We start from the raw sequence: 57,671 nt of genomic DNA on the forward strand, positions 1-57,671 counted from the left end.
ACCCAGATCTCGCTAATTGGCCAGGCCAACAACCTCAACCAGCAAAATTTTACGCTGGGCGCCGGACCAGCACAAGGGCCCGTTTTTGTGGGAGGCCCGGAGGGTGGCGTGCCAACTGGTAGTCAGACACCCACCAATGTGATCGAAGTGCGGGCGGGTGGTCTCAATTACCGCGACAAATGGGGCAGGCGGGCTGAAATCGCAGCCAGTTACTTTCTGAATCAGGCCATCACCACGACCGACCAGCAAAGCCGACGCACGAGTATTTTACCCGGACGTTCGCTGACGATTGACCAGCAGAATTATTCGCAGCATCGGCAGTTGACGCATCGGTTCAACGTCCGGCTCGACTGGGTACTAGATTCGCTCACCAGTCTTCGACTAACCCCCAGTCTGTCGTGGCTAACTACGAATTTTACCAGCCAGCTATCCAGCCGCTCTACGTTATCCGGTCTGGACGGACCCGGTCTGGATGGACCCGGTCTGAAAGGGCAAGCCAATCCATTGGTGAACACCGGCGAAACGGCCTACGGATCGACCGGTAATGGATTAATTGGTTACAATAACCTGTTGTTCATGCGCAAATTCCGACGCGAAGGCCGTACCCTCTCGTTCAACCTGAACACCATATTGGGTGATGGGGAAACGCAGGCATTTAACGGGTCAGTCAATACATTCTATGATTCTACCGGCACCAATCCCGTTTCGAACCGGCTGAATCAGCGAAACCAGCAAACCAGCTCCAACCAGCAAAACACGCTGACGGTGTCGTACACCGAACCCATCTCGTTCACGCAAAAACTGGAGCTGCGGTATGCCTATTCCACCAGCATCAATCAGGCCGACCGAGAGGTGGCCGACCGAACGGAAGCGACGGGGCTTTACGATCGGGTTAATGTTCCGCTCTCCAACCAGTTCCATAATCTATTCGCCTTTCACCGGGCGGGCGCTACGTTCCAGACCCAGCGACTCCGGGCCCGATTGGCCCTTGGGCTGGACCTTCAGCAGTCGCTACTACAACTCGATAATCGTTCAGCGGATACCAGTCAGCGACGACAGTACGTCAATCTGTTGCCGAATGCCTTGTTCAGCTATACCTTTTCCGGCAATCGGAACCTGCGTCTGCAATACCGAACCCGCCTGATGACGCCTTCCATAACCCAGCTACAGCCCGTAATCGACAACACCAATCCACTCAACGTCCGGGTTGGGAATCCGCAGCTCGCGCCCGAGTTCTACAATACCCTGATGCTTATCTACAATGCCTCTAAAGACCAGGGCTCCCGCAGCTTTTCAGCCTTTGCCAGCCTGAATCAGAGCAATAACCGAATGGCTACGGCAACGACCATCAGCCCGTCGGGCGTGCAGACAACGCAGCCTATCAACGCAGGTGGCTATTGGTCGGCCAACGGGTCGATGGCCATCGGGCGAACGCTGCAACCATCGAACCTGGGGCTTACCTTCACCACCAACGTAAGTCTGAGTCGGGCCGTTAGTTTCATCAACGATCAGCGGAACCAGGCAAAAAATGCCAGCTTGGGGCAGGGCATTCGACTGCAATCGAATTTCAGCAATAGCCTGGAATATGGCCTCAGCGCTAACCTGATGTACCAGACGGCTGCGTATTCCTTACCGCTTCGGCCATCCGATCCGAACCAGAAAACCGCCTTCTGGTCGCAATACGCTACCGCCGATTTATTCTGGAAGCTGCCCTGTCGGTTTGTACTCACCAGCGATTTAACCTACACCGCCACAACCGGTCGGGCAGCGGGCTATAACCAGCAGTTTGCGCTCTGGAACGTAGCCCTGGCGCGGCAGTTTTTCAAAGGCGATCAGGGGGAGTTGCGCGTACAGGTTTTCGACCTGCTGAACCAGAACCGTAGTCTGGTCCGTAACGCAACCGATACGTATGTCGAGGACGTACAGAGCCGCATACTCCGTCGGTATCTGCTCGTAAGCTTTGTGTATAATCTCCGCAAATTTGGGATATAGATGAAGGGCCGATGCGACGTGACGACGGTTTTGTTTGGCGAACAAGCCTGTAGCCATTTCCAGATAGTATTCCGGCCTTTTCACCGCCGGAGTGGCTGTTTACTTAAATTTGCTGGCATCGAGCCGGAAAAAGCGAACAGCATTGTTGAACAGAATATCCCGCTTTTGGTCGAACGACAAATAGTCGGCGTTTTCAATTACACTCAGCGAAGTTTCAAACAGCTTGGGCCAGATCATGAAATCGGTACCGTACAGAATCCGTTTACCGAATCCGGCCTGGACCAGTCGTTTGAGATAAGCATGGATTTCGGCCTGGGGATAACTCCAGATAAAGCCCGCCAGATCGACATAGACATATGCATTAGCGCCCATCAGGGCAATCATCTCATCGATCATCGGATAACCCGCGTGCATGACCCATATCTTCAGCTTGGGGTGACGGGCTAAGACATCTTCCAGTAAGAAAGGCCGTCCCAGCGAGGCTCTGTACTTCGCCTGACTGATGTTCGCCATGCCATTCCCGCCCGTACCCATATGAATACCTACCGGAATATTCAGCTTTTCGGCGACGGCAAAATACGCATCCAGCGACGGGTCACTCGGCGATAGACCGCTATACTGCGGAGCCACTTCACCCATTACCTGGTAGAAGCCCGAAGACAGTGAATCACTAAAGGCTTTGACGCTCATATCGTTCGGGGAACTAACGCCAATGCCGGCAATGACCCGATCGGGCGCTTCTTTTTTCCATTGGCGCAGGATCTGCGGATCGCCATAGGCGATAATGGTCATGTTCAGCCGACGCATGGTTTCCAGCACGGCGGTCTGCATCTCCTTATCGGACTTGGCGGGTTGTAAGGGATCAACACATTCGGTGTTGAGAAAAGCCCGCATCTGTTGATTGGGATCGCCACCGGGCATATCCCTCAGGAACCAGGGGCACATCTCAATGGCAAAGCCGGGGTTAACCCGCATGGCGTGCACATGCACATCAATGATGGGTAGCGGTCGTCGCAGAGGAACCGTTTGGGCCAGCGAAAAGCCCGATAGAAGCAAACTAACCAGTAATGGGATAAGTGACTTCATAGGTATAAAGAAATTAAAGATATCTGGCAGCTATCCAGCGCTTAAAAGTACATTATGTATTTGTGACGTAATGAACGTTTGAGCAAATTTCTTTACACGCCATACTCATCAGGCTGACCAACTGATTAAACTAACCAGGTATTTGCTTTAAGCGGAAATCAGGTGGCGATTATACCCCGCCCGGACCAGGGCCTCGTAAGCCGCCCAGACCTCATCCGGAATTGGCTGCGGAATTTGAAACCCTTTGTCGGGATAGTCTTTGATCCGTTGCAGATCGCCGACCATGATACTGATGACGTCGTCGGGGCTCAGGCCGGGATGGGAATATTTATTCAGATACTCTTCAAAGGAATCCTGGGGCGACGTAACGATCACTTGCTTTTCGGGCCACACCTGGCGGAACGTAGCGAAACTCCGGCGTTCCATGTAAGGCTTTTGCACTACGATGAACGTCTCCAGTTCCGGCTGGCGTTCGGCCAGAAGCTGGCGGGTAAACAAAACGTTTTCACCGGTATTGCTCGACTGATTCTCAATCAGGATACACTCGGCCGGAACGCCCATTTCCAGGGCTATACGGGCAAACAGCTCGGCTTCGGGTTCGCTCCACATGGACCGGGTAATGACGCCCAAACCACCGGAGAAGATCAACAGGGGAGCCCAACCCTCCAGAAACAGTTCGGCTCCTCGCTGAGCCACCCGCACATCGTGGCTGCAGAGGACCAGGATCGCATCTGCTGGTCGGAGCGTATGATTGAGGTGATGATAATTCCAGAGCGTTAATGCTAAGTCGTAGATAGGCTTGTTCATAGGCACTTAAGTCACATTGTCATTAAAAGCGCAAAACTACGAAGGGGCGCCAGTTAAAACAGAGACTTTAACCGGGTTAACTCTTGAATACGTTCTGCGCTTACGTATCAATCAATACCAGCCGGTCGGGCTGAATCAGGTGGGAAATTTTGCCTCAGCAGCAGCCGGGCACTGGTTAGAAAAAATAAACCAGCACTTTTTATGGAACACGGGAGTTTATACTTAGATGCCATACCACCCACTGTTTGCAATTCAATCTAAACGAATGCTGTTCGTTGGGGTAGGTGTGGTTGCATGTTCACCCGTCTTTACGGACGAACGCAGCATTTTTTACGTTAGCATTAAATAAATTTCTCTTACCCAACATGCAAAAAGACACTTTACGCACGACCAGCAGCGTGCTGACACTTCTGGCCGGCCTTTCAATCGCCCTGGGCGCCTGTGGTCAGAATACGGCGAACAACACCAACGTAGCCGTTCAGGCCAGCAACAGCAGTACCCTGCCTCCGGTTGAAACCAAAGACCCTAACTCTCCCAACTATACCCCCGCTTTTGCGGGCCAGACCCGAATTGGGGGCGTAAAAACCACCACTCTATACGAGGGCAAGGTGCTGACGGAAGCACTTGAAAGTCCATGGGGTATTACCAGCCTACCCGACGGGCGGCTGCTCGTTACCGAGAAACAGGGGACGATGCGTATCGTTACCCCTGCCGGTCAGGTAAGCGAGCCGATCACGGGCCTTCCGAAAGTGAATTCGGCGGGACAGGGCGGCCTGCTGGGCGTACGGGTTGATCCGGAATTTACAACCAACCGAATGATCTATTGGGTATTTTCCGAACCGCGTCCCGATGGTAATCTGACGGCGGTGGCCAAAGGCAAACTGGCGGCCAATGAGAAAACGATTGAGAACGCATCCGTTATTTACCGGGCTACTCCGGCTTACAAGGGTACGCTGCACTATGGGGGGCGGATTCTGATCGCTAACGACGGCAATCTGATTATCAGCACCGGCGAACGTTCCGACCTGGTCACCCGGCCACAGGCTCAGTCGGTTAATTCAGGACTGGGGAAAGTGATCCGGATTACCAAAGAAGGCAAGCCTGCCCCCGGCAACCCACTGGCGGGACAGGCCGGAGCCCGGCCCGAGCTGTATTCCTATGGCCATCGGAACGTACAGGGACTGGCTTTCCACCCTGTTACGGGCGATGTGTGGGAGGGCGAATTTGGCCCCAGAGGTGGTGATGAAATCAACCGAATCCAGCCCGGCAAAAACTATGGCTGGCCCACCATTACGTACGGAATCGAATACAGTGGCGAAAAAGTGGGGGCCGGTATCCAGCAAAAAGAAGGGCTTGAGCAACCGGTCTACTACTGGGACCCGTCTGTGTCGCCCAGCGGCATGACCTTCTACAGCAGTGATGCCATTCCTGAATGGAAAAATAATCTGTTCGTTGGAGCGCTGAGCGGCATGCACATTGCCCGGCTGGTGATTGAGAATAATAAAGTAGTAGGCGAAGAACGGTTACTGGCTGATGAGCTTCAGCGGTTTCGGGACGTAACGCAGGGTAACGACGGGGCTTTGTACGCCATCACGGATCAGGGGCGGCTGTACCGAATCTTTAAAAAGTAATATCGACGCCTTGCATCACCCGGCCGTCGGTAAATCCTGTGCGGTCGGGTGGTTCAATACGCCACCAGGCTACTGATGGGTTGGGCCCGAGGTGAGCCTTGATTCACGGATCAGCTGACTAACTCTTCTGGCGCTTACTTGAATCAGACCTGGGGTAACCAATCCCCGATCTAAGTCCTGCTCTAACACCCTGCCTGTGTTTCGATTCATTCCGAATGTTCTGCTGAAACAACTCTATACCCGCAACAGTCTGCGGAACACTGCCGACGGCTTTTACTTTTCGCTCAAAAATCGCCTGTCCGATGCCCGGTTTACGGGACTGCAGCGCGCCCGGATTGATGGGCACGACTATCCGGCGGCTGCTTTTACGCTTGAAGTAGATGGGGGCGAGGTTGTATCCGTTCGCGACATTTCGGCGCAGAGTCCGCTGGCGTTTCCGTTACGTCGGTCCGTGCGGGTGCGGGCTCAGGCTCAGCCGCTGGCTCCCGGCAGGCATACGATTGAGATTACCCTCTATACCCAGCCCTTTGGAACCATAACGCTGACGGTGGAGGATGAACTGCAACCCGATGAGCCGCCCCAGTCGTCGCCAAACAGCATTCCGCGCGACAGCGTTAACGATTACTCCACCGATGCCGTAGCGAAGCGCCGTCAGTTTTTAGCCGGGTTTTCGCAAACGAATCCGCATCACCTAAGCCAGTATTCGTTCGATCCGGCCACCGTTCGCGGGAATTGCGAAAACTTCGTGGGCGTCGCGCAGGTGCCCATTGGACTAGCGGGTCCGTTACGTGTCAACGGCGAACACGCCCAGGGCGAGTTTCTGATTCCGATGGCCACCACCGAGGGTACGCTCGTTGCGAGCTATAACCGGGGAATGAAACTTATTAACCTGAGCGGAGGGGTGCTCTGCACCGTTCAGGACGACGCCATGCAGCGCGCACCGGTCTTTCAGTTTGCCGATGCCCGACAGGCCCGCAATTTTGTCGGCTGGGTAGAAACGCATCAGCGCGAACTGGCTGCTGAGGCCGAGATAACTTCGCGCTTCGCCCGGCTCCGCTACGTCGATACGTACCTGAACGGCAGGCTGGCGTTCCTGCGCTTTGGCTACGCGACGGGCGATGCCGCCGGTCAGAATATGGTGAGCAAAGCCACGCTGGCGGCCTGCAATTACATCCTGCAGGAATACCCCGGCATTGAACACTTCTTTCTGGAATCGAATCTGGCCACCGACAAGAAGCCTTCGCAGGTGAACGTGCTGCGAACGCGCGGCAAACGCGTGACGGCCGAGGTGCGCATTCCCCGCGAACTGCTCATCCGTGAATTACAGGTCGAGCCCGAGCAACTGGCGCGTCACGCTCGTATCGGCGACGTAGGTGCCCGGCTGGCCGGAACGAATAACAATGGGCTGCACTCGGTCAATGGACTGGCCGCGCTGTTCATTGCGACGGGGCAGGATGTAGCCTGTCTGTCCGAATCGTCGGCGGCTATCACGTATCAGGAAATCACGTCCGAGGGCGATCTGTACGGGTCTGTTACGCTACCCTCGCTTATTGTCGGGACGGTGGGCGGGGGAACGGGACTGCCTACCCAGCGCGAATGTCTGGAACTGATGGGCTGCGCCGGAGCCGGACAGGTCAACAAGCTGGCCGAGATTATGGCCGGCGTTGTGGCGGCTGGTGAGTTATCACTGGCAGCCGCTATCTCTTCGCTCGACTGGGTATCGAGTCACGACGCCACGCGCTCTTAACGCCCCGCATCACTTCGTCATCTGCGTAAACGTAACGGCACCAACCGTGTTGGGTTTACCCGGCACCGGAGCAGAAATCGTCCCCTGAATCGACCCGTTCGCCTGTCGGGTTACGCGAATCGCTCGGAAGCTGTACTGCCCGTTTTCGTAGGCAAACGTTTCGCCATCGTCGTCATAGAGCTGGTAAACTCCCGGTTTATTGCCGTAGTAGCGCACTTCGACAGGCACTGTTTCGCCAGCTTTAGGCGCGTGGAGTCGGGAGGGCATCATGGGGATAATCCCGCCATCTTTTACGTAAACCGGGATACGGTTCAGACCGGGTGAGGCCGTGATCTGCTGGCCGTTTCCAACCAGTTCGCCCGTGTAAAAGTCGTACCAGTTACCTTTGGGCAGGGTAACCGTTCGCCTGGTTTGTCCGGCAAAGAGGGGCGCTACGAGCAGAAACTCACCGGCCATATATTGATCTTTGATCTCTTTCCGGACAGCTTCGGCATAGGGATTTTTCTCCAGACTGGTCGTAACCAGCTCATTTTTTACTTCAGACGTAAAGCCTTCTTCCAGATTCATGGCCCGGAACGGGGGCGTACCGTCGAAGTGGTATCTGGCGAATTCGCTGTACCAGTACGGCATCATCTGCATTCGCAGTAGAGCCATGTCCTGCACCGGTTTGCTCACGTCGGCAAACGACCAGGGTTTGGTGCCGCTATCCCAGGCATTGATCATCGCCATCGGTGAGAAAACCACCGTCTGAATCCGGCGCAACCACTCTTCGCTCGTCTCGGACGAACGGACTTCGGGGGTCCACAGAACCCCGGCAAAACTGCTGTTGATGAGCGCGGTAATGAAATCCTGGTGTTTGTAGTAATCGTTGTAAATGACGTAGGGAAACGACGTGCCGCCTGCATTCGATGCCCGAACCAGTCCGAAAGTGCGGCTATTTCTCGACCGGTACAGATCGGTGCTGTAGCGCTGAACCAGCAGGCCATAGGTCTGCCGCATCTGCTCGGCCGCGTGACCCGATGGAAACGTAGCGACATCGGGCCAGAGCCACGAATCATAGCCGTCAACCTCGTCGATCTTGTAGCCGCTGACGCCCAGGTTTACGCCATCTTTCGCGAGCTGCCCGAAAAGAATTGTTTGAGCCTGGGGTAGCGAGAGGTCCGGCACCTGGCCAGTCCAGACGGTATGTGAAGCTGTATAAGGTTGAATAGACTTGAAAATTGAGGCCGATGGAGCCACGTACGGGTTAATCCAGAGATTCGTCCGGATGCCTTTGCGGAGCAGATTTCCGACAAAACCGGCGGGGTCGGGAAAACGAGTTTTGTCCCACTCAAAGGTGCAGGGATACGATTTGCTCTGCCAGCCGGGTTCCAGCCCCACTACGTCGAGCGGAAAACCCTGCTGCTCAAACTGCGCGGCTTCGGCCTCGACCTGTTCGGCATTGTAGAGCTTCTGCACGCGCTGCACAAACCCCAGCCCCCAGCGCGGGGGCAGACAGCCGCCCCCGTTGAACAGATTATACCGCCGGACGACATCCAGCGGTTTCGGCCCGCCGAACACGTAAATCTCTACGCCCGCTGCCGGAACCAGTATCTCTACCGCATCGGAATAGGGACGGCTCGTCCAGGCCTTATCAGTATTGCGATCTCTGGATTTAGGCGGGTCGGGACTGTCTTTGCGAGCGGCCGTACCGGCATAAACGGTCAGGTAACGAGCCGAATTGATAAAGACACCATAGCCATCCGACGAAACGTAAAACGGCGTCGGCGCGTGCGTACGGCCGTTGTCGGAGCCACCGTAATGATCGACGTGCAGGTTCAGAATCCGCCCGCGCTGGTGAACCGTCTGGAAGTTTAACCCAAAGCCATACAGTTGTTCAGTCCGGTTGAGCGGAAAGCGCAGATATGTCTTACCATCCACCAGTCGGGCTGTAATCGCGGGTTGCGGCAGCGGGAAGGGTGTCGGGCCGAGTTTCGCCAAGGCTGATGTGCTGGGCTTGGCACCGGCCGCTGTCAGCAGATTATACGCTTCCGGCTTGCCCACGACGGCTTTCCAGACGCCGGGTTGCACGGGTGTCCAGACCAGGGCCTGTGCCCTGACCAACTGGAAGGAAAAAAGAAAGAGAATAAGCGTTCTCAAAACCGGAATTGCGAACCGTGAACGAAGAAACCAGGCAGAATCAACCCGTTTTACGTCATGGTGACCATCGCCTTAATGACGCCATTGGCCGGGTTGAGCCAGCTGGCAAACTCGTTTTTGACCTGACCGAAGTCGACGCGGTGCGTAATATAGGTTGTGGGATTGATCAGGCCGTTTTTCAGACTGCGAATCACCTGTTCAAAGTCGGCGCGCGTGGCGTTCCGGCTGCTCATCAGCGTGGCTTCCCGTTTATGAAATTCGGGATGGCTGAAGCTGATATTGTCTTTTTGTAAGCCCACCAGCACGTAGCGGGCCCCGTGCGCCATGTAAGCAAAAGCCGTGTTCATGGCCCGCAGGCTGCCCGTCGCGTCGATCACGACGGTGGGCATATCGCCACTGGTGATGGCCCGCAGCTGTTCGATAACATCCGAATCCGAAGCATTGATGGTGCGCGGAACGCCCAGTTTCTCCCGACAGAAGGCCAGCCGGTCTTCGTTGAGGTCGAGCGCAATGACCGTTCCCCCCGCAATCCGGGCAAATTCCATAATCCCTAAACCAATTGGTCCGGCCCCGACAACGAGCACGAACTCGCCGGGCTGTACCCCAGCGCGCCGAACGCCATGAGCCCCAATCGCCAGCGGCTCCACCAGCGCGAGTTCGTCAACGCTCAGCCCTTCGCCGTGTACCAGCGAATGCGCCGGTACCGAGAGGTATTCGGTCATGCCACCGTCGATGTGAATGCCCGAAACCTGCAGCGATACGCAGCAGTTGGTTTTACCCGCCCGGCAGGCAACGCAGTGGCCGCAGTTGAAATACGGGATGAACGTAATGACTTCTCCCGGCTGGAAATCGGGGGCGCCGTCGGCTTCGACCAGTTCGACCGCCAGTTCGTGACCCAGAATGCGGGGATAAGAGAAGAAGGGCTGTGTTCCTTCAAAGGCGTGCAGATCCGTGCCGCAGACGCCAATCTGCCTGATTTTAACCAGGGCATTTCCTGGGGTTAAAAGAGGCTTTGGCACTTGCTGATAGGCGAAGCTGCCGGGGGTGGTGCATACAAGGGTATTCATCAGGAATTCGCTAAGGCCCGGTCTAAATGAACGTATCCACCATCGACGTAAAGCAACTGCCCGGTTGTGTGACTCGACCGCTCGGATAAGAGAAACGCGGTGGTGCTGGCAATCTCTTCGGCCGTGGTCATGCGTTGTCCCAGCGGAATGTTTGCGGTGATCGACGCGAGTTTTTCTTCGGGGTTCGGCAGCGACTGAATCCAGCGTTCGTAGAGCGGAGTCCAGCATTCGGCTACGATGATGGCGTTCACCCGAATGTTGTACTTGAGCAGTTCCACCGCCCACTCGCGGGTGAGGGCGTTACGTCCGCCGTTGGCCGCTGCATAGGCCGACGTACCGCCCTGACCGGTTTCGGCGGTTTTTGAGCTGATATTAACAATGGCGCCTTTCGATTTTTTCAGCGCGGGCAGCGCATAATGGGCCATCAGGTAATAATGCACGACATTCTTGTGCAGTGAGGCCATGAACCGTTCGTAGTCGCCGGACTCCAGACCCACACCGTCGTTTTCGCCGGCGTTGTTCACCAGTCCGTCAATCCTTCCGAACTGCTGAAGTACGGCATTCACCGCCTTCTCCGACTCTTCCGGCCGGGTCAGTTCGGCCACGACCTGAAACGCCCGCCCACCGGCGGCTTCAACAGCCGCTACGGTCGCTTGATTATGCGCTTCCGTCCGGCCAATGATGACTGGCATGGCGCCCTCAGCAGCCAGCGCCTTTACAATTCCTTCGCCAATGCCTCTGGCGCCACCGGTTACAATAATTACTTTATCCTGAAGCTGTAAATCCATTCGTTCGCGTTTTCGAGCTGGTTCCAGTTCAGGCAGCCGATTAACCGTCGGCTGCCTGATCGTACTTCAATAAATCACGAGTTGCAGCTTATCTACTTAATGCGGAAGCAGCATCCGTAGCCGGGTTAGTGCGCCAGGCCGTTCACCAGCTTATTTAACAGCTTCTGCTGCTGCAGGTCGTGGATGTATTCCCAGAACATAACACCCGCCAGCTTTTTCGACCGGACGTACTCCAGTTTATGCGTAAACGATTCTTCGTCGGCATAGGAAATAAACATCCGGGAGGTGGGATTCCACAGGTATGGGGCCTTGGCATCGGCGTCCCAATAGCGGATAAAGCCGTTCCTGTTGATGTAGTTGGCCGCCAGTTCGTCGTGGCTGATAAACGAATGTTTGCCAGTGGACGGTTGATAGAGTCCGTTGTCCTGCGCGCGGGTGTCCGCCCAGCCGCGCCCGTAGAACGGCAGGCCCAGCACGATCTTGCTGGTCGGTACGCCCGCCCGAATGTGGCCATCGACCGCGTCGACGGTGCTGTTACGTGACTGATCGCCTTTGGCCGACTGGTACAGCGGGCTATGGTGGCCCGTTACCTTATCGTTGCCGTGGTACAGATCATAGGTCATAATGTTGACGTAATCCAGATAGCGTTGCGCTTTGCCCAGCTCCGTGTGGTTAACAAAGGCCGTATCGCCACCCGTGGCGGCCGTTAAGAGATAATGATTGCGGCCAGTCCGGTTATCCTGCCGACCCTGTTCGTCCAGCCGGTCGCGAATGGCTTTCAGGAACAGCGTAAGATTCTGTTTGTCTTCGGGGCGGAAGATATTGCCTGCGCCGACCTGCGCCGGATACTCCCAGTCGATATCGACGCCGTCGAGACGATGCTTTTTCAGCAGGGCCACGGCGCTGTTGGCGAACTTCCGGCGCGACGCATCGGTCAGGGCGGCATCCGAAAAATATTTACAGCCGCCCCAGCCCCCAATCGAGATTAAGATCTTTATATCTTTATTGACGGCTTTCAGCGAGGTCAGCGCAGCCAGGTTCACCGAGTCACGGGCCTTCAGCGGAGCCAGCTCGCCGGTTTCGGCCGGGATGGCAAAAGCGTAATTAATGTGCGTGAGTTTCTGGGCTTCAATCTGATCTTTAGTCCAGCCATGACCGGTGACGTAGCCAATGATAACGTAGGGCCGGGAGGCCGACTGACTAAGAACAACGGAGGAGCCGGTGAGGGTCAAACAAAAAAGAAAAAGCGCAAAAAAGACAAATCGGTTCTGCATAAACATAAATTGAAAAAAATGGGAACCTGTACGAAGCAGGATTGTGAACTAAAACTATCGTATAGCTGGGATGAATAGCGGCCGTACCCGGTTCGGGTTCAGTCCGGTACAGACGTTAACGAACGGTTAAGAACATAGGCTTAGGATTAATTTATTGTAAATTTGTGATAATTCAAAAATTGTTAAGATTGAGATACATAATTCTAAAATTTTTTAAAAAGTAAAAAATATATTTGTCTCAACAAGGTGTTGGCCAAATGAGATAAATATCATGGATGAGGGGAGGCTCGTCCGGGATTGACGACAAAGTAGCTAGTACCTGGAGTACCATTCAAACTAACTAATTTGAATTTTATGAAACCAAAACTACGAGGAACCTTCGCGAAGGTTTTGCTCCTGCTGGGGGCATGGGTTCTCCTGATTCAGGCACCCGTCTGGGCAGCGGACAGGGACGTGACGGGCAAAGTGTCGGACGAAAAAGGGAATGAGCTGGCGGGAGCAACCGTCACTATCAAGGGCACCAACAAAGGTACCAACACCGACGCGAACGGAAACTTCCGAATTTCGGTGCCCGACGGTAGTGCCGTGCTGGTGTTCTCCTACATCGGTTACGCCCGTCAGGAAGTGACGGTTGGTAATCAGTCGGTGTTCAACATCAAACTGCTGCCGGGTGAATCTGCGCTGAACGAAGTCGTCGTAACGGCCCTCGGCATCAAGCGCGACACCCGGACGCTGGGGTATTCGGTGTCGACGATTGAGTCCTCGGCGCTGAACGTAGCCCGGGAAACCAACGTCATCAACTCCCTGCAGGGGCGCGTGGCGGGTCTGAACATTGCTCCGGCCAACGGCGGACCGGGTTCGGCTTCCCGGATCAACCTGCGCGGGGTCAGTAACTTTAACGGAGGTAGCCCCCTGTTTGTCATCAACGGTATACCGATGGACAACACCTCGCGCGGAAACGCGGGCGAGTGGGGTGGCTCGACCAACGGCGACGGGATTTCCAACATCAACCCCGACGACGTCGAAACGATGACCGTCCTGAAGGGCGCAACGGCTTCGGCACTCTACGGTACGCGGGCCGCCAACGGCGTGATTCTGATCACGACCAAGAGCGGCAAAAACGGCGGTCTCTCGGTTGAATACAATGGCAACATCCAGGCCGACCAGATCATTAATTATACTGACTACCAGTATGAGTATGGTCAGGGAACGCAGGGTAAACGGCCAACCGACGTCTCCAGCGCCCGCAACTCGGGTATCTATAGCTGGGGCGAAAAGCTGGACGGAGCACCCTACACGCAGTTCGACGGCAAGCAGTATCCATATTCGGCCGTAAAGGATAACCTGGAGAAGTTTTACCGGACCGCCACGACGCTCACCAACACCATTGCCGTGTCGGGTGGTAACGAGCAGACCAGCTTCCGGATGTCGCTGTCGTCGCTGGATGCCCAGGCCGTGCTGCGAAACAGCGGGCTGAAACGGAAAACGATCAACCTGAACATCAACCAGAAGGTAACCAGCAAATTCGACGTGAGCGTGCTGGCCAACTACGTCGACCAGCAGGACATCAACCGGCCTAACCTGATGGATGCCCCCCAGAACGCCAACTATGGTATCTATCTGCTGGCAACGAGCTTCAATCAGGAAGCGCTGAAACCCGGCTACGATCCGATTACGGGCAACGAGATGACCTTCAGCGACGATACCTACAAAACCAACCCCTGGTTTGTGGTCAACCAGTTTAAAAATCGGTTCGATCGGAAACGGCTCATCTCGGCCGTTACGGGTAAATATCAGTTCGCGGATTGGATTTATCTGCAGGGCCGGATCGGCTACGACCTGATCAACGACGGTAACTTTGGCATTACGCCGTTTGGAACGGCCTATTCGCGGTTGGGATCGGTGAGCCAGAGCAAATCGCAGACCACGGAGTTGAACATCGACGGCCTGCTGGGCATCACCCGGAATCTGACGCAGGACCTGAACCTGAACGTAGCGCTGGGTGCCAACTTACGTAAGAACAAACTGGAGAGCATCGGTATTTCGGGTAACCAGCTGAGCATTCCGTACCTGTACACGATCACCAACACGCTATCGCGGAGTCAGTCCTACGGCTACAACGAACGGCAGGTGCAGTCGGCCTACTACACGGCGGATTTCAACTTCAAGAACTACCTGACCATATCGACAACGGGTCGTTATGATATCTACTCGACCCTGCCGGCAGCTAACCGGGGCATTTTTGCGCCTTCGGTTTCAGCCAGCTTCGTCTTTTCGGAATTGTGGAAACCAACGGTGCTGAACTTCGGTAAACTGCGCGCTTCCTACGCGCAAACCAGTGGCGAAGCCTTCGATGCGTATCTGACCAGTCAGTATTATTCGCTGGGGAACACCTATAATGGCCTGCCCCAGGGCAGCTTCAGCTCAACCCTGCCCAACCTCAATCTGCGGCCCTTCCGGCTGAAAGAGTTTGAGGTAGGTTTCGAAACGAAGTTCCTCAACAACCGTTTCGGCGTTGACCTGGCTTATTTCAACCGGCAGACCCAGGACGAGATCGTAAGCGGTCCGCTGTCGATTGCTACCGGCTATACCTCGCAGGTTCTGAACCTGGGGTCAACCCGTAATACCGGTCTCGAACTGCTGGTAACGGGTACGCCGGCCGTCAGCCGGTCGTTTAAGTGGGACGTTTCCTTTAACATCACCAGTGTTAAAAACACCATCGTTGATATTGACGGACCGGGCGGCACAACCACGCTGGGGCTGGGTACCTACCGGCCGCTGAACGCTAACGTAGCGCACGTGAAGGGCATGGCCGCTGCGCAGATCCTGGCGTATGACTACAGGTATGATGCCAGCGGAAAAATCATCATTGGCAGTAATGGTATTCCGGTCCGGGGAGCGCTGACGCCGATGGGCTCGGCCCTGCCGAACCTCTACGGCGGGTTGAACAATAACCTGAACTACGGCAATTTCTCGCTTTCGTTCCTGTTCGATTACAAGTTTGGCGGCAAGGTGCTGTCGGCAACGAGCCATTACTCGATCGTAGACGGCCTGAACAAAATGACGCTGGCAGGTCGTGAAACCGGCGTAGTCGCCAATGGCGTACTGGCAACGGGCGAAACCAACACCCGGAACGTACCGGCCTATCAGTACTACCCGGCGCTGGTAACGAATATTTCGAAGCTGAACGTATACAGTTCGGATTTCATCAAGCTGCGGCAGGTTGTACTGAGCTATCACCTGCCCGACCAGCTGTTCCGCAAGCTGCCATTCGAAGCTGTTTCGCTCTCGCTGGTTGGCCGGAACCTGGCTACGCTGCTGCGGCATACGGAGAACTTTGATCCGGAGGCCGGGATTTCATCCGATGTGCGGTATGCCGGTATCGAAGGCCAGCAGCTTCCGCCAACCCGTACCTACGGCTTCACGTTAAATGCCCGCTTCAAAAAATAACCGAAGACTATGAACCGTAAACTAATCTATATCGCATCGCTTCTGTTGGCATTGACAGCGGGATGTACCGAGAATTTCGATGCCATTAATACAGACCCCACTAAAGCCAGTGCGGCTAACTGGGACCCGAACTACTTTCTGCCCAACGCCCAGAACGCCTTTATCAATCTGGGCTATAACAGCATGCTGTATCAGGCACCGGCTATGCAGATTCTGGCGTCTACGTTCACCTATTACGGCAACGGAGATAAGTACGTAAATACCCAGAACTCGACGAGTTATCAAGGGGCTCTGTTCAATAGTACCTATTCCGTAGGCGCGGTACTGGCCGAGATGATCAACCTGACGGAGGGGAAAGACCAGTATGCCAACCTGCGCAACGTAGGGCGTATCATGCAGGCCATGAATATGCTGCGCGGCACGGACGTGTACGGTGATATCCCATATTCGGAGGCTTTTAAGGTGAAGTCGGGCATCGCTACGCCGAAGTACGATACGCAGCAGTCGATTTATATGGCGGCCCTGGCGGACCTGGAGGCAGCCACCGCTGCACTTGACCCGGCAAAGGCCAAGCCAACCGGCGATCTGTTCTACGGGGGCGACATTGCCAAATGGAAGAAGTTTGGCTATTCGCTCATGCTGCGTACGGCCATGCGCCTGACCAAAATAGACCCGGCAACCGCCAAAACCTGGGCTGAAAAAGCCGTTGCGGGTGGCGTCTTTACGTCCATTGACGACAATGCACGCGAAACAGCCGATGCCAATAACGCGACCTCGGGTATCTATAACGTGTATCAGGTAGCCGACGATTTCCGGGAGTTGCGCTGGTCAAAGACGTTTATCGACGCGCTGAAGTCAACGAATGATCCTCGTTTGGGCGCGGTTGCTGAGGTGCCGCAGCCGGGCGCTGCTAACAACGCCAACCAGACCCTGGCCGGCAATAACGATCCGGCCATTCAGGTGGGTCTGCCGAATGGATATGATCTGAGCGGGGGCGCTACGGACGTTCGGCGGGCGCCGGGCTATCCGGGCGCTACCGGAACCGGCGCTGACGCTGCCCCGCTGGGGGGCTATTCGCGGCCCCGTATCTCGGTTTATCTGAAGCGGAATGGAACGCTGATGGTGATGACCTATGCCGAAACGGAACTGCTCCTGGCCGAAGCTAAAGTGCGGGGCTGGAACGTGCCCGGCACGGCCGCTGAACATTATCGTAACGGCGTTGCGGCTGCCATGACCTCTCTGGCGCAGCTCGACCCCAGCGCGGCCATTCCGGCAGCAACGGCTCAGGCCTTCGCAGCGGCTCTTCCGCTGGACGTTTCCTCGACCGAAGCGTCGCTGAAGATGATCAATACGCAGTACTGGATCGAGACGGGTTCCATGTTCAATTTCATCGAAACCTGGATCAACTGGCGTCGGTCGGGTTATCCGCAGCTGACTCCGGTCAACTATCCGGGTAACGTAACAAACGCCCAGATTCCACGCCGGATGATTTATCTGTCGACCGAAGTGCTCAATAACCGGGTTAACTACACGGAAGCCGCGGGCCGACTAAGCGGTGGCGATCTGCTGACCAGCCGCGTCTGGTGGGATAAATAGTGCAACGGATTATCTGAACAGCTAAGAGGTCTATTTGGGCGTCTTAGCTGTTCAGTTTATTTTTAACGCTATCTGAAGCGTTTATGCGTTCTGAGTACGTATGCTTTTCTTCTTCACTGTAAGCGAACGGATTAGGTTAGTCTCTACGGTACGGTTATATGCCGTAGCCGCGGGGCTGCTGTGTCTGTTCGTTTCGGTTGCCAACGCGCAATCGGCGCTGTTTCAACTGCTTTCGCCGAAGCAGACAAATATTGAATTCAGCAATGTGATTGATGAGAACGAAAGCCTGAACGTACTGGCCTACGAATATTTTTATAACGGCGGGGGCGTGGCCGTTGGCGATCTGAACAACGACGGCCTGCAGGATATTTTCTTTACCGCTAATCTGAAACCGAACCGGCTGTATCTGAACCTGGGCGGGCTGAAGTTCAAAGACATTACGGCCGAAGCTTCGCCCGAGTTAGGCGGTCGGGAAGGGGGCTGGAAAACCGGTGTCAGTCTGGCCGATGTAAACGGCGATGGACGGCTGGATATTTACGTTTGCTACTCCGGAAAGGTCGACGAGGCCAAACGCCGAAATCAGCTCTTCATTAATCAGGGCAGCGCCGATGGCGTGCCCGTCCACTTCATTGAACAGGCGAAAGATTACGGGCTGGATGATCCCGGCTATAGTACGCAGGCTACGTTTTTTGACTACGACAAAGACGGCGACCTCGACGTATTTCTCCTGCATCATAACGTAAAGAAATACGACAACATGCAGCTGGCCCGGCTGCACACCGAAACCGATGAGCTGGCCGGAAATAAACTGCTCGAAAATCAGAACGGCCACTTCGTGGATGTATCGAAAAAAGCCGGAATCCACCAGTATCCGCTGACCTTTGGGCTGGGCGTGGTGGTGGCCGATGTCAACCAGGACGGCTGGCCCGACATTTACGCAACCAACGACTACAACGAGCCGGACTACCTCTACATTAATGCGAAGGACGGTACGTTCCGCGACGAAACGCAGTTGCGGTTCCGGCACCTGCCGCAGTTTTCGATGGGCGTTGATATTGCCGACTACAACAACGACGGCCTGCCCGACGTCATGTCGCTGGATATGCTGCCCGAAGACAACCGGCGGCAGAAGCTGTTGCAGCTCCAGGAAAACTATGAATCGTTTGAGCTCATGGTGCAGCAGAATCTGCAGAAACAATACATGCGGAATATGCTTCAGCTCAACAACGGCGATGGTACGTTCAGCGAGATTGCCCAGCTCGCGGGTGTTTCTAATACCGACTGGAGCTGGTCGCCCCTGCTGGCCGACTTCGACAACGATGGCTACAAAGACTTATTCATCACGAATGGGTATCTGCGCGATTACACCAATAAGGATTTTCTGAAGTACTGGGGCGATTACAAAGTGAAGAAGGCTATCAACCGCGAGTCGGTGCAGCTGATGGACCTCGTCCGGGCTATGCCCGCCACGAAAGTCCCGAACTACATTTTTCGTAACAACCACGACCTGACGTTTGCCAACAAACAGGCCGACTGGGGCTTTCAGGCGCCTTCGGTTTCGAGCGGAGCGGCTTATGCCGACCTCGACAATGACGGCGATCTGGAATTGATCGTTAACAATATAAACGAACCCGCCTTCGTCTATCAAAATCTGGCGCGCGAACAGTCCAAAAACGCGTTTATTCAACTGAAACTGGTGCCGACAGTCGGGAAGAAGCAGGCGGTGGGTGCCCGCGTTAGCCTGTTTGCAAACGGTGTGCAGCAGTATCAGGAACTCAATCCGGTTCGGGGGTATCTGTCCTGCCAGCCGACTACCCTGCATTTTGGTCTGGGAACGGCAACCGTCATTGATTCGATCCGGATTAGCTGGCCGGACCAGTCTGAACAGACGCTGACCCGCGTCGCCGTCAATCAGCAACTGGTTATTCAGCAGGCAGCGGTTTCGGCAAAGCCAACCGCTCTGCCGGTAGCCAAAGCTCCAAATGCCTTGTTCACGAAGACCCAGCTTCCGCTGAAGCTGACCCACGAAGGCTATACGGAAAACGACTTCAAACGGCAGCCGTTGATGCTGTGGATGTATTCGCATACCGGTCCCGTTCTGGCGAAGGGCGACGTAAATAAAGACGGTCTGGAGGATCTGTTCGTGAGTGGCGACCAGACAAACCCAGGGAGCGTCTGGCAGCAGCAGAAAGGAACGTTTAAAAAACTGGATAAGCTGGCCATTGGCGACGAGAAACTGTCGGCAGTAGCGGCTGCCGCTTTCTTCGACGCGAACGGCGATGGCTACGACGATCTATACGTAGCTAAAGGCGGCTACTCGCTGTTTGAAGCCAACACGGCTTCGCTGCAGGATGAGCTGTATCTCAACGATGGCCGGGGTAACCTGAGCCTGACCGCAACCCCGTTGCCAAACATCAGCGCCAGCAGCAAATCCTGCGTGCGTCCGGGCGATTACGACGGCGACGGCGACCTGGATTTGTTCGTGGGCGGGCGGGTCGTGCCGGGGCGTTATCCCGAAACCCCAACGTCTTACCTGCTGGAAAACAATGGGAAAGGTGAATTCGCCGTCGTCGCGGTGCCGTTCTCGGCGGTGGGCATGGTTACCGACGCGCAGTGGGCCGATCTGGACGGCGACGGTCGGCTGGATCTGGTCATTTGCGGAGAATTCATGCCCGTAACCATTTACCAGAATACTAAAGCCGGTTTCGTGGATAAAACCAGTCAGTATTTTCCCGAAGCCGAAAACGGGTTCTGGCTGTCGCTGGCCGTGACCGACGTAAACGGCGATGGCCGAAACGACATCATAGCCGGGAATCTGGGCAGTAATTCGCAGATTCGGGTTACGTCAAAAGAGCCAGCCGAACTCTACTACGCTGATTTTGATGGGAATGGCTCGGTTGACCCGTTCTTTAATTTTTATATTCAGGGACAGTCCTATCCTTACGTCAGCCGCGATGAACTGAACGATCAGATCTACGCCATGCGTAAACGATTTGGTTTTTATAAAGACTACGCCAGCGCAAAAGTGACCGATATCCTCCCGACGGAGGAACTGGCGAAAGCCAGGAAACTGACCGTCACCGAAGAACGTTCTGTCTGTTATATGAACCAGAACGGCCGGTTTGTGAAGCACGTACTGCCCGCTCAGGCGCAGTTCGCTCCGGTAACCAGTCTCAAAACGGGTGATTTTAACAACGACGGTAACGTTGATCTGCTGCTTTTCGGCAATAAGTCCGATAACCGGCTCAAACTTGGTAGCATGGACGCGAACTACGGCTGCCTGTTGGCGGGTAATGGCAAGGGTGACTTCAACTACGTCGGCCAGCCCCAGTCGGGTCTGTCGGTGACGGGCGATGTTAAATCGGTAATCGACTTGAAGATAGGACCGCAGACGTACCTGGTCATTGGCGCGTTCGGCCAGCCCCTTCAGGTGTATAAACCTGGAAAGCCATGAAACAACTTTTGCTGGCGTGCCTGCTGCTGAGCCAGTTGGTGCAGGCCCGGCCGGTTAAACCCGATCTGGCCGCGCGTCTCCAGCCAACGGTGTTTGCCGTGACGATGGTGATGATTCATGACGTTGTCAACCCGCCCGCAGCCAGTCGGTTCTATACGTACTGCCTGCTCGGGGCACACGAGATTGTGGCGCAGCAGCGTAACGGCATTGTATCACCAGCGTCGTTTACGCGCAATTTCCCCCACATCCAGATAAACAGTAAGGAACGGTATGATTACCGGATTGCGGCTCTCTACTGCATTCTGGAAACGGGTCGGCTAATTCTGCCGTCGGGCTCCATGCTGGAGGAAGAACAGCAGAAGCTGATCGACCAGTTAAAAGCTGAAGGTTATGCCGAGCCCTTGATAGGGCAATCAGTTCGGGTGGCGCAGGAGGTTGCCAAAACGATTCTGAGCTACGCAGCCGCCGATAACTACGGCAAATTGAGCGCCCGGACGCGCTACCGCCCTACCAAGCAGGACGATTACTGGTATCCAACTCCGCCGGGATACATCGAAGCCATTGAGCCGCACTGGAAAACCATCCGTCCGATGGTGATTGACTCCTGCAATCAGTTTGCGCCCCGTCCGCCCGTTCCGTTCAGCAAAGATACGACCAGCGCGTTCTACCGGCTGGCCCATGAAGTGTATCAGGTCGGGAATACGCTGACCGACGAGCAACGGTTCATTGCTTCGTACTGGGACTGCAATCCGTTTGCCATTAATACGTCAGGGCACATGTCGATTGGGTTCAAAAAAATCAGTCCGGGCGGCCACTGGATGAACATCACGAGTATCGCCACCAGCCAGGCCAAACTGTCGTTCGACAAATCCCTGATGGTGCATTCGCTGGTGGCTATGACGCTGATGGACGCCTTCATCAGCTGCTGGGATGAGAAGTACCGCAGCAATCGGGTACGTCCCGAAACGGTCATCAACCGGTACATCAGTGTGCGCTGGCAGCCCCTTTTGCAGACACCCCCATTTCCGGAGTACACCAGCGGCCATAGTGTCATCTCAACGGCCGTTGCCGAGCTGCTGACCTACCTGATTGGCGCTGATTTTTCCTTTACGGATACTACCGAAATTCTGTTTGAATTGCCGGAACGAAAGTTCGCTTCGTTCCGGCAGGCCGCTGACGAAGCCGCGATCTCCCGGCTTTACGGCGGTATTCATTACCGGGACGCCATTGAGAACGGTCAGGCGCAGGGGAAGGCGCTTGGTGAGTTTATTGTAGGGAAACTTAAAAAGGCGGGGGTTACGCCTACATTATAAACACTCTGGTTAATGCTTTTCTTTCGAACCCTGAACCCGGCTGGCGCAATGGAGCCAGCAGAGGCAACGCATACATACCATCATGCAGGATAATGCCGTTTTTTCCGTCATTGATACGAAGAAAAACAAGCTTAAACGTCATATCATCAGCGAGCTCTATCGCTTCGAGTCGCGGACAATCTCGCAGCTGTCCAGTCGGTTGCACACCAGTATTCCATCGGCTACGGCCCTGATTGATGAGTTAAGCATTGGCCACTGGGTACGGGGCATCGGCACCGGCACGGCAAAATACGGACGTAAGCCTTCGCTGTACGCCCTTGACCCCAGCCGCTACGTAACGGTCGTGCTCGACAGCAGTCTGCACGATACCAAGCTGGTAGTTTTCAATCTGCTGAACGAGGTTGTTTTCCGGCAGGACCTGAATCTGCACCTGGTCAATTCCCCCCTGTTTCTGCGTCATCTGCAGGAACCGCTGGAGCAGGTAGCCCGGCATATCCAGGCCGAAGGCTGGATGGTGATTGGGGTAGGAGCCGCGCTGCCGGGACTGGTGAACCCGGCACAGGGCGTTAACTATACCTACCGCAAGCTGAATGGTCCGGAACCGTCGCTGGCGCAGCTCCTGCAATCGGCATTCGACGCGCCAGTTTACCTGATCAACGACACCAAAGCAACCATTTTTGGCGAGTACCGATTTGGGTTGGCGCAGGGCAAAAAGCACGTGCTGTCCATTAACATCGACTGGGGCGTCGGACTGGGCGTTATCGTCAACGGCGAGATTCTGCAGGGCACATCGGGTTTTGCCGGTGAACTGGGGCATATCCAGATGAAAACCGACGGTGAGTTATGCGCCTGCGGCAAGGTGGGCTGTCTTGATACCCTCGCGTCGGCTTCGTCGCTGATCCGGCGGGCCAAAGAAGGGCTGGAAGCGGGTCGGGTGTCGCTGCTATCGGGCGTTTCCCCCGACGAGATTGATATTGAAACCATCATCGCCAAGGCCAACGCGGGCGACGCCTTTTCCATTGATCTGCTGAGCGATGTGGGCAGCGAACTGGGCCGGGCCTTATCAACGACGGTGCATCTGTTCAATCCTGAACTGCTGATTATCAACGGCGTCTTAGCCAAGGCCGAAAAGGCCGTTACGCGGCCCATTGAGCAAGCCATTGATAAATATTGCCTGCCTAATTACCGGGATAATCTGTCCATCGAACTGTCGCAGCTCGGCGAGATGGCCAAGCTGCGCGGTACGCAGGCTTACGTCCTGCAAAGCCTGCTGGAAGGCGAGCAAATACCTTAGCTAGCAGGGAAGTAGCCCTGCTCTACCGTTTACGCTTATATCGACTATGAACCGTTTCTACGTAAGTCTCGCGGCCCTGCTGGTGTCGGTCGCGACCTTCGCTCAGCAGCATTCTGAGCAAAATCATTCGAAATACGTCTGGCCCAAAGACGGGCCGGTTCGGCAGAAGCTGGGCCAGTGGCAGGACCGGAAATTTGGTCTGCTCATGCACTGGGGCACCTATAGCCAGTGGGGCATCGTGGAGTCCTGGTCACTCTGTCCCGAAGATGAGGGCTGGTGCGAACGTAAAGGCCCGGCCTCGGCGAACTGGTATGAGTACAAGAAAGCCTACGAAAATCTCCAGACGACCTTCAACCCGGTAAAATTCAATCCCGAACGCTGGGCCGATGCCGCTCATCGGGCCGGCATGAAATACATGGTCTTTACAACCAAGCACCATGACGGCTTCTGCATGTTCGATACAAAGCAGACCGACTACAAAATCACCGGTGCCAAATCGCCATTCGCGTCGAACCCGCGCAGCAACGTAACTAAAGAAATCCTGGAGGCTTTCCGAAAGCAGGACTTCATGGTCGGCACGTATTTTTCCAAGCCCGACTGGCATAACGAGCATTACTGGAAACCGTATTTTCCGCCTAAAGACCGCAACGTCAATTACGACCCGAAGAAGTATCTCGATGAATGGAAACAGTTCGCAGACTTTACGTACAACCAGATTCAGGAGCTGATGACCGGCTACGGTAAGGTAGATATTCTCTGGCTCGATGGGGGCTGGGTGCGGCCGTTCAGCACCATCGATTCGACGGTGAGCTGGCAGCGCACCATTCCCTACAACCAGGACATCAACATGGCCCGCATTGCGGGAATGGCCCGCCAGCACCAGCCCGGTCTGCTGGTCGTTGACCGCACAGTGTCGGGCGAGTTTGAAAACTACGTAACGCCCGAGCAGCAGATACCGGACCACTACATGCCGATTCCGTGGGAAACCTGCATGACCATGGGTAATAGCTGGTCGTATATTCCGAAGGAAAACTTTAAATCGGCCCGGAAGCTCGTGCAGACGCTGGTCGATGTGGTCGCTAAAAACGGCAACCTGTTGCTGAACATTGCCCCCGGCCCCGATGGCGAATGGCATGAGGAAGCGTATGGTCGTCTGCAGCAGATTGGCAACTGGCTACAGGTCAACGGCGAGTCGGTTTACGGTACCAAACCGCTGGCACCTTACCGGCAGGACAACTGGGCCTTTACAACCAACGGTACGGCCAGCTATGCCTCTTACCTGCCTGCCGAGTCAGAAACCGTGCTGCCCGTTACGGTTCCCCTGCCCATGGCTCCAGCTAAAACGCTGACCCTGCTGGGGGTAAAACAGCCGCTGAACTGGAAGAAAACAGGCACCGGTGCAACGGTTACTATTCCCGAAAAAATTCGGCAGCAACTGGCCGGGCAACCGGTTTGGGTCTTTAAACTAAGTTAATATGAATGCGTTACGTTGGTTACTGGTGTTCGGTATAGGATCGTCCGTCGGCTATGGGCAAACGGTGAATTCGGTCGGAATGCGCCTTATCGACATTCCGGTGGGTTCGTTCTACATGGGTTCGGAGCGCGATGGCGAGGATGGGGATGAGCAGCCCGTCCACCGTGTCAGCATCACGAAGCCGTTTCGGATGGCCGCCACTGAAGTGACCAACGCCCAGTACGAAGCCTTCGACCCGGCTCACCGCAGTCTGCGCGGCAAGCGGGGGTTCTCGACGGCCGACGATGAAGCGGTCGTGTTTGTCAGCTACCCTGAAGCAGTCGCTTTCTGCGAATGGCTTTCCAAAAAGGAAGGTAAACCCTACCGGTTGCCCACTGAAGCTGAATGGGAGTATGCCTGCCGGGCTGGTACGGTCACCGATTACTCAGCGGGCAGCCGTTTACCGCAGGCGTTTCACAAGAATCAGAAAACGGATCGTGATCCGGTCGTTGTGTCGCTGCGCGTCGGACAGACACCCGCTAATCCGTGGGGGCTGCACGACATGCACGGCAACGTTGAGGAGTGGTGCGCCGACTGGTATGGACCTTACCCGACAGACAGTGGACGAGACCAGAGCCAGACCGACCCGGTTGGCCGGGCGAGTGGGTTGTTTCGGGTGACGCGCGGAGGCAGTCATGGTACGCCCGTGCGGTACCTGCGCTCGGCGAACCGGCAGGGGATGATTCCGGATGATAAAAATTGGATCGTCGGTTTTCGGGTCGTGCAGGGCGATCTGCCTGCTTCGAAACCCGCTCCGGCTCAACCACCTGCGGCCAACGCCCGGCAGGTCTCCCAACAGGTTTACCGCTGGCAGCCCGTATCGGCCACGCAGCCGGTGTTTCTGGAGCCGATCCGCTACGTCCATAAGCCCGACTGCGATTCCGGAGTGCCATTCTTTGGCCATAATCACTGCCCGGCCCTGACGTGGTGCCCGAACGGGGACTTGCTGGCGGCCTGGTTCTCGACTAACGAAGAGTCGGGCCGGGAAATGACCATCCTGGCCAGTCGGCTGCGGGCTGGACAAACCCAATGGGACGTGCCCTCCGAGTTTTTTAAAGTACCCGACCGGAACATGACTGGTACGGCACTACTTAATGATGGGAAGGGAACGATATACCACACGAACGGCGTCGAAGTTGACGGCGACTGGCAGGATTTGGCGGTGGCCCTGCGCGAAAGCCATGACAACGGCGCTACCTGGTCGGCACCTGTCCTGGCGGCCCCCGAACACGATAAGCGCCATCAGGTGATTGCCGGACTGTTACAGACGCGCGAAGGCTGGCTGATTCAGCCTGGCGATGCGGACCCCGGCCCTACCGGAGGAACGGCGGTCTGGGTGAGCCGGGATAAGGGGAAAAGCTGGAGTGCACCCTATACAGACCGAAAGAAACCTGACTTTCGGGTAGGAGCGACGGGTGGCCTCATTGCGGGTATCCATGCAGGTGTCGTGCAGCTTAAAGACGGCCGGCTGATGGCCTTTGGCCGCAAAGACGACCTTCCCGGACCCGATAGCGTAGGGCTGCGGATGCCCATGAGTATTTCGGCTGATATGGGGAAAAGCTGGACTTATTCGGCATCGGAGTTTCCGCCCGTCTGGAGCGGACAGCGGCTAATTCTGACCCGGCTCAACGAAGGTCCGATTCTGCTAATTTCCTTTACGCACCACCCCGACGCGCCGGCTGAAGAGCGGAAAGACATGTTGTTTTTCGATGGGCAGGGAAAAGCCGTTAAAGGTTACGGCATGTACGCAGCCCTGTCCTTTGATGAGGGTAAAACCTGGCCGGTGAAAAAACTCCTGACCGATGGTCGGGAGCGTTACCTCAACGGCGGAGCCTGGACGGGCGCATTCATGATGGATGCTACCCACGCTGAGCCCAAAGGTTATCTGGCTATTACGCAGTCGCCCGATAATCTGATTCATTTGGTAAGCAGCAGTATGCATTACCGCTTCAACCTCGCCTGGTTGATGAAAAAGCCCTGAAATAAGAAATCGGGGCAATAATCAATCTGATTATTGCCCCGATTTTAGCGTCAACTTGATGAATCGCCAAACGGTTAAAAAACACTAGCAGATGTAATGGAGCAAGAAGGGGGCGTAACTATTGGTATAGCCTCGCACGAAGGTCTTGACGAAGAGTAGGATGACTGCTTCCGAGTACGCTTCTGCGGTTTTGGCCCCGACTATTGTACCGATTCAAATAGTTATTTAGTCTACTTACCTGCACTTTTTAGTGCTCTCCGCTCGGCATACGTCTCTTTCTTCCGACGATTTTCTTTTGAAATCTGCATGCCACTGTACTTAGTACAGTAATTTTAGAAAGTGGCTTTCTGATGTTATGCTCCCAGGCAATCTAAGCGACGATTTGGGGACCATCCTGTTGCCGAGGATCGCTACAATTTGCGATTCAACAAATTGGCTTGCTTTTATTCTCTTTGGCTAGTGTAAGTTTTTACAGTATTTGTCACAAACTATTTCTAATGGTTCGGGACAACATAACGACTTACTGCTATGACGGTCTATTATACGGCACTTAGTGCATTTGACCAGAACTACGACGAGCATGGACTATCGTGGGAGAGCTACCTTCAATGGAGTAGGCTGACCCATATCAAAGAGCTTGTTTCACTTGACAATATGCTCAACATAAACCTAGTTGGCCCTGACTATAAAGATCCGGAGAGGGATTACAATACGGAGGATTGGAAATACCTCGTAACGGATGGTCTGTTTATAACAGGCTTTTACACTTCACTGGATTATGTATTGCGGAGAATGCAGCCCAGAGAACGATTCAATCTGTTAGCTGTCGTTATTAACCCTACGGAGGATTGCAAACCGGTAAGGCTGGAGAATTTTGACTTTATGGGTTATGAGTTGTTAGACTGGGAGTATGGCAATAGTGCGTTGACCAACTGCGGAGGCTTTGATGAAACATTCCTTCCCGCCGAGTTAAATCAATTTGGCCTTATTGATGATTACCAGAAAGCCTACGACATTCATCATAGGCTGTGCGAAAACAACCCTGACAATCATCATGCTGACACGAACGTTATCGCCATTTGGCGGCATAAAACGATTGGAAGGAAGGAAGCGGAACCACCACCGGGTCTTAAACAGGTGGGATTTAAATGCAACGCTCACCGGCAACCCCCGAATTAACTTAGGTACTAAAGTGAGCGGCTGCTGCCTTCGGCTTCCGGCGTTACGTAATTAGCTGGTTAAGCCGTATTTCGCCTGCATCATCTTGATGAATTTATAGCCGTTTTCGGCGATGTCCCAGGGGTCGTTATATTCTCGCCAGACGTTGATGGAGTTGGCAAAATCAACGTCATTCCGCGTGAAGGCTTCAATCGTCATCCAGCCCGTATAACCTACCTCGGCCAGCGTCTGGAACGTATCGTCCCAGGGAATATGGCCGTCGCCGGGCGTACCCCGGTCGTTCTCGCTGATGTGAACGTGGGCCAAGACCGGCGCAATGGTCCGGATGGCGTCAGCAAAGCGTTTCTCTTCCATGTTGGCGTGATGCGTGTCGAACATGGCCCGTACATTCGGGTGGTCAACCAGCCTGATCAGATGCGCCAGTTGGGACATGGTGTTGCACAGATAACACTCAAAGCGGTTGAGCGCTTCGGGCGCCAGAATGATGTTAGCCTGCTGAGCATATTCACCCGCTGCGTGCAGAACCTCCGCACTACGGGCGTATTCCTCCGCCTGCGGCTCGCGTCGGCTGAACGTAGCAAAGGCAGAGTGCATCGGGCCACAGATGACCGTAGCGCCCATCGCGTGGGCGCGGTCGATAGCGCCTTTTAGATACGCAACCGCCTGTTCACGAACGTTAGCCGATTCGCTGGCCGGATTTTCGTCGGGTCCGACAACCATCACCGTTGTACTCTGCAAGCCAAGCTGCTGCAAATGGTCACCAAATTGCCGATAAGCGGCAACGTTCTGGTTATCAATAAAACATTCAATACCGTCGTAGCCAATGGTTTTAAGCCGCTCGGCAATGGGGTGCATTTTTTCGGATATGGGCGCCGACCAGGCTAACAGGTTAAATCCAATGGGTACGGCCGATGAACGGATTGGCGAGTCGGGGGGCGAAAAAGTTGACATATACGAGTACGTAAAGGGCGCTTTTGTAGTGGAGTTAGTGGTTCAGTAACCAGTTCCGGACGCGTGGGTTAAAGTCATCAATGCATTCCCAGTGGAAGGCGTGCCCGGCTTCTTCATAAAGGTGAAGTTCACAACCGGGGATAGCGCCGGCGACCTCGTTGCTCATCCAGACGGGAGTGAACTGATCCTGCCGTCCACCAATAACGAGGCTGGGAACTGTAATCCTGCCCAGGTCGGTCAGCGTATTGTGATGTATACAGGCTTCGGCCTGCCCTTCGAGGCCATGCAGCGGCTGTGGGCTGGGGTCGGTAGCGGCCAGCTGGCGACCAGCCAGCAAATCTGCATACATCACGTCGTTATCCCAGCTTGGTTTGGCGTAGATCAGGAGCTGGATGTAGTTAGCGAATTCGTCGGGCCGCAGCCGGGCTTTGATGGTTGCCATGTGTCGGAAGATAGCCTCTGCCCTGCGGTCGCAACGAGCCCAGGGGCACATGAGCACCAGCGACCGGACTTTATTGGGATGCCTCAGAGCAAGTTGCTGGGCAATGGTACTTCCCATTGAAACACCAACGACCCGAACGGCGGACAGGTCAAGCTGATCAATCAACCCGGCATAATCGTCGGCCATCTGGGCGGTGGTGTAAGGACCTGCGGGCTTATCGGATTGACCAACGCCCCGATTGTCGCCGAAGATGCAGTGAAAGTGGTGTTGCCAGTCATCGACGTGCTTTTCCCAGACTGATCCGGGGGCCGTAATACCCATGATCAGCAACAAGGGGTCACCTGTTCCGCGCTCTTCGTAATACAGTTGAATGCCGTTGGTGTGTGCAAAGGGCATAAGCAATCGTTAAAAAGGTGGTTATTTCAGCGATGGAAGCAGTGTTTCATACACCCACCGTCCGTCGTGGAGCGTTACGCCATCCGGGTCATCCATGGCTTCGGGGCCTTCGTCTTCGCAAATAATCCAGCCGTTGTACTGCCGTTCAACCAGCCACCGGGTAATGCCCGCAAAGTCTACCTTGCCATTGCCCAGCAGCGCAAACTCAGGTTCGCCGTTCCAGTCTTTGAAGTGGACAAGATTGATCAGCTCAGCATACTCTTTCATCTTGGTCAGGGGGTCCATGCCGCCGTTGATCAGGTGGCCGACATCGGGCGTCCATCCGGTAACGGATGCGTCGAGCGATTCGAGAATAACGCGGTAATCTTCTTCCGTGCGGGTTATAGAGGAGTGGGGTGAGTTGGGATGGAAGCTGCACGGTACGCCCTGATCAACCGCCCGGCGGGATACCTGGTTGACAATGTTAACCAGATTTCGCCGACGTGTTTCGAGGTCATGACGTCCCGTTGGTTTCTGGACCGTACACAGCAGCGCGCCCGGGAAGTGTTTCAGCAAGGCAATGCACCGGTCGGCTTCGCGCCGTTCCTGTTCGGTTTCGCTGGCTCCGTTCCAGTCCAGGGCCAGGGCAATGGCGGCCAGCTCGACATTGTGTTCCCGGAGTTTTCGGCCCAGACTTTCCGGATCGGGCAAATCCCCCATCCAGTTAAAAATTGGCTCGATACCGGCAAAACCGGCCTGGGCCGTAATCTCGATCATATGCCCCTGGCGATTGGCATGGGTCTGACCGTTGTTATTCATAAACCAGGTGTAAGCTTCGGCTCCGAAGCGGAATGGAAAAGAAGAATTCACAGCGAATGCGTTAAGGTAATGGGCCGGTTTGGCCGGTAATGATTAAAGCGTACAGTCGATTGCTTACGCGTCCGAATGCCTGCCAAAAATTCGGGCGCGTGAGCAATCGACTGTACTTATTTTTCCATCGGGTGTTCGCGGAGCAGCTGATCCGGCGAGTAGAAGTCGGTTTTCTTTTCGGTAGCCGCTCTGACTTTTTTCACCTGATCCGGCAGAATCGCGGGAGCCTTATTGCCAAATGAATTTCGGACGTAAGTCAGCACAGCGGCTATCTCGTCGTCTTTCAGCAGACCGCCGAACGGGGTCATCGGCACCTGACCAGGATAGGTTTTTCCAGCGACTTCAATCGGGCCGAGCAGCCCTTTCAAGGCCAGCTTGATTAATCGCTCTTCATTGCCGGTTACCCAGTTGGAACCCGTGAGCGGGGGGAAGCCAGAGGCCGTGAGCCCCTTCCCATCGGGCTGATGACAGGTCGTGCAGTAGCCTTCCCGGCCGTAAATCTCCTTACCCATCGCCAGCAATTCGCCTTCTTTACCTTTCAGCATCGAGCTGGCCACTACTGGCTTTTCCCTGGCAACGTTCCGGTCGTTCAGATGGGCTTCGGCCGCTTCATAGGCATGTACCATCCAGTCGTCGAGGGGCTTTTTCTTTGCTTCGGCCAGAACCGGCAGACCTTTTTCTTTGCCAATCCAGGAGGCTGCCACAATCGCGGCCAGTCGAACCCGGCTGTTTTCGTCGCGGGCGGCCTGCATCAGCAAATCGGCCTGATCGGCTACCTGATGACCCGTGTAGCGAACCACCTGAACGGCTGCGGCCCGGGCGTGGTAATCCTTCGCTTTCAGCAGTTGCCGCAGCAGCTTCTGATCAACTTTGTCCAGACCCCAGCTCACCCATAGCCCTTCGAGTAGGTGATGCTCGTAGCGGGGGTCATTCTTATCCAGTCCGGCTACCCAGGTAGTTAGTTTTGCCAGCACCTGCGAAGCATCCCGGCCCCGCAATTCCCGACGCGTTCGGTAGCGCGTTCGGTATTCGGGTAGTTTGAGGTTATCGAGCAGTTGCTCAATGCTCGCTCCATCGATCTTGGCGGGTGTAACCAGCGGTCTCGACGGATACGTAATCCGGTAAATCCGGCCGTGCGAATGGTCGCGCAGGGGGTCGCGGGCATTATGCTGCATGTGGCCGATCAGGATGTTGTGCCAGTCGATGACGTACAGTGAACCATCGGGGGCAAACTCCATATCGACGGGCCGGAAGTTACGGTCCTCACTCACGACCAGATCGGCCCGGTGGCGGCTCTTGTAGCCGGTGCCATCGTCAACCAGGGTGTGTTCTTTCATCCCCAGGAAACCAATGGTGTTGTTAATGAGCAGATCGCCCTGAATTTCGTCCGGGAAGTGGCGGCTGGACACGAACTCCAGGCCGGAGGTGGGCCGCACGCGATGCGCATCTTCAATCAACTGAACAGATTTATGGGTAGCTTCACCGTAACGAGGCAGGACTGAACCCGGCATCATCCAGCGGACATCCGGGCTGGACGTTTCGGCCAAAAACGGCTGTCCCCACTCGTCAAAGGCAATGCCCCAGGGGTTTGGGATGGAAAGCTGGGCGGTACGTTCCAGCTTCTTCAGCTGGGGCGCGTACCGATAGAAGCCGCCGTTGGTTGCCCGAACCGGACCGTAAGGAGTTTCGACGTTAGTATGCAGAAACACCCCTTCGCCGGAATAGATAGCCCCCGACGGATCGACCGTAAAGGCGTGGCTGTTGTGGTGCGTGTCGTGATCGTCAAAGCCACTCAGCAGTATTTCGCTTTTGTCGGCCTTGTCGTCGCCGTTGGTATCGGTGAACAGTTTCAGGTTGGTGCCCTGTGAGATATACACCCCTTCTTTGGCGATTTCGAAGCCGAGCGGCAGGTGCAGGTGATCCGCGAAAACAGTTTGTTTGTCGGCTTTACCGTCGCCGTTGGTATCTTCAAAAATCAGGATTTTGTCGTTGGGCCTGGGGTCGCCGGGTTTGTAGTGCGGGTAACTGGGCATGGCTGCTACCCAGAGCCGCCCCTTGTTATCAAACGACATCTGCATGGGCTTGGCCAGATCCGGGAACTCCTGCTCAGAAGCAAACAGCTCGATTTTATAGCCTGGTGGTACTTTCAGCTTACTCAGTGCATCCTCGCCGTAAAGGTATTTCAGGCTACCGTTCTTCTCGGGGTTATAGTTGGTTTTGACCGTAGGTAGTACCCGGGTTCGCTTATCGGCGGCTGCAATGTCCATACGTTGGCCTTTAGCCGCGGCCAGCCAGACGGCCGTATCCCGAATGGCGGTCATCTGCCGGATTTTCTCGATCTCGGCCGGGTAGTTATCCGGACCAAACGGATTGTACCGACGGCCATAGGCATGCACTCCGTTGGGGATTTTGTAATCGTTGTGCCACATCCAGTTCTTTTCCAGAACGGCTTCGTGAACCAGTTTCCGGTTCGCTTCTGCTTTTGCCGGGCGTTTGCCAAACACCTGGTCGGCCAGCAGAGTCCCCAGCTTTTTGTAGCCCTCATCATTGAGCTGCGAACCGTCAATTGTCAGCGGCTCCTGGCTGGCAGCGTACCAGTTCTGGGAAGGCGTAAAGGCATCGACAAAAAGGACCTCTCCTGTGTTCCGGCTGTTCTGATCGGCGACTTCCTTCATCGCCTTCGCGTACAGCGCCAGATTCTCGTTTTCCCGTTTGCCATTCGGCAGATCAAACTTATCCGACAGGTCTTCAAAGGCAATCGGCGATACCAGAGCCAGTTGCGGAGCCGTCGTGCCATTGTATTTCTGGCTCAGCGTATGCTTGACAAAGGCATCCAGTTCGGCTTTGAAGTTAGCCAGCCCTTTCTGGCCCTGGAAGGATTCGTTATAGCCGAAAAACGCAACAATTACGTCGGTTTTAAGCCGGGTTAGCCACTGGTCGGGCGTTTCGAAATGACCAATACTGCCCGAGTTATTCGCCAGTTCGGTCTGGAACTTCTCGGCGCCGGGAAAGGCCCAGGGCGTGTTTCGGCTGGCGTGGGGCCGAAAACCGGGCGTATCACCACCGTCGCACATGTTGCGGATAAATAGCGAATGCGATGGGTAACGGACCTGCATTTCGGTCTCGAAATGGCCGTAATTCATCATCCTTGACCCCAGGTTGTTGCCAAGCAAAATGATATGAGAGCCTGGTTTTATCGCCAGAGGTTCGGTTCTGTTTATCTGAAACGCACTGAACGCAATAATGATCAGGCTAACCGCTAGGAGCAGGCCCGACAGGGTTTTCTTTTGACGAACAAACGAAGACATGTGCTCAGAATTTTTTGGGGTGGCCGTAGGGCACGTTAATGTCAATTTTTCCTTTCCATCGTTTGGGGACTGGCTTTCCAAGCTCCCAATGAATGGCGTTGATCACCATTCGTTGGAAGGGCTCCAGGCGAAAATCTTCGGGGTGGCCCAGGGTGGTCAGAAAAGTTTTGCCACCCCACTGGTTCTGCCAGGTCCAGGCAACGGGGTTGTCGATGGCCGGTTTGTCGGGGTTAACGGCTTTGCCCATCAGCAGCGGAACGGCTCCTTTGGCGGGGTAGTCAGGCAGCACGCGGTAAAGCCAGGACGACGCATGGAAGCTGGGCTCTACGCCGGTCAGGATGGGGTGGCTGGCCGCTTCGGGAATAACTGTAACGTCGGTGGTGCTCTGGTGACCGTAGTGCGTGTGTTTGGCGGCACCGCCCCAGCCCGGCGGACTCCCGAAGGCAAACTCACCGAAGGCGTTCCAGCGTCGGCGTTCGTCGCCCTCCGGGTAATTGAAGGCGTGGGTCGTGGTGCGGAAACCCATTACCGGCTTGCCCGATTTCAAGTAGTCTTCAATGAAATTGAGCTGGTCTTGGGGGAGTTGGCGCCAGCGAAGATAAAAAACGGCCAGGTCGGCCTCGCGCAGGGCTTCCAGACCGGGAATGTCTTTTTCACCGTTGTAGTCGGGATAGGCTGTGAGGACTTTAGTCCGCATGCTATAGTTCTTTTCCAGCTCAGCGGCAATTAGCGGCAGGGTCAGTTCGCCACTGTATTCGTGATCGCCCGTTACGAATACAACGTAAGGTTTATCAGCTGCGGCCGCATTGGGATTTAAGCTACGGGCAACGGCTTCGGTCCAGCCGGTCAGGCCGGTTGCCGCCAGTAAGGCGGTGGTTTGTTTTAGAAAAGCTCGACGTTGGGTTTTCATGAAGGGCAGTTTGAGAATAGGAGCCGGGGCTAATCAGATAAGCAGTTTTTGCCCTGAATTTACTTAGTCGAAAACAGGTGGAGCCCGGTTTCGGGCTCCACCTAATCCGTTAATACCCCGGGTTTTGCTTTAAGTTGCTGTTGTTGCGGATTTCGGCGGTTGGAATTGGGAACAGTAGTTCGCGTTCCTTCAGCACAGGCCCGTAGGAGAACTTATGCCCTACGTAATTCTCAAACGTTTTCGTCGATACGTTAAACGCCTTCCGAAGCCGGACCATATCGAACCAGGTCTTGTTCTCAAAGCTTAGTTCATACCAGCGTTCCCGCCAGATCGCTTCCCGTAACTGCTCTTTGGTCAGGCCCGCCAGATCGGGCAGATTCGCCCGCTTTCTGATTTTGTTGACCGCTTCGTATCCATCAGCCGACGGTCCAGATACTTCATTGGTTGCTTCGGCGTAGATCAGCAGCACTTCCGCGTAACGCAGTAGGGGCCAGTTCAGGTCGCTGGATGTGGTGGTGAGGTGTGCCTGCGTGTCGAAATGTTTAAAGATATAATACCCACCCAGATCAACGGTTTTGCTTCGGTTGTCGCTCAGCGTGTAGGTGCGGTAATAGAACTGCTTTTCTTCGGCCCGTTTGTCGCCTTTTTCGTAGGATTCGACAAACTCTTTGTTGGCGAAAATAGCACCCGTTTCATCGGAATAGGCCGATATGCCCTGATTGTAGGGAATAATGGACGTTTGCCAGCCCGACGGCTGGATATTAGCCGCAAACTGAACCATGAAGATGTTTTCGCCGGTGTTCTTTCGGGCTGGACTGTGCAGGTCATCGTAGGTAGTAAACAGGCTGTACTGATTACTCTTGATGACTTCGCTGGCTTTGTCGGCGGCTTTCCTGAAGTACTCCGCGCCTTTCTGCAGGGGGGAGCCGGCCATAGTCAGGTATACACTCGCCAGCAGCGATTTGATGGCACCCAGCGTTACCCGGCCGGATGGATCGACGAAGGGTAAGCCCGACGTTTCGGCCTGGGTCAGGTCCTCAACAATCTGTTTGTAGATTTCTTCTTCGGTGGCCTGCTTCGGGTAAAGATTCTCCGAGGTCAGGCCAATAGGGGTCGTGATCAGCGGCACCTTACCAAAAATGCGAACAAGGTTGTAGTAATAATGCGCCCGCAGGAACCGGGCTTCACCTAGAGCCTTGTTTTTGTTGGCTTCGGGCATGGTGATATTGGGGATGTTCGCCAGCGCCAGGTTGGCATTGGCAATGCCCTTGTAGCTGCTCACCCAGTACACCCGACCGTATTCGTTATCCGACGTATTTACCAGATTGCGAACGAAAATGCTGTTCTGGGCCTGCCCCAACTCGGTGTTGGCCAGGCCGGTTGCAAATTCCAGCATCATCCAGGGAGCGCCGTTGAAGCCCCCACCCGTCGTTGTTTTCAGGTTATCATAAATCGAATTGACCACGCTGGTGGCGTGTTCGGGCCGGGTAAAGTAATTGTCAACGGTAAAGTTCGATTTGTCGGTTTCTTCCAGGAAATCTGAGCAGGACGATCCGCAGACGAGCAGCATCGCACCGAGTAGCCATTGATTGGTAAATTTTATAGCCGTTTTCATACTGTCAGTTTTGAAAAGATTAAAGACCAATGTTCAGACCGACCATGAACACCCGGGGCTTTGGGTAGTCGTAGAGTGCTACCCCCTGGTCAAAGGCGTTGCCGGTGGTGGACACTTCCGGGTCATAGCCCTGGTATTTTGTTTTCAGAAAGAAATTCTGGGTCGAGGCATATACCCGCAACCGGTTCAGACGGAGTTTCTGAATGACTTCGGCGGGGAAGGTATAGGCCAGGAGCAGGTTACGGCCCCGCACAAACGATCCGTCCTGCACGCGGTGCGTATCTTCGTTGGTGTTATAGCCTGCTGATACGGGTCTGAACTGGGCAATGGGTGTGTTCTGGTTTTCGGGTGTCCAGGCGTTCAGCACGGTTTTGAAGCTGTTAGCGATACCCTGCCGGTCTTCGGCCGAGTGCTGGCTTCTGAACAGCACGTCATTGCCGTACATAAACTGTAGATCGACCGTCAGATCGAAGTTTCTGTACTTGAAGCTGTTCAGGAGCGTACCGAACCCGTCGGGAATGCCCTTACCGATAATCACGCGGTCCTTGTCATTAATGACCCCATCCTTATTGACATCCTGGTATTTTACGTCACCCGGCCGCTTGAGGTACTTGGCCGCTTCAGACTCCTCGGCCGTGCTCCAGGTGCCCTGATGAACGAAGCCGAAAAACGAACCTACCGGCTCTTTTTCCCGCACCACCGTAAAGCCCACGAAGATGTCGGAGCCGCCGGTCAGCGCAATGACCCGGTTCCGATTGACCGAAATGTTGAAGGTGGTATTCCAGGAGAAGCCACCGGTGTTTACGTTGACGCTGTTGATGCCCAACTCAACACCCCGGTTTTCCATGCTGCCAACGTTCTTTGAAACGGTCTCGTAGCCACTGCTATACGGAACAGGCGCGCTTAGCAGCATATCGGTCGTTAGTTTACGGTACAGATCAAGCTCCAGCGACAACCGGTTCTGGAAGAGGCCCAGTTCGAGGCCGACATCGACCTGATGGGTTTTCTCCCAGCGTAGATCCGGGTTCGCTAGCCGGCCAACCCCTACGCCGATGGCGCGCGAACCGCCGAAAATCACCGAGTAATTAGCCATACCCGCCAGGGCCTGGTAGGCGGTTATTTCGGAGTTACCCGTTACGCCGTAGCTGCTGCGCAGTTTGAGGTTGGAGATCGTCGGGACGTTCTTCATGAAGCCTTCGTCGATAATCCGCCAGGCCAGCGCGGCCGAGGGGAAGAACGCATACCGATTGGCTGAACCGAATTTCGATGAGCCGTCAATCCGCCCGGTGAGGGTCAGCAGGTATTTATCTTTCAGGCCGTAATTGAACCGGCCGAAATACGAATTCAGGCCATAGCCCACGGCGGAAGAACTCGGTGCCTGCGGTACGGAGCCCGCGCCCAGGTTATTGAACTGGAAATAATCGTCCTGGAAATTCTGCGTGGCTGCCCGGCTGGTGAACCGGTCAACGTGCTGCCAGGCCAGCCCCAGCAAACCCGTGAACGAGTGCTTCTCGGCAAACCGTTTGTTGTAGGTCAGGTAGTTTTCAAACTGCCAGGAGTTGTGCCGCTCGTTGGTGATGCTGGCCGTGCCGTTCTGGTTACGGGAAATGTAGTTCAGTGTGCGACCGGCGTATTCATCAATTTCCTGGTTGATGACGTTGGTGCCCAGGGTGGTACGTAGCTGAAGATCTTTGGTCAGGTTCAGATTGGCATATACGTTGCCGAGCATGGTCTGCGTCTTTACGTAAAAGAACCGCTCCTTCAGAATGTTGATGGGGTTGCCGCCCCCTTCCATACCCGGATAATCTTCATTACCGCCCCAGCGCCCATCGGGATACTTTACGGGAATGATGGGCAGGGCTTCGAGTACCTGCCGCATGGCAATAATGCCGCCCGCGCCGAGTGGGTCGATCTGGTTTTCTTTCTGGTCGTTATAACTCAGCGTACCGCCCACTTTAATCCAGTTCTTAATCTGGCTGTCGAATACAAACCGACCGGCGTATCGTTTCAGGTAAGATTCTTTAACCAGACCATTCTCATTCCGGTAGCCCAGATAGACGCCGTAGCTATCTTTGGCATTTCCGCCGGCGAATGCCAGCTGGTGGTTTTGCGTGAACGCTTTCTGAAAGGCTTCGTCCTGCCAGTCGGTATCGTAGAGGGGATTGCCACTCGCATCAAACAGCAGCGGATTGGTCCGCTTGGTTTTGGGGTCTTTATACTTGCCACCTGCCCAACCAACGGGGTCATATTTCTGGGCGTTCTGATACGCGATGTCCTCGACCATCAGGAATTCTTTCGAGTTCAGCAGGGGAATTTTACGGGGCAGCACGCCGACGCTCAGGTCGGTATCATACGTAATCCGCCCGCCCGTCTGGCTACCGCGTTTCGTCGTGACCAAAATAACACCGTTCGCGCCCCGAGCGCCGTAAATCGCCGTGGCCGATGCGTCTTTCAGGACTTCAATCGAGGCTATGTCGTTGGGATTGATGTAGTCAATGGGCGTACTGCCATTCGTTAAGCCGGAAGCGTTCAGAATTACCCCGTCAATGACGTAGAGTGGGTTGTTGGCTACGCTCACGGAGGTGTTTCCCCGAATCCGGATGTTGGACCGTCCGCCCGGCCGACCCGAGTTGACCGATACGTTAACTCCCGTAATCCGACCCGCCAGACCCTGGTTAAGCGACGCTGCGGGTCGTTCCTGCAGGGCTTCGGCTTTGACAGTGCCGACGGCTCCCGTCAGGTCTGATTTTTTCTGAACGCCATACCCGACCACCACAACTTCGTTCAGGGTTTTCTGGTCGGGAGCCAGCGTTACGTCAACCGTTGAACGATTGCCGACTACCACCTCCTGATTCAGATAGCCAACGAACGAAAAAACCAGCGTTATGGGCGAGGCCCCCCCTTCGTCAGGCACCGACAGGCGATAGGCCCCATTGGCATCGGTGGTGGTGCCGCGGGTGGTGTTTTTAACAACAACGCTGACGCCCGGCATGGCTTCGCTGGCTTCGCCTTTAACCGTACCTGTAATGAGCCGTTCGGCAACGGCGGTTGTCAGTGCCCGCGTTGCGTCGGGGGCTTTCTCCGCCAGGCTCTCCTTCAGGCCAGAGTTTCCCGAAAGCTCGGATTCCAGCGGTTTCAGGTCGGCGTTAACAACTTTACGGGGCTTCCTGTCGCTAATGACCAGATACGAACTGTTGTTGATTTTTTTATATCGAAGTCCCAGCGGTCCCAGCACTTTGTCGAGGTTTTTTTCAATAGTGGCCCGGGGACTAAGCGCTTCCGTTGGCACGGAAAGTCCTTCGACGGTTTGCCGCTCAAACAGGATGTTTACGCCATAGCGGCTGTTCAATTCGTTGAGGACGTCTTTAAGCTGGCGAACGCTCCCCTTATACGTTTGGATGGTAGTTTGCTGTACGTTTTTAGCCAGGATGACCGACTGCGACCAGCCCGGCTGAAAACCCAGCAGCAATAACGCGACGGGAAGCCCCAGCCTGCAGGCTTTTTGTGGATACTGTCTCATAAGTTGAAAGGGTTTGGGTTATTAGGTTAATGGCTTTTAAGCTGGACCCGATTCCCCTGTCGGATGACGTCAATGTCCAGCAATTCGGAAATGGATTGTAACAGTTGATCAACGTTTTCGGCTCGTAACGACCCCATCAGTACCCGCTCGGCCAGCTTCCGGTCTTTTATCTCGACCTGCAGGCCATAGCTGTCTTCCAGCATGTAGGCAACTTCCTGCAGTGGGGTTTCATCAAACACAAATCGTTTTCCGGCTTCGGTCGTCGGCAGGGGTGTCTGGCGGATGGCGTTAACCGCAACGTGATTTGTCCGATCCAGCGTAGCCAGCTCTCCCGGCTTCATCGTCAGCTGTTTTACTGTATTGCCTTCCTGATAATGAAGAGCTACTTTTCCCTTGTTCAGGGCAACCCGGGCGCCACGTTTGCGGGCAAAAACGGTGAATTCGGTCCCCAGCACCACTACCTCGAAGTTCTTTTTGGTCTTAACCACAAACCGCTGGTTCGTTGGGGTATGCGTCACGGCAAATGAAGCTTCGCCGGTGAGCACAACTTCGCGGGTGCGGTCGCCAAAGCCCCAGCGGGGCACGCACAGGGTCGAATTGGCGTTCAGCACAACGCGACTCTGATCGGGTAGTTGCAGCGAACGCGATTCGCCAAAACCTGTTTCGTAGGTTACGAAACGAATCTGGTTCCGAAACAGATACGTACTTAAGCTGCAGAGCGCCAGAAGGAGAGAGGCCGCTACGAGCCATTGTCTGAAGAACCCGTTCGACGGACCTGAAGGCGTTAAGGCTGGGTTTGGTGTAGCCGCCGTATGGGGGTTCTCCTGCAAAAAGAGCGAGTACCGATCATGGGCCAAATCGATCTGGGCCAGATATTGCGGGTGCTTGTTTTCCCACTCTTCGAGCCACTCGTAATATTGCTCTTCGTTTGCTTTTTCCCGCAGCCACTGCCCAATCTGTTCGCGCTGCAACGGAGAGGTCTTCCGGGCGAAGTAGTCAAACACCAGTTTTTTATTAACTTCTGATTCCATATTTCCTGGGTTGTACGGTAAGTAAAGAAGGCGCATGCCTCATAAAATCAGCTGGTTGGCTAACTCAATCAGTATGGAAGGACCGATCCGATCAGGGCCATAATTGAGAGCCAGTGATCTTTCAGGCCATTTCGAACCAGGCTCAGCGCTTTAACGATGTGGACCTCAACGGTTTTAATCGACAGCCCTAACTCAGCCGCGATTTCCTGGTATTTCTTGCCTTCAAACCGGCTCAGCAGGAATACTTTCCGGCATTGTGGGGGGAGCAGTTCAACCAAATCTTCGACCCGGTGGAGCACTTCTTCGTATTGAACAATCTGGTCGGGGCGCTGCCCAGCCGCATTCTCCGGAATGGGGGTGGTGTCAATATCGTCCAGGTCCTGAAATTCCAGCCGCAGATAATTGTAGGCTTCGTTGCGAACGCTGCGAAAGAGGTAGTAACGATAAGACGACGTAATGTTTTCGTAGGCTTTTGTTTTCCAGAACTTACAGAACACTTCACTGACCAGATCTTCAGCCGTTTCTTTGGAATAAACAAACCGGACTGCATGGCTGCACAGAGCCTGATGATAGCGCCGGAACAGTAGTTCGCAGCCTTTTTGCGGATTTTCGTCAAATGCCAGTCGGATGAATAGCTCTTTACCATCACCTACGGCGCTTTTTTTAGGATCGGCAAGCTGGCCAGATGTCGTTGAAACGTCAGCATAAACTTGAGGGGGCTGGCTCTTAAGATTGATAAGCTGGCGAACTTGCATAGGGTAAGGTTAGAAGGAGGACATTCTTGAATAAATTTTATATTGTATCAGTAAAGACAACTTTTAGCGTAAATCACCTTAGTTGAATAGTAAAATTTCTGAAAAAAGTTAAAATGTGACCTCTTTTTGCTTTACCAACGAGGGGCCGCATTACGATCAATAGTTGCCGTAGCAGCCCGTTGCCGGGTTATGCGTAAATCCAGCCTGGTCGAACGGTCCAATCTTGATATTGATCCGGCAAATACGTCTTCCAGGAGCAGCCATTCTGGGAAGGTATGGGAACGTTTGTGAGTAGAAACTAATAATATTTGGTTATTCTATTAGCTTTTTCAGGTACGCCTGGCGCGGCTGTTAATTTCAGATTTCCGGCATAAGTTCTAAAGCGTGTGATTATAGCAGAATCGTTCTGGCTCTGGCAGTTTCTGGGTCGCCTGCATCCCCTGATTGTTCATTTTCCGGTCAGCTTGCTGTGCATTGCTCTCCTGCTGGAAGTCGTGGGCTGGTTTCGCAAATCGACCGAGTTACGGGCGGGCATTACTGCTCTGGTCTGGATTGGCGCCATTAGTTCTGTCGTGGCAGCCGCCCTGGGGCTGGTTCTGGTGAATCAGGAAGACTACGGTGGCGATACGGTGACCATTCACCAGTGGGCCGGGCTGGCGACGATGCTCCTGGCGATTGCTGCCGTGGTGGCGCTTCGCGCGAAGCGCCTGGGGGTGTACCGGGGGCTGCTGATCGGTGCGGTTGCGGGCGTGAGTCTGGCTGGACATTACGGTGCCTTGCTCACCCACGGCGAAGATTACCTGACCAGTGTATTGCCCAAAGACACCGATTTTGCCGCGCCCACCTCGGGCCAGACGCAGTTTACGTTCGCCAGCGCCAGCACAAACCAGCCGCTAACCGACAAACAGGTGGAGGACCTGAATCTGGAAGTGCGGTCGATACTGGCGCATAACTGTTATAGCTGCCACAGCGCTACCAAGACGAAAGGCGAGCTGCGACTCGATAAAAAAGAGCTGGTCCTAAAAGGTGGTAAGAACGGCGTAGTCCTGAAACCGGGCCATCCGGAAGATAGCGAGCTGATGCGTCGGATTACGTTGCCGATCAGCCATAAAGAAGCCATGCCGACGAAGGGCAAGCGTCTGAGCGAAAAAGAAGTAGCCCTGCTCTCGTTCTGGATTCAGCAGGGCGCTCCCTGGCCCAGTGGTGCCGAAAAAAGCATTTATCGGGTAGCCGCCCTGGCACCCCGTTTGCCAGCAATCCCGTCGGCCCCCGCCCAGTTGACGAATCCCATCGACCGCTTTGTTCATCAGTATTTTCAGCAGAATAAGCTTGGCTGGAAGAAGGTAGTGGACGACCGGACATATATGCGCAGGGTCTATCTGGACGTAATCGGTCTGCTGCCCACACCCGAAGAAATTCAGGCGTTCCAGGCGGACACCCGGCAGGACAAACGAGTGATTCTGGTTCAGGATCTGCTTGGCCGGAACGAAGCCTATGCCCAGCACTGGCTCACATTCTGGAACGATGCCCTTCGGAATGATTATTCCGGTACGGGCTACATCACCGGCGGCCGATACGACATTACGAAGTGGCTGTATGCGTCGCTGAAAAAGAATAAGCCCTACAACTGGTTCGTGCGGGAGCTGATTAGTCCGAACAAGGAATCGCAGGGATTTATCAAGGGCATCAAGTGGCGCGGCACGATCAACTCCAGCCAGCGAACCGAAATGCAGGCGGCTCAGAACGTATCGCAGGTGCTGCTGGGTTTGAATCTGAAATGTGCATCCTGCCACGATAGCTTCATCAGCGACTGGAAACTGGACGACGCTTATGCCTTCGCCAATATTTTCGCCGACACGACGCTGGAAATAAACCGCTGCGACAAACCGACCGGTATTAAGGCCGGGCGTCGGCTGCTGTTTAAGGAACTAGGTGAAATCAGCGTGGATGCATCCACCGAGAAGCGACTTCGCGAGCTGGCTGATTTTCTGGTGCAGCCCAAAGACGGGCGGCTGTACCGTACGCTGGTGAATCGGATCTGGGCGCAGCTCATGGGGCGGGGGATTATCGAGCCTGTGGATGTTATGGATAACCAGCCCTGGAGCCAGGACCTGCTGGACTGGCTGGCGTATGACTTTGTGCAGAACGGCTACGACATCAAAAAACTGATGGCTACCATTCTGACCTCGCGCACGTATCAACTGCTCTCCGTTGGCATTAAAGACGCGGATATGCTCACAGCGCCAACCTTTGTGTTTCAGGGGATGGTTCGGCGTCGGCTCACAGCGGAGCAATTCGCCGATGCGGTGAGTCTGGCGTTCAACCCTGTTTACCCCGACACGGCTGTAGTGGAGATGCTGCCCAAAACAATTCGGAAGGAAATGCCCTTTCCGCGCGCATCGCTGGTGAAAAACGACCGCTTCCAGACCGCTCTGGGCCGACCGAACCGGGAAACGGTCAGCACCAGCCGTACTTCGCAGGCCAATCTGCTGCAGGCGCTGGAGCTAACCAACGGCACTACGTTCAACGAAGCGCTGAAGCAGGGGGCGCTTCGCTGGAAAACCGCCTATCCGTCGTCGGGTAGGCTGGTCACGGAACTGTATCGGAAAGCTTTGGGACGTAATCCGCTGCCGGGCGAAGCCGCCGTTGCGCAGAAGATCGTCGGAGCAAACCCGAGTGTGGAAGGGATTCAGGATCTGGTATGGGCGATTGCGCTTCATCCTGAATTTCAGTTGATTTATTGACCGTAAGACTGATACCGATATGCGAAGCCATTGGAACCGGCGCGAGTTTCTGCAGCGAACCAGTGCGGCCACGCTGGCGGCCTTAGCGGCTGGTGTGCCCACGGCCAGTTTACTATCCGGCTGTAAACGTACCGTGCCGGGTCAGACCAGCGGAACCGCCGATACGGTAATTCTGCTCTGGATGGCGGGCGGCATGGCGCATACCGAAACCTTTGACCCGAAACGATACACGCCCTTCGAGAAAGGCATGGAAGGGAATCGGGTGCTGAGCACCTTCCGGTCGGTACCTACCGTTCTGAACGGTATTCATTTCTCGGAAGGGCTGCAATCCATTGGGAACGTAATGGACAGAGGGGCGCTCATCCGGTCGTACGTAGCGGCCGACCTGGGGCATATCCTGCACTCGCGTCACCAGTACCACTGGCATACCTGCTACGAGCCGCCCCAGACCGTCGTGGCGCCCCATCTCGGCTCCTGGATTGCCAAGGAACTAGGACCGAAGAATCCGGTCATTCCCGCCTTCATTGACATCGGCCAGCGGTTCGATATTAACGAGGGCGAAGAACTGAAGGCGTTCCATACGGCCGGATTTCTGGGGAATGAGTTTGGTCCGTTTTTCATTCCCGATCCCAGCCAGGGTCTGGAAAGTGTTCGTCCGCCGGTAGGCATGGACGCCAGACGGTTCGAACGTCGGAACCAACTCTACAACGAGCTGATTAAAAACAGCCCCATGGGGGAGTTCGGCAGCGATTACCAGAAAGAATCCCTCCGGCGATCGATGGAGCAGGCGTATATGTTGTTGAATTCGCCCGAAGCGAAAGCGTTTGATCTGAGCACGGAGCCCCAAGCGATTTATGAACGCTATAACACCGGCCGGTTCGGGCTGGGCTGTCTGCTGGCGCGTCGGCTCACGGAGCAGGGCGCCCGGTTTATCAGCGTAACGACGGGTTACGAGCCGTTCAAAGGCTGGGATACGCACGAAAACGGGCATACCCGCCTGGAAGACATGAAGTGCCAGATTGACGGGCCGATTGCTCAGTTGATACTGGATCTGGAAAAATCTGGTCACCTGGACCGAACCCTGATTGTGCTGGCCAGCGAATTCAGCCGCGACATGATGGTAGAAGGTCGACCGGACGCCAAAGTGCAGGAGCAGGTCAGCCAGCCCGACGTGCTGGCCGATGAAAAGTTTTACGGTATGCATCGGCATTTCACGGATGGCTGCTCAATTCTGATGTTCGGCGGAGGAATCAAAAAAGGAGTTGTGTATGGCAAAACCGCCGATGAGCGCCCCTGCAAAACCATCGAAAATCCAGTACGGATTGATGGTATTCACCAGACAATTTACCACGCCCTCGGCATCGCGCCTGACACCCAGTACGAAATTGAAAAACGGCCGTTCTACACCACGCCCGACGGGAAGGGGAAACCCATTCTGGAACTGTTTGCCTAACCTAAATAAGGCAGAAGCGACCGACTAACTTGGCGTTAGCCGGTTGTATGCTTACTTCATGAATTGAGCAACATTTGCTTTCGTGACCAGCTGAAAGGGAATCAGCACTTCCTTCTCGTAAGGCTGGCCATTGGCAATCTTCACGGCTGTTTCGATGGCTTTAGCGCCCTGCTGCTCGGCATTCTGAAAAACCGTAGCATCCAGCGTTCCTTTCTGAACGGCCTGTAAACCATCCGGAATCGCGTCGATGCTCACGACAACCACTTTGTTTTTCAGACCCGCGTCAGTAAGGGCTTTTACGGCACCCAGACCCATTTCATCGTTATGGGCAAAGACGGCGTTGATATCTGACCCATAGGATTGAATCCAGTTCTCCATCAGCGACATCGCCTTGGCGCGATCCCACTCGCCGGTCTGGTGGGCAATGAGTTTCAGGTTCGGGTACTGCTTCAGAATTTCCCGCGCACCCTGCTCGCGTTTGATCTGGGCTGCCTGACCCATGTAGCCGTGAATCATGACGACATTGCCTTTGCCCCCTAATTTATCGGCAATGAATTTCATGGCAATCCGGGCCGATTCTACGTCGTCGGAACCGACAAACGCCGAGGGTTTTACGCTCGTTTCGGAGTTAACATTGATGATAGGAATCTTGGCGGCTAGCGCCTTCGTAACGGCCGGCGAACTGGCTTCTACTTCGCAGGGGTTCATGATGATGGCGTCCACCTTCTGCGCAATAAAGCTTTCGACCTGTTCAACCTGTTTAAGGGCTGACCGCTCAGCGTCAACGGTAATCAGCTCAACGCCCGCTTCCCCGGCTTTTTTGGCGATTTCATCGTGTACGTTGACAATGAACTCATTCTGCATACTCAGCATGGTGGCGCCGATTACCAGCTTTTTACCGTCGCCCTTCTGGCTGGTTTCGCTGGTGGTCGATTGGTTACAGGCCGTAACCAGGGCAACGAATGAAAGGGTAAGGCTGAATACAGTTAAGGAAGAACGCTTCATAAGGGGTTAATTCTTGGGTTGATTGACACTATCCAGCACAACGGCTCCGATGATGATAATTCCCATCACCACCTGCTGGTAGTAAGATGATACGTTGAGCAGATCCAGCCCGTTGCTGATGACGCCAATCAGCAATGCGCCGATCAGCGTTCCGGTCATGGTGCCAGTGCCGCCCGACGTGCTGGTGCCGCCTATGATAGCCGCGGCAATGGCATCAAGCTCAAAACCGGCTCCGGCATTGGGCTGCCCGGTGGTGATGCGGGAGGTCAGGACGATTCCGGCCAGGGCAGCCAGACCGCCACTCATGGTATAAACCGCCATTTTCACGGTACTCAGGCGAATTCCTGACGCTTTAGCGGCCTGTTCATTGCCACCAACGGCGTACATATACCGGCCCAGCACGGTCTTATTCAGAATGACCGCACAGACGATAAACAGCAGAATCAGGATGATAATGGGCATGGGAACGCCCAGCAACTGACCACCCCCGATGAAGTTGAACGAATCCGAGAGGTTGGAGATGGGCCGACCTTTGCTCAGAATGAGCGCCAGCCCCCGGCCAATGGTCATGGTGCCCAGCGTAACGATGAACGGAGGCACTTTACTGCGCGTGATTACAAACCCGTTGAAGGCGCCGAACAGCAGACCACTGGCCAGTCCCGCCAGAATCGGTACCGCCACCGGATACGTGTCCGGATGGGCGAACGTAGCGGCCACCACGCCGGTAACGGCCACCATGGAGCCCAGGGACAGGTCGATGCCGCCGGTGATGATGACAAACGTAACGCCGAATGCCAGCAGCGCATTGATCGACACCTGTGTCACCACGATCATCAGGTTGGAAACGGTCAGGAAGCGGGGCGTAATCAGCGAGAGCGCCAGACAGATCAGGATAAAGGCTATCACAATACCGACTTTGCCCAGCCGCCGGACGCGGGTATTGTAAGATTCCCGAACGGGTTTCAGATACGTATCAAGCGCGTTTTTCATGGGCATCATCAATCAGCGGAACGTAAAATTAAGGGTGCATTGCATAGGCCATAATGGTTTCCTGTGTGGCTTCTTCCTTAGAAAGCACAACCGTCTGTTTTCCTTTAGCCAGAACCAGAATTCGATCGCTCAAACCCAGGATTTCAGGTAGCTCGGATGAGATCATGATGATCGCTACGCCGTTCGCTTTCAGTTGGTTGATTAGTTTATAGATCTCGGCTTTGGCACCAATATCAATGCCGCGCGTGGGTTCGTCGAGAATGATTACGTCGGGTGAGGCCAGCAGCACTTTGCCAATCACGACTTTCTGCTGGTTACCACCGCTCAGATACACTACCGGTTGCTCCATATCGGCAGTTTTTATCCGTAGCTCGTCGATGATCCGGGCGGTCGTTGCAACTTCGCTGCGCTCGTCAACAAACGGGCCCTTTACGTGACTGGTCAGGCTGGCGAGGGTGATGTTCTGCCGGACGGACAAGCGGGGAATAAAGCCCAGGCCTTTCCGGTCTTCGCTGACGTAACCGATGCCGTTGCGGATGGCGTCCTGCGGAGAGTTTATCCGGGCTTTCTGGCCTTTGATGAACACCTCACCACCATCGGGCTGGTCCAGCCCAAAGATAGCGCGGGCAATTTCGGTTCGGCCGGCACCCATCAGACCGGCGATACCCAATACCTCGCCTTCGTGAACGGCAAAGTTAATATCCGCGAATTTACCGTTTCGACGAAACTGCCGGACCGACAGTACCTCGTTTCCGCGCCGGGCAGCCGACTCCGGAAACAGACTGTCAATCTCGCGGCCAACCATCAGGGCAATCAGTGTCCGGTTATCCAGCTCGGCGGCTGGCCGGGTTTCCATGTAGCGTCCATCGCGCAGCACCGTAATAGTATCGGCGATGGTGAATATCTCGTCCATTTTGTGCGAGATATAAATGATCGCCACGCCTTGTTTCTTTAGGTCGCTGATGATGCTAAACAGCGTAGCCACTTCCTTATCCGAGAGCGCTGAGGTCGGCTCATCCATAATGATGACCCGGGCGTTGTTTGAAATGGCCTTGGCGATCTCAACCATCTGCATCTGCGCTACGCTCAGAAACTTCAGTCGGGTCGAGGGGCGGATGTCCAGCCCAAGCTGCTCCAGAAGCCGACTGGCCTGTTGGTTCAGGTGGCGGTCGTCCAGCCAGCCAAACAGCCGGGTGGTTTCCCGGCCAAGGAAGATATTCTGCGCAACGGTTAATTCGGGAACAGCCAGTATCTCCTGATGAATCATGGAGATGCCCTGCTTCAGAACGTCGTTTACATTATGGGCTGTGAGGTCACGACCTTCAAACAAGATTTCGCCGGAGTCGGGCGTTAGCAGACCTATCAGGATCTTCATCAGCGTCGATTTCCCGGCTCCGTTCTCGCCCATCAGGGCATGCACTTCGCCGGGCCGCACGTTCAGCTGCACATTGTCGAGCGCTTTCACGCCCGCGAATGTTTTCGTCAGGCCGCGTACCTGAAGGATATAGTCCTGAGGGAAACTCATGGCGTAAGCAGCAGGTAAAGTCAGGTGGTATAATTCACAACTGCCAGCCATAGTCATGGCCGGCAGTTGGCTTTTCAGACGGCGAGGCCTTCTGAGTCGATAAAATAAGGTTGTCGTGAATCCGGCTTAAGCAGGCTCTTTGCTGTATCCAGCAAATTCTTCAACCCCTGTTTCTTTCCAGCTTCTGGAAGCGGCCGATTCGAGTACAGCTTCGCAGACTTTCTGGGTTTCCAAAGCATCCTGGAAGTTGGGGGAGCAGGGTTCGCCGGTTTCCAGACTCTTGAGGAAGTCGGCTACCTGGTGAATGAAGCTGTGCTCGTAGCCGATGCCCAGGCCAGGAACCCACCATTTATCCATATAAGGCTGATCGCCATCGGTTACGTGAATCGACCGCCAGCCGCGCACGATTCCTTCATCGGCATGGTCAAAATACTCCAGCCGGTTCAGGTCGTGCAGGTCCCAGCGGATCGACGCGTTTTCGCCGTTGATCTCGAAGGTGTACAGGGCTTTGTGACCCCGGGCGTACCGCGTTGATTCAAACAGACCCAGCGAGCCATTGTCGAAGTGGCAGTGGAAAATACAGGCGTCGTCGATACCAACCGGCTGCACCTGACCGGTGAGCTGGTGCATGCGCTCTTTCACGAAGGTTTCCGTCACGGCCGATACGTCGGTGATGGCGCCGTTGATCCACATGGCCGTGTCGATGCAGTGAGCAAGCAGGTCGCCCGTTACGCCCGAGCCCGCAGCTTCGACGTCCATACGCCAGGTGCCGGCTCCGCCCTGCGGTACATCCGCACTGATGGTCCAGTCCTGCAGAAAGTTGGCCCGGTAGTGAAAAATTCGGCCGAGCTTACCCGAAGCTACGATCTGTTTGGCGAGCGTAACGGCCGGAATGCGACGGTAATTGTACCAGACCGTATTGGCTACACCGGCTTTGTCAATTGCATCGACCATCTGCTGGGCTTCGGCCAGGGTGCGGGCCAGCGGCTTCTCGCAGAGAATCATTTTACCCGCTTCGGCCGCGGCAATCGCAATCTCGGCGTGCGTATCGTTGGGCGTACAGATATCAACCGCGTCGATATCGTCCCGGGCGATGAGGGCTCTCCAGTCGGTTTCAATAGACTCATATCCCCACTGATCGGCAAACGCCTGCACTTTCTGGGCATTGCGCGAGCAGACGGCTTTCAGAACGGGCTTGTATTCTAGTTCGGGGAAAAAATGACTGACCTGGCTATAGCCGTTGGAGTGGGTCCGGCCCATGAAACCGGTACCAATCAAACCGATTCTTATTTCTTTTTTCGTTGCCATTTTGACGGTGTGTTAACTGCTTATTTCTTTTGGAAATACAGGTAGCGGTTTGTTAGTCAGCCTCGTACCAGCCGTGTTTCTGGCGAACTTTGATCATCGTAGCCAGAATGTCGTTCCAGGTTTGCTGGTTGGTCATTACGCTGTTCGGGAACATGCAGCCATCCCAGCAGATATGCCGGAACGCCTTGGTAAGCTGGCCGTTTTCGTCCCGCATCCAGAAGCCTGCATCATTTACCACGTCAAGTTTGCCGTTGGGGTCTAGTGCCTGGCAGTGACGGCCCGTTTTATCGTGTGAGCCAGAGCCAAAGACCGTACCGTCGTTCTGCGCAACGTGGAAGTCGATGGTCCAGGGGCGCAGCGCAGCCGTTACTTTCTTGAGCCCTTCAGTCAGGGCCGCCCGGTCGTTCCAGTCGAAGTCCGGGGGTAAAATCCGATCCTCCTCGCGGTTATAACCCAGCAGATACAGCAGCGTATGGGCCATATCGGCCTGGAAACCCATATTTGGCCGATCGACCGCAACCAGCGTATCGACCATTGTTTTCCAGCTATGCATGCCACCCCAGCAGATTTCGCCTTCAGCCGCCAGCTTTTCGCCGTAATCGGCCGCTACGTCGCAGGCTTCGCGGAAGGTCTGTGCAATCAGTTTAGAGTTACCCGTTGGGTCGGCATCCCAGGCCTGGGGCGAACTGGCCGAGTCAATGCGGATTACACCACTGGGCCGAACGCCGAGTTCAGTCAGTTTCTGGCCGATATGGCAGGATTTACGTACCATTTCGACAAACGTAGCCCGATCTTCTTTACTGCCCAGAACCGGACCGCCCCAGATTGGCGCAACCAGGGAGCCTATGTTCAGGTTGTGGCCACTTACTTTATCGGCCAGTCGTTTGATCTCATCATCCGACATGTTGATATCGAGGTGCTCGAAAAGAGCCAGATCGACACCATCAAATTTTACGCCGTCCACTTCAGCCGAAGCCGTTAATTCCAGCATGGTGTCGAAACCAATAACCGGTTCGGAGTCAGGGCCTTTTCCGACGACACCCGGCCACATGGCATTGTGCAGTTTGGGATAGTTATTCTCGTTCATGAGAAGGAAAGATTAACGTAAGGATTAGGTAATCAGGTATCAGATGTTGGCGGGTTGGTAAAATGCCAACCCGCCAACGATCAATATTTACAGCACCAGATCCGGGTTGTTCGGGCCGAAGTGCTTCAGCATCACGATTGGGTCGGTGGTGGAGGGGTTGGTAATGGTCACGCCTTCCATAGCCGCCTTTTCGCTGACGAAAAACTCATCGTTGGTCAGCTGACCGTAACGAATCAGAGCGGGGGTTTCAATGTCCCATGCGCCCATCTTGCCGTGACCCTGCATGACGATCAGGCCGTAGGCGGCACTGTCTTTAATGGTGACGGTCTGGCCCGGCATAACGGTCAGTTCTTTGGCACTGAAGGCATCCGACTTATAGCACACCCATACTTCGCGGTAGCCTTCGGCGGCCATCTCGGCTTCATCCCGAACGGGTTTGGGCACCATATAGCGATTGGCCATCATCTGCGGATCGGTATTCAGCTCCCAGTCGATGGCTTCCATCAACTGGTCGTAATCGCCAATCCGGTCTTTAGGCGTACCATTCCACAGTAACTCTTCTGGAATAATCGCTTCGTTGACCAGTGACTGGTACATGGCAAACACGTCGGAGGCTTTCTGCGGCTCATAGGTGCAGAGGCTGCCCGGCGCGTGGAGCAACCCCGGCGGTACGTCCCAGCCCGTGCCGGGTTCCAGCCGGTAGGCCGACGAGTAATTGGTGATTTTGTTATCGCCTTTGGTGAAGTTCTGCAGGCATTCCTTGATCTGCTCTCTGGTGGTGCCGGGGGCGATGCCAATGAACGTATAGGGGAAATCACCGCCGTGGTTGTTCAGTTGCGGTGGGAAGTAATAAGCCTCCGGTTTGCCCAGCTGACCGATCAGGGCTGCTTGCTCGTCGTTATGGTGCAGGTGGTGGGGGAGAGGCCCCATGTTGTCAAAGAACTTGGAGTACATAGGCCAGCTACCGTATTCATTCCACAGCCGGTCGCCAATTAACTCGCCCCGCAGCTCGTCGATGGCATCCTTCAGTAAAAACTGCTTTTCTTCATTACCGTCGTTGAACACGACTGCGCTCAAGCCTTCGTTTTCGCCCGTCAGGGGACCGTTTTTAGCGGGGGTCGTAGACGACAGCCACCGCTCATCGATGCCACCGCGTTCGCCACCCAGGACGTAATAGTCATCGGGGTGCAGCTTGATGCGCCGTCCGGGTACGCAGAACGACCGGGGTACCCAGGTGGGTGCCAGCCGTAAAATGCCTTTGCCCTGTTCCAGTGCTTTTTCGGCCAGACTTACTGCTGAGGTTGTTTCCATTAACGTTTGGGTTTGATCAGCTTATGCTGAAAGGTTTACGAATTGATTGATCTGTTCCTGGTTATCGAGTATTTCGATTTCGATCTCATAGGTCCGGCTTTCACCGGGCTCCAGAAAAATGAGCGACTGCTGCTCTCTGGCTTTGGCCTGCCCAATGGGCGGGTGGGTACCGGGTTCAACACCGGTGACGTATTCGCCCTTGCCCCAGTGCTGCCAGTTCGTCAGCCACGGCAGCTGGTCTTTCTGAAACCGCATGGCTACGGCAAAGCCGAGCTGCGGATTATACAGACCGGCCGTGCACTGGCCTGAGCTGTCGGCCCGAGCATCGATAAAAGCAACCGCTTCGCCGGTGCCCGAATGCGTATCCAGTGGAGCCGGGCAGGTTCGGAAGTCGTAGCCTTCCCGGAAGATGTCTCCGTTGATGCCGCCCTCGCGCGCCTGCCAGTCGCCCTGCCAGACCAGTTTCGTGCCTTCGTCGACCAGGGGCCAGCCGAAGTTGAAATGGTAAAGCAGCATGTGGGGAGCCGGAGTGTTGGCCCGATTAATTACTTCGTCATGAATCCGGATTGTGGGCTGTCCAATCGTTCCGGAAATGGTTCGTTTCAGTTCCAGGCTGGGGCCAAAGACTTTCGTTTCCAGCATCCGGCCGGTAATGCTCATGTCCAGCTTTCCCGTAACGGGGTCGGGCTGAATGATGGATTCTATTTGGGCGGGAATATTGCTGATCTGTCCGTGAAGGCCCCGCTCGCCGTAGGCATCCTGCTCGGGTCCGCCTACATGGGTAAGGCCGCAGGTCGTCAGCAATCCACCGTTGAAGGTCCGGAGCCAGTCGATTCCCCGGTCGGTGAACGGTTCGGGGGGCGTAATGCCGGAATGACTCAGCCAGGCCAGGCTATGCTGATTAAAAAACGCATCGGCAATGTCCATCGCCCGGTCAAGGACTACTTTATAGCGCAGACCCGTGCCGGTGTTAATCCAGGCAATTCGGGTTCCGCGGCCCGCACCATTGTCGAGTACAGCGGTTTCAATGCCTCCCAGCTGAGCCGGATTCGATACTTTATCTTTCCAGGGTTGTGGTGCCAAATCTGTTTTCACGTTACGCCCAGGTAGCAGGCGGGGTTGTTACGTTACTATTGCTTGAGCATCAAATTCCGATACTGCACTTTCATGGGGGGGCCAACGTGTACCTGTACGCCCAGCAAACCTTTCGACTTGCCGTTTACGGTATCTTCATCGGTTACGTCGCTCATCAGTACGCCGTTGATGTAATGCTGTAAACGATTCCCTTTGACGACCAGATGAAACGTGTTCCAGTCTTCGCTTTTGATTAACGTCTTGAGCGAATCGGAGCTACCCAGCGACCCTACGACCGTCAGGTCACCCCAGGCATTTCGTTTAACGTTTGCCCGAATGGCTTCCGGCGTTTTTTCGCCAGTATAAGCGGGGATAACCGTTTTCTGTCCCCGATAGGCCAGCGTTGTTCGTTTACGTTCTTCGTAGTTCTGGCCCGTATACCGGTTTTGACCATCAATATCGGCCTGATAGCCACGTAAGGCAAAAGGGACGTCGGTTAACTGATCGCTCCGGTAGTTGATGCCCGAATTGCCGGCCTGGGTTATTTTAAACTCACCTTTGAACTCGAAATCGCCGGGTTCACCACCCCGCCAGATGATAAATGAGTTTGTTTTCAGCAGGGTCGTCGGGGTTATTTCACCGACCAGATTACCGTCTTCAACCCGCCAGTAGGTCGGATCGCCGTCCCAGCCCTTCAGCGTTTTCCCGTCAAAAATCTGGACGAAACCGTCTTTTTTATCTTTCTTTTTCTGCGCCACGCAGGCCGTTTCAATGCTGGCGGTCGAAACGACCGCCAGCATCAAGCCGACCTGAATAGCCTGGCTACTCATGGTTCTAAACATCTTGCTGCGCATTATTTAGGACGAATTACTTTCCTTTCGAAGCTGAACGGGCCGACTTGTATACCTCGTTGTTCTGATTGCCGCCCGATTTCAGGTAGGCGATCAGGTTGTTCAGCTCTTCGGGATTCAGGCTGTTGATCAGGCCCGGCAGCATGATGGACTCTGACGAGTATCGCTTCGAGGTAACGTCTTTCTTCGGCAGTTTCCGGAGCTGATCAGCCGCAAAGGGGTTCTGCGAAATCATGTAGTTCAGCTTATCCTCATTCACCAGACGACCCACAACGGATTGACCGTTTTTAAGGAAAAAGATCGTTGACGCATACTGATCCGAAACGGCCTTGCTGGGGTTGATGATCGCATCGAGAATATCCTTGTTCGAGAACCGAGTACCCAGCTGGGTCAGATCCGGGCCAATATCACCACCCGTTCCCTGCATGGCATGGCAATGACTACACAGAATAGCGGAATAGATTTTCTTGCCCGTATCAAAGTCCAGGTGCGTTTTGGCGGTGTCAACAACGGCCAGCGCGTTTTCCAGCGTCCAGCGTCGGCCGGGGCCTTTCGGGGAGTAGCCGCTCATGGCGATATCGTTGCCCGAAGTGGTCAGCAGGTCGGCCCCGGAGAGCTTGTTGAACTTCTCGAACTGGTCTTTGGGAACGTGGTTAAGCGCCAGCTTACGGGCCCGGTCAATGAAACCCACATAGCTGCGCCCGCCCTCATACTTGAAGGCATTACCAAACCAGGTAAAGTATTTCGTGCGCAGTTCGGGTGTCCAGCCCGCATCGGCCCGGCTCAGCATGACCGCGTAGTACGTCTGCTGAAGCGGGGGAACTTTGGCCAGCATCTTCGCGATATCCATTCCGTACTGCGGGTTGCGCAGGATCAGGTCAGACGATGCCGTTGCGGTTTCCAGACCGAGGTTCTTACTGCCGGGTTCGTCTTTTTTATCCATCAGCGCCAGAGTTTTTTCCACTACGCCCGGAGCTTCCATATACACCAGCACCTTGCTCAACCCACGGTTCAGCAAGGCCGATTTTGCCGGATAATGCGGGTTCAGGTACGTAACGACTTTTTCCTTGTCGGCCGCTTCGGGCGCACCCATCCGCAGGAAGACCAGTTCGAAAGCGCGGAGCAGATCGAACTGCTGCGATTCGGAAAGCTGGTCATACTTGATCTTCATCAGGGTATTCAGCGCCTGGCTTTTCACGGATGCGTTGCCTTGCCGGGCCAGCGCAATGATGGCCTGCGTAGCGCGCTGCGGATCGGTTTCGGCCAGCGCTTTTTCCTGCCACTGGGCTACGGGCTGGTGCTCTACGGCAATCCGGGCTGCGTAACGCACAAAACGGTCGGGATGATTCAGGTTGGGCCAGGCAATAGCCAGAGCTCCGGCATTTGGTTCAACGTGAAATTTCTCCAGGCTGGTTCTGAGTTTGTGCTCCGCCGTTAGGGTAGGTGTCAGGGGTGTGGTTGACACCTGATCCGACCCGTTATAATACACCCGGTACAGGTCAGATTCCAGCCGGCGTCCACCGGTCAGGAAATACATAGCACCGTCGGGTCCAATAATGCCGTCGGTCAGTGGGAGGGGCGAGCCAGAAATAAACTCTTCGCGTTCGCCACTGTAGGTAGCCCCCTGCGGCTTGAGGTGAATGGAGTAAATAATACCAAAACTCCAGTCGAAAGCAAACAGCGACTCTCGGTATTTTTTAGGGAAACGGGCATTCTGTCCGTAGAATACGTTGGTCGGAGAACCCTGGCCGATGTTCAGTACCGGTGGCAGGTTGTCCGGATTGCCCGGCAGCCACTTACTGTTACCCGTGCGCCAGCCGAATTCCGCACCACTCGGTACGTGGCAGATCCGGGTAGGTCGGTACCAGGGCAGACCAAAGTCCCATTCCATGTCCGAATCGTAGGTGAACATATCCCCCGTTTCGTTGAAAGCCACGTCAAACTCGTTGCGGAAGCCCGCGCCAATCAGTTCCCAGCGTTTTCCTTCGGGGTCAATGTTAGCGATCCAGCCGCCGGGGGCCATGCGGTCGTTGGCGTGACCGCGCGGGTCTTTAATAAGCGGAAACAAGTTGTCTTCTTTCCAGTTGGAAGGCAGCCGATACGCATCCATCTGCGGTACGTCGGTATGGTTACCAGCTACGACGTAAAGCGATTTTTTATCCGGAGACAGCACCACACTGTGCGGTCCGTGTTCGCCTTCGCCTTTTAGTTCTCTCAGCAGCGAAACCTTGTCGA

At 55.0% G+C, this 57,671-nt stretch carries 37 protein-coding genes (2 of these 37 only partly in view); 13 read left to right on the plus strand and 24 right to left on the minus strand.

Going from position 1 to position 57,671, the window contains the following annotated elements; translation table 11 throughout:
* A protein-coding gene (locus tag HNV11_RS07560) for a TonB-dependent receptor (protein ID WP_171739094.1) crosses the window boundary here: on the plus strand, window positions 1-1,992 show its 3' portion. 846 nt of this gene lie to the left of the window's left edge; only the last 1,992 of its 2,838 coding nucleotides appear in the window; its start codon lies off the left edge, out of view; its stop codon occupies window positions 1,990-1,992.
* Between the two features lie 99 nt (window positions 1,993-2,091).
* Here HNV11_RS07560 and HNV11_RS07565 read toward each other — a convergent pair whose 3' ends face one another.
* Entirely contained in the window at window positions 2,092-3,078 is a 987-nt protein-coding gene (locus HNV11_RS07565) for an amidohydrolase family protein (protein ID WP_171739095.1), read from the minus strand.
* A gap of 147 nt (window positions 3,079-3,225) precedes the next feature.
* Window positions 3,226-3,885, minus strand: a complete 660-nt coding sequence (locus HNV11_RS07570) for a YdcF family protein (RefSeq protein WP_171739096.1) — start codon at window positions 3,883-3,885, stop codon at window positions 3,226-3,228.
* Between the two features lie 365 nt (window positions 3,886-4,250).
* Here HNV11_RS07570 and HNV11_RS07575 point away from each other — a divergent pair, with 365 nt between their 5' ends.
* Both HNV11_RS07575 and HNV11_RS07580 read left to right on the plus strand, forming a co-directional pair.
* Window positions 4,251-5,516, plus strand: a complete 1,266-nt coding sequence (locus HNV11_RS07575) for a PQQ-dependent sugar dehydrogenase (protein WP_171739097.1) — start codon at window positions 4,251-4,253, stop codon at window positions 5,514-5,516.
* A gap of 196 nt (window positions 5,517-5,712) precedes the next feature.
* A complete protein-coding gene (locus HNV11_RS07580) occupies window positions 5,713-7,263 on the plus strand; it encodes a hydroxymethylglutaryl-CoA reductase (RefSeq protein WP_171739098.1) in 1,551 nt (516 codons plus the stop codon).
* 9 nt (window positions 7,264-7,272) lie between these two features.
* On the opposite strand, the gene HNV11_RS07585 is transcribed toward HNV11_RS07580, so the two are convergent.
* From HNV11_RS07585 to HNV11_RS07600, 4 genes are all read right to left on the minus strand, one after another.
* Complete coding sequence (locus HNV11_RS07585; protein ID WP_240163828.1) at window positions 7,273-9,402, minus strand: glycoside hydrolase family 31 protein; 2,130 nt, start codon at window positions 9,400-9,402, stop codon at window positions 7,273-7,275.
* A 50-nt stretch (window positions 9,403-9,452) separates the two neighbouring features.
* Window positions 9,453-10,469, minus strand: a complete 1,017-nt coding sequence (locus HNV11_RS07590) for a zinc-binding alcohol dehydrogenase family protein (RefSeq protein WP_171739099.1) — start codon at window positions 10,467-10,469, stop codon at window positions 9,453-9,455.
* Window positions 10,469-11,257 (minus strand): L-fucose dehydrogenase, encoded by a 789-nt coding sequence (locus HNV11_RS07595; RefSeq protein WP_171739100.1) that lies wholly within the window; start codon window positions 11,255-11,257, stop codon window positions 10,469-10,471. The genes HNV11_RS07590 and HNV11_RS07595 overlap by 1 nt, the downstream gene beginning before the upstream one ends.
* 125 nt (window positions 11,258-11,382) lie before the next feature.
* Window positions 11,383-12,531, minus strand: coding sequence for a glycoside hydrolase family 18 protein (locus HNV11_RS07600; RefSeq protein WP_171739101.1), 1,149 nt, complete (start codon window positions 12,529-12,531; stop codon window positions 11,383-11,385).
* Window positions 12,532-12,885: 354 nt separating this feature from the next.
* Here HNV11_RS07600 and HNV11_RS07605 point away from each other — a divergent pair, with 354 nt between their 5' ends.
* The 8 genes from HNV11_RS07605 (at window position 12,886) to HNV11_RS07640 (ending at window position 28,311) form a co-directional block, all read left to right on the plus strand.
* Window positions 12,886-15,981, plus strand: coding sequence for a SusC/RagA family TonB-linked outer membrane protein (locus HNV11_RS07605; RefSeq protein WP_171739102.1), 3,096 nt, complete (start codon window positions 12,886-12,888; stop codon window positions 15,979-15,981).
* Between the two features lie 9 nt (window positions 15,982-15,990).
* Complete coding sequence (locus HNV11_RS07610) at window positions 15,991-17,577, plus strand: SusD/RagB family nutrient-binding outer membrane lipoprotein (RefSeq protein WP_171739103.1); 1,587 nt, start codon at window positions 15,991-15,993, stop codon at window positions 17,575-17,577.
* 100 nt (window positions 17,578-17,677) lie between these two features.
* On the plus strand, window positions 17,678-21,031 hold the full coding sequence (locus HNV11_RS07615) for a VCBS repeat-containing protein (protein WP_171739104.1): 3,354 nt from the start codon (window positions 17,678-17,680) through the stop codon (window positions 21,029-21,031).
* Window positions 21,028-22,344, plus strand: a complete 1,317-nt coding sequence (locus HNV11_RS07620) for a vanadium-dependent haloperoxidase (RefSeq protein WP_171739105.1) — start codon at window positions 21,028-21,030, stop codon at window positions 22,342-22,344. The genes HNV11_RS07615 and HNV11_RS07620 overlap by 4 nt, the downstream gene beginning before the upstream one ends.
* Window positions 22,345-22,426: 82 nt before the next feature.
* Window positions 22,427-23,638 carry an ROK family protein gene (locus HNV11_RS07625; RefSeq protein ID WP_171739106.1) on the plus strand — a complete coding sequence of 404 codons (1,212 nt, stop codon included), beginning with the start codon at window positions 22,427-22,429 and terminating at the stop codon, window positions 23,636-23,638.
* A gap of 46 nt (window positions 23,639-23,684) precedes the next feature.
* The gene (locus tag HNV11_RS07630) at window positions 23,685-25,112 is read left to right on the plus strand and encodes an alpha-L-fucosidase (RefSeq protein WP_171739107.1); all 1,428 of its coding nucleotides are present in this window, start codon (window positions 23,685-23,687) and stop codon (window positions 25,110-25,112) included.
* 1 nt (window position 25,113) lies between these two features.
* The gene (locus HNV11_RS07635; RefSeq protein WP_171739108.1) at window positions 25,114-27,132 is read left to right on the plus strand and encodes an SUMF1/EgtB/PvdO family nonheme iron enzyme; all 2,019 of its coding nucleotides are present in this window, start codon (window positions 25,114-25,116) and stop codon (window positions 27,130-27,132) included.
* 528 nt (window positions 27,133-27,660) lie between these two features.
* On the plus strand, window positions 27,661-28,311 hold the full coding sequence (locus HNV11_RS07640; protein ID WP_205402746.1) for a hypothetical protein: 651 nt from the start codon (window positions 27,661-27,663) through the stop codon (window positions 28,309-28,311).
* Between the two features lie 51 nt (window positions 28,312-28,362).
* Here HNV11_RS07640 and HNV11_RS07645 read toward each other — a convergent pair whose 3' ends face one another.
* From HNV11_RS07645 to HNV11_RS07685, 9 genes are all read right to left on the minus strand, one after another.
* On the minus strand, window positions 28,363-29,262 hold the full coding sequence (locus HNV11_RS07645) for a sugar phosphate isomerase/epimerase family protein (RefSeq protein ID WP_171739109.1): 900 nt from the start codon (window positions 29,260-29,262) through the stop codon (window positions 28,363-28,365).
* A 34-nt stretch (window positions 29,263-29,296) separates the two neighbouring features.
* Window positions 29,297-30,100 (minus strand): alpha/beta fold hydrolase, encoded by an 804-nt coding sequence (locus tag HNV11_RS07650; RefSeq protein WP_171739110.1) that lies wholly within the window; start codon window positions 30,098-30,100, stop codon window positions 29,297-29,299.
* Between the two features lie 21 nt (window positions 30,101-30,121).
* Window positions 30,122-30,898, minus strand: a complete 777-nt coding sequence (locus HNV11_RS07655) for a sugar phosphate isomerase/epimerase family protein (protein ID WP_171742098.1) — start codon at window positions 30,896-30,898, stop codon at window positions 30,122-30,124.
* 167 nt (window positions 30,899-31,065) lie between these two features.
* Window positions 31,066-34,257 (minus strand): PVC-type heme-binding CxxCH protein, encoded by a 3,192-nt coding sequence (locus HNV11_RS07660; protein WP_171739111.1) that lies wholly within the window; start codon window positions 34,255-34,257, stop codon window positions 31,066-31,068.
* Window positions 34,258-34,261: 4 nt separating this feature from the next.
* On the minus strand, window positions 34,262-35,167 hold the full coding sequence (locus HNV11_RS07665; RefSeq protein ID WP_171739112.1) for a ThuA domain-containing protein: 906 nt from the start codon (window positions 35,165-35,167) through the stop codon (window positions 34,262-34,264).
* A 109-nt stretch (window positions 35,168-35,276) separates the two neighbouring features.
* Window positions 35,277-36,782: a RagB/SusD family nutrient uptake outer membrane protein gene (locus HNV11_RS07670; protein ID WP_171739113.1), complete on the minus strand. Its 1,506-nt coding sequence runs from the start codon at window positions 36,780-36,782 to the stop codon at window positions 35,277-35,279.
* Window positions 36,783-36,801: 19 nt separating this feature from the next.
* The gene (locus tag HNV11_RS07675; protein WP_171739114.1) at window positions 36,802-40,302 is read right to left on the minus strand and encodes a SusC/RagA family TonB-linked outer membrane protein; all 3,501 of its coding nucleotides are present in this window, start codon (window positions 40,300-40,302) and stop codon (window positions 36,802-36,804) included.
* 26 nt (window positions 40,303-40,328) lie between these two features.
* Entirely contained in the window at window positions 40,329-41,333 is a 1,005-nt protein-coding gene (locus HNV11_RS07680) for a FecR family protein (RefSeq protein ID WP_171739115.1), read from the minus strand.
* A gap of 68 nt (window positions 41,334-41,401) precedes the next feature.
* The gene (locus HNV11_RS07685) at window positions 41,402-42,088 is read right to left on the minus strand and encodes an RNA polymerase sigma-70 factor (RefSeq protein ID WP_171739116.1); all 687 of its coding nucleotides are present in this window, start codon (window positions 42,086-42,088) and stop codon (window positions 41,402-41,404) included.
* A gap of 386 nt (window positions 42,089-42,474) precedes the next feature.
* On the opposite strand from HNV11_RS07685, the gene HNV11_RS07690 reads away from it, so the two are divergent.
* Window positions 42,475-44,832 carry a DUF1549 domain-containing protein gene (locus HNV11_RS07690; protein WP_240163832.1) on the plus strand — a complete coding sequence of 786 codons (2,358 nt, stop codon included), beginning with the start codon at window positions 42,475-42,477 and terminating at the stop codon, window positions 44,830-44,832.
* A 19-nt stretch (window positions 44,833-44,851) separates the two neighbouring features.
* Window positions 44,852-46,285, plus strand: a complete 1,434-nt coding sequence (locus tag HNV11_RS07695) for a DUF1501 domain-containing protein (protein ID WP_171739117.1) — start codon at window positions 44,852-44,854, stop codon at window positions 46,283-46,285.
* Between the two features lie 51 nt (window positions 46,286-46,336).
* Here HNV11_RS07695 and HNV11_RS07700 read toward each other — a convergent pair whose 3' ends face one another.
* The 9 genes from HNV11_RS07700 to HNV11_RS07740 all read right to left on the minus strand — a co-directional run.
* The gene (locus tag HNV11_RS07700) at window positions 46,337-47,290 is read right to left on the minus strand and encodes a sugar ABC transporter substrate-binding protein (protein WP_171739118.1); all 954 of its coding nucleotides are present in this window, start codon (window positions 47,288-47,290) and stop codon (window positions 46,337-46,339) included.
* Between the two features lie 6 nt (window positions 47,291-47,296).
* A complete protein-coding gene (locus HNV11_RS07705) occupies window positions 47,297-48,280 on the minus strand; it encodes an ABC transporter permease (protein ID WP_171739119.1) in 984 nt (327 codons plus the stop codon).
* Window positions 48,281-48,308: 28 nt separating this feature from the next.
* Window positions 48,309-49,805: a sugar ABC transporter ATP-binding protein gene (locus HNV11_RS07710; protein WP_171739120.1), complete on the minus strand. Its 1,497-nt coding sequence runs from the start codon at window positions 49,803-49,805 to the stop codon at window positions 48,309-48,311.
* 126 nt (window positions 49,806-49,931) lie between these two features.
* Window positions 49,932-51,113, minus strand: coding sequence for a Gfo/Idh/MocA family protein (locus tag HNV11_RS07715; protein ID WP_171739121.1), 1,182 nt, complete (start codon window positions 51,111-51,113; stop codon window positions 49,932-49,934).
* 52 nt (window positions 51,114-51,165) lie between these two features.
* Window positions 51,166-52,200 carry a sugar phosphate isomerase/epimerase family protein gene (locus HNV11_RS07720; protein ID WP_171739122.1) on the minus strand — a complete coding sequence of 345 codons (1,035 nt, stop codon included), beginning with the start codon at window positions 52,198-52,200 and terminating at the stop codon, window positions 51,166-51,168.
* Between the two features lie 87 nt (window positions 52,201-52,287).
* Window positions 52,288-53,511, minus strand: coding sequence for a class I mannose-6-phosphate isomerase (locus HNV11_RS07725; RefSeq protein WP_171739123.1), 1,224 nt, complete (start codon window positions 53,509-53,511; stop codon window positions 52,288-52,290).
* Between the two features lie 21 nt (window positions 53,512-53,532).
* Window positions 53,533-54,594, minus strand: a complete 1,062-nt coding sequence (locus tag HNV11_RS07730; RefSeq protein WP_171742100.1) for an aldose 1-epimerase family protein — start codon at window positions 54,592-54,594, stop codon at window positions 53,533-53,535.
* Window positions 54,595-54,641: 47 nt separating this feature from the next.
* Window positions 54,642-55,385, minus strand: a complete 744-nt coding sequence (locus tag HNV11_RS07735; RefSeq protein ID WP_394353884.1) for a 3-keto-disaccharide hydrolase — start codon at window positions 55,383-55,385, stop codon at window positions 54,642-54,644.
* Window positions 55,386-55,452: 67 nt separating this feature from the next.
* Window positions 55,453-57,671 carry the 3' portion of a c-type cytochrome gene (locus tag HNV11_RS07740; protein WP_171739124.1) on the minus strand. The gene runs 478 nt beyond the window's last position, so 2,219 of the gene's 2,697 nt are visible here — the last part of the coding sequence; its start codon lies beyond the right edge, outside the window; the stop codon is at window positions 55,453-55,455.

This window comes from Spirosoma taeanense (assembly GCF_013127955.1).
GTDB lineage: Bacteria > Bacteroidota > Bacteroidia > Cytophagales > Spirosomataceae > Spirosoma > Spirosoma taeanense.

Coding starts and splice junctions, on each gene's coding strand:
- HNV11_RS07565 (WP_171739095.1), bottom strand. CDS start 3,078: ATGAAGTCACTTATCCCATTACTGGTTAGTTTGCTTCTATCGGGCTTT.
- HNV11_RS07570 (WP_171739096.1), bottom strand. CDS start 3,885: ATGAACAAGCCTATCTACGACTTAGCATTAACGCTCTGGAATTATCAT.
- HNV11_RS07575 (WP_171739097.1), top strand. CDS start 4,251: ATGCAAAAAGACACTTTACGCACGACCAGCAGCGTGCTGACACTTCTG.
- HNV11_RS07590 (WP_171739099.1), bottom strand. CDS start 10,469: ATGAATACCCTTGTATGCACCACCCCCGGCAGCTTCGCCTATCAGCAA.
- HNV11_RS07595 (WP_171739100.1), bottom strand. CDS start 11,257: ATGGATTTACAGCTTCAGGATAAAGTAATTATTGTAACCGGTGGCGCC.
- HNV11_RS07600 (WP_171739101.1), bottom strand. CDS start 12,531: ATGCAGAACCGATTTGTCTTTTTTGCGCTTTTTCTTTTTTGTTTGACC.
- HNV11_RS07605 (WP_171739102.1), top strand. CDS start 12,886: ATGAAACCAAAACTACGAGGAACCTTCGCGAAGGTTTTGCTCCTGCTG.
- HNV11_RS07610 (WP_171739103.1), top strand. CDS start 15,991: ATGAACCGTAAACTAATCTATATCGCATCGCTTCTGTTGGCATTGACA.
- HNV11_RS07615 (WP_171739104.1), top strand. CDS start 17,678: ATGCTTTTCTTCTTCACTGTAAGCGAACGGATTAGGTTAGTCTCTACG.
- HNV11_RS07620 (WP_171739105.1), top strand. CDS start 21,028: ATGAAACAACTTTTGCTGGCGTGCCTGCTGCTGAGCCAGTTGGTGCAG.
- HNV11_RS07625 (WP_171739106.1), top strand. CDS start 22,427: ATGCAGGATAATGCCGTTTTTTCCGTCATTGATACGAAGAAAAACAAG.
- HNV11_RS07630 (WP_171739107.1), top strand. CDS start 23,685: ATGAACCGTTTCTACGTAAGTCTCGCGGCCCTGCTGGTGTCGGTCGCG.
- HNV11_RS07635 (WP_171739108.1), top strand. CDS start 25,114: ATGAATGCGTTACGTTGGTTACTGGTGTTCGGTATAGGATCGTCCGTC.
- HNV11_RS07640 (WP_205402746.1), top strand. CDS start 27,661: ATGACGGTCTATTATACGGCACTTAGTGCATTTGACCAGAACTACGAC.
- HNV11_RS07645 (WP_171739109.1), bottom strand. CDS start 29,262: ATGTCAACTTTTTCGCCCCCCGACTCGCCAATCCGTTCATCGGCCGTA.
- HNV11_RS07650 (WP_171739110.1), bottom strand. CDS start 30,100: ATGCCCTTTGCACACACCAACGGCATTCAACTGTATTACGAAGAGCGC.
- HNV11_RS07655 (WP_171742098.1), bottom strand. CDS start 30,898: ATGAATAACAACGGTCAGACCCATGCCAATCGCCAGGGGCATATGATC.
- HNV11_RS07660 (WP_171739111.1), bottom strand. CDS start 34,257: ATGTCTTCGTTTGTTCGTCAAAAGAAAACCCTGTCGGGCCTGCTCCTA.
- HNV11_RS07665 (WP_171739112.1), bottom strand. CDS start 35,167: ATGAAAACCCAACGTCGAGCTTTTCTAAAACAAACCACCGCCTTACTG.
- HNV11_RS07670 (WP_171739113.1), bottom strand. CDS start 36,782: ATGAAAACGGCTATAAAATTTACCAATCAATGGCTACTCGGTGCGATG.
- HNV11_RS07675 (WP_171739114.1), bottom strand. CDS start 40,302: ATGAGACAGTATCCACAAAAAGCCTGCAGGCTGGGGCTTCCCGTCGCG.
- HNV11_RS07680 (WP_171739115.1), bottom strand. CDS start 41,333: ATGGAATCAGAAGTTAATAAAAAACTGGTGTTTGACTACTTCGCCCGG.
- HNV11_RS07685 (WP_171739116.1), bottom strand. CDS start 42,088: ATGCAAGTTCGCCAGCTTATCAATCTTAAGAGCCAGCCCCCTCAAGTT.
- HNV11_RS07695 (WP_171739117.1), top strand. CDS start 44,852: ATGCGAAGCCATTGGAACCGGCGCGAGTTTCTGCAGCGAACCAGTGCG.
- HNV11_RS07700 (WP_171739118.1), bottom strand. CDS start 47,290: ATGAAGCGTTCTTCCTTAACTGTATTCAGCCTTACCCTTTCATTCGTT.
- HNV11_RS07705 (WP_171739119.1), bottom strand. CDS start 48,280: ATGAAAAACGCGCTTGATACGTATCTGAAACCCGTTCGGGAATCTTAC.
- HNV11_RS07710 (WP_171739120.1), bottom strand. CDS start 49,805: ATGAGTTTCCCTCAGGACTATATCCTTCAGGTACGCGGCCTGACGAAA.
- HNV11_RS07715 (WP_171739121.1), bottom strand. CDS start 51,113: ATGGCAACGAAAAAAGAAATAAGAATCGGTTTGATTGGTACCGGTTTC.
- HNV11_RS07720 (WP_171739122.1), bottom strand. CDS start 52,200: ATGAACGAGAATAACTATCCCAAACTGCACAATGCCATGTGGCCGGGT.
- HNV11_RS07725 (WP_171739123.1), bottom strand. CDS start 53,511: ATGGAAACAACCTCAGCAGTAAGTCTGGCCGAAAAAGCACTGGAACAG.
- HNV11_RS07735 (WP_394353884.1), bottom strand. CDS start 55,385: ATGCTGGCGGTCGTTTCGACCGCCAGCATTGAAACGGCCTGCGTGGCG.